This is a genomic window from Nodularia sp. UHCC 0506 (assembly GCF_034931045.1).
GTDB lineage: Bacteria > Cyanobacteriota > Cyanobacteriia > Cyanobacteriales > Nostocaceae > Nodularia.
The window spans coordinates 11252-68922 of record NZ_JAYGHH010000004.1 but is presented as its reverse complement, the minus strand read 5'-3'; the positions used below and the strand labels follow the sequence as shown (position 1 = coordinate 68922).

Sequence of the window (57671 nt, the reverse complement as noted above, 5' to 3'; positions counted from 1 at the left end):
GTATCGCTCAATTAGGCTTTTGGTGTGCGGAAGATTTGCAAAAGCAGGAACGCTCGGAACAAGTTTTAATTGTACCAGTTGGGATTAAATATGATTATGTGGCTGCTCCTTGGAGTGCGATCGCCAATCTATTAACTGATTTAGAAGCGGCGAGTGGTTTGGTGGTACATTCGGGACAGCAAAATGAGGTTCCCTGTCTGGAGTCCCTTTATCCCAGGTTATTGACCTTAGCAGAACACTTACTTTCGTTGATGGAAAAGTTTTATAATCAATTTTATCATCAAAAGTTGCCAGATGCGGAAACGATAGCCACAGAAACAACTGACCGCAATGCGGCTTTAGTCATCCGGTTACAAGCTTTATTAGATACAGCTTTACGGATATCCGAGGAATATTTTAACTTACTATCCAAAGGACAGTTAAGCGATCGCTGTCGGCGAGTAGAACAAGCTGGTTGGAATTATATATTTAGAGAAGAGTTTAAGGATATCAAAGCATTATCACCTGTCGAGAAAGCATTAGGCGATCGCGTCGCTGAAGAAGCCAATTCCCGAATGTGGCACATGAGATTAGTAGAAAGCTTTGTCGCCGTTTCTGGTAACTATATCAGAGAAAAACCCACAGCAGAAAGATTTGCCGAAACCACATTAATTTTGTGGAAAATGATTGCTCGAATTAAAGGTAATAAAATCAGCCAAATGCCGCAACTAGGTAGACAAGGAGTGAAAATTACCATTGGTGAGCCGATATCAGTATCAGAACGATACCCAGCGTATAAAGAAAATCGTTTGGAAGCTAGAAAAGCCGTAGCTGATTTGACCAATGATTTGCAGCAAGAATTGGAAAATTTAATTTGAAAGTTTGTAGTGAGGACTTTAGTCCTCTACACAATACTTAAGCCCTCACTACAAAATCAATTGTAACAATTATTATAAGTATTAAGTTTTATGAATAAAAGCTCAACAAATTTCTTAGTATTTAGATTTCAAGCAACATTAAATAAATTTAATTTTTTATTTAATTATTATTAATCTTCTCCAACTTTAATATCTATAACTATACGTCTTGGCGGATAAATAGTGAAATTAAGTTCATTTCCACCAAGCTCTTTTAATAAGTAACTAGTAGCTTCTTCATCACATCTAACAATTGCATGAGCTATTGCAGCATAATTAGGGTTTTCTGTGAGTAATGGTTTAATAGCTGCAATTGGTATCATAAGGTTACATTAATGATATTTAAAATTTAATTCTAGTGGTTCTCCTACCCCAGCACCAATTACAAGCATTTTGTATTGTAAAAGTGTTTTCGGTAATGTAAAAATTAGGGTTGGGGAAACCCTTCCTCGCTGGTAATGGGAAGTTGCGAGGAGGGAAAATATTAGCTGAAACTCAAAATGGTTCAATCAGCTATCTCATTGACTGGGAACCGATCAATTAATTGCATCGCCCGATAAGCATTACGTTGGAAATCTTTCGATAAATGCGGAACGTGGGGGATTTGAGATAATAAATCCAAAGTCCGGCGTAAAATTCTCACCACATCCCCTTCATCCAAAGTGGTATTTTCGCAGAGTTCTGTCCACGGTGTTCCTAACGCCCACTTTTCCACTATGGCAATTAATTCAAGTTCCAACCAGATAGGCAAAGCGACATTGTACCGCCGTTGCAATTGAAATATTTTGCGGCGAATATTCCGCAATTTTGCCAAGGCTTCTACTACTTCATTGCTAAGTTCAAAGTGGACTCTACTATCTGGACGAGGGGTTTCAATCACTAAAGCGGCTGCTGCTGCTGCTAAATGATGGGGATCTAAATTATCAAATTCACCACTAGCGAACACTAAACCCAGCCATAATTCATTTTCTCCTCGAATGGCGGCGGCAATTTGCCCTAATTTCGTGGGAACTAAATTATCTAAACAGTCAAAGTGCTGCAAGATGGAAATTAAATTGACAAATTCTTCCCAATGGCGTTGTGAGTGTTCCTCGACTTGTGATTGTAATTGTTCCAGTTCAGCTTCTAATTCCACATAACGCGCCCGGCGTTTGAAAATTTTGCTGACATTGCCTGATTGATGAATGGGATTTGCTTCTAATTGTTCTTGAACTGCGGTGACGCGACTGAGTTGTTCGGCCACTTCTGGAGGCATATATATTGACCCTTCTCCAGACTCAGGAATGCGTTGCGCGATCGCAAATGTCTCTTCACTCCCACGCAGCGATTGACCGGGCTTTAACAGCAATTCAGGTGGTGGTACGATATGCTCTGGCACATCCACTCGTGGCAACTCAGCATACAAATCGACGACATCCTTAGTTGTCACCACATACCAGCGATTATCTTGCCCCAAGCAAATCAAATAAGGAGCTTCGCCATTACCAGGAGTTTTTCCGACTAATATTGCTGTTATGGGTATAGATACAGCAATGTTTTTACCTTTGAGACTCAACAGTGTTCCCGACACGGCAAAGCTCAACATCATCACAAATTCTTCTTGCCGATTTTCTACTGCTTGTTCTTGCAGGGTTGATAATAAATGGCGTTCTACTTTCAAGCGTTGCCGTAATTTCTCATAAACTGCTAGTTCTTGTTCATTAACTGCGGCAATTTGTTCGTGAAGTTGGGCTAATTGGGTTTGCAGTTCGGTAATCTCTTCATACTCTGGTCTTAAATGCACAGTTGCCATGTACTGCCCAAAACTGCGTTCTATGAGTTCCTTTGCTTGCTCCAGTGTATGAATTTGCAGCAAGTTCAGTACCATTCCATAGCTTGGCGTAAACTGACTCACTAATGGATCTGGTTTAGATGTCGCTAAATACGCCGCTTCCTTCGAGCCTTCAAAGGGGGTTTGGACTGTGACTACATGACCTTGTAAATCCATGCCCCGGCGACCAGCCCGCCCAGCCATCTGGAGGAATTCCGAAGCGTTTAATAAGCGATGTCCAGAATCAGTCCGTTTGGAAAGGGTGGAAATAACTGTTGTCCGGGCTGGCATATTAATTCCCGCCGCTAGTGTCTCTGTGGCGAAGACGACTTTAATTAGTCCTTGTTGAAATAGTTCTTCTACTAGTCCTTTCCACGCAGGTAAAATTCCAGCATGGTGAGCAGCGACACCTCTGTACAGGGGCGCAATTTGCCCAGAACGCCCGGCTTCAGGATTACGAGCTAAAAAATTATCAATTTGCTCGCGTAATATTTGCGACTCGTCATTATTTACCAACCATAAATCACCAACTTCTGCAACTGCTTTATCACATCCCCGGCGACTGAAAATAAAGTAAATCGCTGGGAGCATATCCCGTTGTTGTAGCTGGCTGAGGGTATAAACTATCCCAGGGGCTTCTGGTCTACCATTTCGACCCCTGTCTCCTTGCTTCCTTTTACCTCTGTTTGCCAGACGGGGATTGATTTTGTTTTTGCTTTCATTCAGCAGGGGAAACAGCCCTTTGGGATTGCAATAGTAAAATTCTAAGGGGACTGGACGAAAATCGGAATAAATCAGGTCTGTGGGACCGTGAACGCGATTCAACCAGTCGGTGAGTTGGTCGCTATTGGCAACAGTTGCGGAAAGAGCTGCCAGTTGAATTTCACGAGGACAATAAATAATGGATTCTTCCCAAACTGTTCCTCTTTGGCGATCATTCATGTAGTGGCACTCATCTAGCACCACAGCTTCCACGTCTACTAAAGAAATACCGACTTGCCCGATGGGTGTGCCATAGAGCATATTGCGGAAGATTTCTGTAGTCATCACCAGAATTGGTGCATCTCTGTTAATAGAAATATCTCCAGTTAACAGTCCAACTTGGTCATACCCAAATTGCTCACGAAAATCACGTAATTTCTGATTTGATAATGCCTTGAGGGGTGTGGTGTAAAACACCCGTTTTCCTCGTGATAAGGCTCTATAGATGGCATATTCCCCAACTAACGTTTTGCCCGAACCTGTGGGCGCACATACGACTACGGAGCGTCCAGAATTTAGGGACGCGATCGCATCTTGTTGGAATTGATCCAATTCAAAGGGAAATATTAACCCTAAGTCAAGTTCTGGAGATGGTGCGGGATAATTCACTCAATCAAATTTGCAACCGGACTTTTTACTATATTAACGGCTATTTTGTCAACTTCGTTAGTCATTAGTCATTGAGAAATAATATAATATATCTTCTCTTACTCAGCACTCCCTACTCCCTACTCCCTACTCAGCACTCAGCACTCAGCACTCAGCACTTACTTTCCTAACTCTTGCGATCGCAGTGCCGCCGCTTTGACTGCTTCAATTAATGCTGAACGAAATCCTGCTTTTTCTAGTTGGGCAATTCCAGCTATTGTTGTACCACCGGGACTGGTAACACGGTCTTTGAGTTCTGCGGGGTGGATTTTGTTTTCTTGCAACAGTGTCGCTGTTCCTAAGACAGTTTGCAGGGCTAGTTGATTGGCGATCCCTCTGGGTAATCCTGCTGCTACTCCCCCGTCTGCCAGTGATTCTACCATCAAGGCTACGTAAGCAGGACCACTACCAGATAGTCCTGTGACTGCATCCATGAGTATTTCGGAAACTTCTACCACTTGTCCCACTGCCGAAAAAACTTGATGTGCTATTTTGTGATGCTTGGGACTGGTGTATGCACCTAAACACATGGCGGTAATTCCCGCCCCCACTGTGGCTGGGGTGTTGGGCATGGCTCTAATGACTGGTAACTGGGGAAATGCTGATTCTAGTTGGCTTAAGGATACTCCAGCTAAAATCGAAATTACTAAAGGCGAAATTTGAATAGTCAGAACGTCTGCTAATTCTTGAGCGATCGCACTGAATACTTGTGGTTTTATTGCTAAAAATACTACTTCGTTAGCTTCCGTAAAAACCAGTCCATTATCTGTAGTGACAGTTACATTATATTTTTGTCGCAAATAGCTTTGGCGTGTCGGTAGGGGTTCGCTAACTATAACTTCTGATGGTTGATAGATTTCCCGCGCAATCAGGCGGGATAACAGGGCTTCTCCCATGACTCCGCCACCAATTAAGCCAAATTTAATAGTCATTCAGTTATATAGTCAATCGTCAATAAGAGCAGGTTTAACCTATTAATCTATGGTATGGAAAAGTGCTGAATGCTGGGTATAAACCCTTTTGCTTCAGGGGTTTCAAGCAATTAACACTGACCTAACAGCCTTAGCAGTTGCTATACAATACCATATTTCATTAAACCCGCCCGTACAATCGTCAAAAATTTTGGTTTCTGAACCTTTGACTAATTTGCAGTTACTGTACCATGCGGTTAACGTCGTTGCCCCAGGCTTGATTTGGTGTACTTGCGGGACGTGAAGGACGAACGGGCGTTTGTGGTACTTCATGAATAACTCCACCTTGGGTGCTGACTTGCACACAACTAGGCGTAAACAAAAAGATGCTTTCTCCGATTCGCTCTTGATGTCCATCGAGGGCGTAAGTCCCACCAGCGACAAAATCAACTGCTCGTTGTGCTTGATCCGGGTCCATGATGGTCAAGTTTAAAACAACTGACTTACGCTCTCTGAGGGCTTGAATTGCTTGGGGCATTTCTTCAAATGTACGCGGCTCAAGTACTAACACTTCTGAAATACCGTTAATCGCTCCTGGCATATTAATCACATTCCCCATCGTAGACTTTGTTCCTGAGGCTACATCATCACCCATTGTAGTCATGGGTTCCCGCCAGCGTCGATTTTGAGCAGTGGCTTCTGCTGGTGCTGTTTGGGGATTTTCTTCTTGATAAAGGTTTTGGTAGTTACCAGGATCTGTATCGGTTTCTTCTTCGTAATATTCGTATTCCACTTGCTCATTCAGACCTACAAAGTCTCGCAGTTTCGTAAATATGTTGTTCATTCTTATGCTCCTGATAAAAGTTACCCTGATTGCTTTGGCTATTAGTTAATGTAACCAGACTTGATTGCTACAAAGTTCAGACGACTTAATAATTTTATCGCTGTCTGTAGCTTCTATTACAACTAGGGTTAATGAATTGACGTTTTGGGGAACGCCTGTAGATTAACTCACACGCAATAATGAGTCAAGATTATAGCCTAATGATTGTTTGAAATAAAGATGACTTTCTCCCGCATTTTTTTGAGGGTTAATCTCAGTGGCTACTTAATTAATGGTATGATAACACACAGCATTTATAAAAATACCTCTGTATTTTATTCCTCCTCATTTTGATCCCAGAACCAAAGATCAACTCATACCCCAGCTAAAGTACAAGGCATTGAGAGTCATTATTCATTGGGACTAACGATGGTGAACTAAGGACTAAATCGATGGAAGATTATACCGCAGACCCTCTTCAGCCAGAGGATTTCCGCCGATTTCCAGGATAGCTTACAGCCTAAGTGCGTTGACCAAATAAGATAGTTCCTAATCGTACCATCGTTGATCCCGCTAGTACTGCCAGGCGATAGTCTCCTGACATACCCATTGAAAGTTCCTGCATTTTCAGGTGTGACCAGTTTTGCTGCTGAATTTCTCTGGCTAATTTGGCAGTATCATTAAATACATTCATGGTTTCAGTTTCATTCAAGCCTAAAGGCGGAATTGTCATCAAACCCTGAATTTGCAAATCTTTACATTGGTTGAGGTCAGATAAGTCAGCGAGTAGTGCTGCCACACTCCAACCCGACTTATTGGGGTCAGGAAGAATTTTTACTTGTAGACAAACTTGAGGACTGACTCCTAGTTGTGGCGCTAATTGATTTAAGCGCTGCGCCAGTTTCAAATTGTCTACAGAGTGAATCCAATCAAATAATTCCAGGGCTTTTTTAGCTTTATTACTTTGCAATCGTCCAATAAAGTGCCAGGTAATATCCGGTAAGTCTTGTAACTCGGCTTGTTTACTGGCAGCTTCTTGGATACGGTTCTCGCCAAAGTCACGAATTCCGGCGTTGTAAGCAGCGCGAATGGCTTCAGCCGGAAATGTCTTACTGACAGCAATTAACCGGACTGAAGGTGGTAGTGATTCCCTAATAGTGGTAATACGTTCGCTAATGGCACTGGTCATTGGAATGTACGTTGGAAAACACTCTGAAGTTGCTCATACTCTTGGGATTGACCACTGCGGCGTAGAGTACGCAAGCGATTTTCTAACAACATTCGAGCTTCAGTACGTCCTATAGACTGGAATTTGATCCCTTTAATGTCGTTTGCAACCAAAAAAAACAACCGTTGGGCATAAAGTGTAGTGAACAGATCCTGGTTCTCATCGACCATACAGATCCGATAAAGCAAACCCCAAGTTGGATGATTTATGTAAGTTTCTGAGATTTCTGGATTCATTTAATAGTCAAGGTAGGAGTATATATATCTTTTCGCAGATCAGTACAAATGTTCAGAAGATAATACACCCCTTTCGCCAGAATATTTGGTTAACTTATGGGAAAATCACTGATTCTGGCCATTGAATGGCTGTGTTCAAAACCTTGATTGTGTTTTGAATAGGCAGATGAAGCTGGCCGTAGAAGCGTAGAAATGCACAAGATATCAGAAAAGCAATTACTTATGTCTGTCTGCTTTGGCTCTTTTCCATATTGCCATAATTATCGCTCTATGGAGCAAAATGGGCAAGGGGATGATGAGGTTAAGCCAAATTTCCTAATACTATTCTAGCACCCCAGAATAGTGTGAGCATAGCGATCGCTAACCAATCTCTAGCTTTGAGGCGTAATTCGTGCCATTTGACTTGATGTTCGTTGGGACTGGTGAAACCGCGCACCATCATTGCACTAGCCATTTGTTCGGCACGTAAGAGGAGATTCTTTAACAATCTTTCTGCGACTGTCATTCCAACTTTGACTGCGCCTTTTAACCCCAGTTTTTTCCAATTAATTGCCCTAGTCATGACAGAACGAATTAAATTTTGTACTTCTTCGAGAACTAGGGGAATAAATCGCAAGGACAAAGTTAAGGTTAGAGTAATTTCAGTGACGGGGACTTTGAAGCGTCGTAGGGGTTGCATTAAGCTTTCTATTGCAGTCGTAATTTCTTCTGGTGCGGTTGTGAGCAAATATAGGTTACTGCTGTAAATTACGGTGAATATAATCGTACTGACTCTGATAGCCAAATCGATGGATCGGCGAGTTACTTTAACTGGCCCTTTATGAAATAGGATGTAGCTGTAGCCTTTGCTGTCGCCTCCTGTTGCGGCTGGGATAATATCGGTATTTCTGGCGTTTGCTGGCTGAGTTAATACTTGTTCGTTAGTGGGTAGGCGTGGCTGATATTGTACACCCAAACCATCAGGACTGATACTGATTAGTAGGAAAACAAACAGTGCTAGGGTTAACAGCCAGCCCATTTGTTGTTTCCAGACTCGCCGGGGTATTCTGGCGATGACAGTAAAAATAATTAATAGTGCAACCAGTAGTATTCGCCACTCGTTATTAGCAAAGCTGTAGCTAGTTAGAAAGCTCATCAACCAAGCAATTTTGACACGAGGATCGAGTTTATGTAGCCAAGTTTGCGGTTGTTCTAAGTACAGTCCAAGTGGTAGCGATCGCAATAAATCCATATTTGAATGCTGGGTAGTAGAATATCAGGGTTTGTATTCACTATTTTGACCTGACATACCCTGAAATATAACCCTTAAGGGGCAGGGGCTGTAATTCGTAATTCGTAATTCGTAGTTCGTAGTTCGTAATTCGTAATTCGTAATTCGTAATTCTCTACTAGGCAGGGAGCAGGGAGCAGGGAGCAGGGGTAAAGAAACGAGTTAGCCGGGCATGAAGTCAGCGATCGCCGTTGGCAGTGGCAGGGAGCAGGGAGCAGGGAGCAGGGGTAAAGAAACTTACTCAACACTTTCCCCACTCAGCACTCAGCACTCAGCACTCAGCACTTTCCCCACTCAGCACTCAGCACTCACTTAACGCGAGTCGCTCTATTGACGCTACCAACTTCCATCTCTCGCACCTTTTTACTGCGCCAAAGTAAACGCATGGGTGTACCTTTAAACCCTAATTGTTTGCGGAATTGTCTTTCAATGTAGCGGCGGTAGTTGTCATTAAAGCGTTTGGCTTCGTTGACGAATAGGGCAATGGTTGGGGGTTGGATGCCCACTTGAGTCCCATAGTAGATTTTGCCTTGACGACCACCCCTAGAAGCTGGGGGCGAATGCCAACTCACAGCGTCTGTCAGGACTTCGTTAATTACAGATGTACTCACACGGCGTTTGTGTGATTCAGCTGCTTCATTCACTAAGTCTAAAATTTTGTCTACCCGTTGTCCTGTGGAGGCACTGACAAAAATGATTTCTGCCCATTCTGTAAAGTGTAACCGGGCTTCTATTGTTTTTTCGTAGTCGTAAATGGTGTATGAGTCTTTTTCAATCGCATCCCATTTGTTGACGACGATAATACAAGCTCGACCTTCGTCAATAATTCGCCCGGCTAATTTTTGGTCTTGGTCTGTGACTCCATCTAAGGCATCAATGACCATTAAAACTACATCGGCGCGGCGAATTGCTTTGAAAGCACGGTTAATACTAAAGAATTCTGTACCGTAATCTATTTGTTTTTTTCTGCGAATGCCGGCGGTGTCAATTAAGCGATAGACTTGCTCATTCCGTGAAATTACGGTGTCAATAGCATCGCGTGTTGTCCCAGAAATGGGGCTAACAATTGACCTTTCTTCACCCACAAAAGAATTCAATAAACTGGATTTGCCGACATTGGGGCGGCCGATAATGGCTACTTTAATCTCGTTATCTTCTGCTATTTCTGTAACGATGGGGATGTGACTAATTAACTCGTCGAGTAATTCGCCTGTACCACTACCATGAATTGCGGAAATGGGGTAAGGTTCGCCCAAGCCTAATCCCCAAAATTCCGAGGCTTGAACTGCGCCTTGGTCTGGGGATTCACATTTATTTACAGCCAGTAAAACAGGTACTGGTTGTTGGCGTAACCATGTAGCAATTTCTTGATCAGACCCTGTGAGGCCAGTTTGACCGTCTACAACCAAAATAGCGGCGCTGGCTTGTGTAAGGGCTGTGAGTGCCTGTTGGCGAATCAATGGCAGGAATTCGGTATCGTCGTTAAAGACTAAACCGCCTGTATCTACAACTAGAAAATCGCGATCGCGCCAGTAAGATGGCATATAAGTGCGATCGCGTGTCACACCCGGTTCGTCGTGGACAATCGCCGTTTGTTCCCCGGCGAGACGATTAACCAGGGTGGATTTGCCCACATTCGGGCGACCGATAATAGCAACAATTGGCAGTCCCATAAAACCAGGGTGAGTGAGAGAGATAGTATATCACCTAATATCTATTTATTTTAACTTCTTTAATTCTTTTATTTAATTATTCAACCCTAATGCGAAATTTAATGGCGCATCTTAAAAGTCATTGTTATTCACTGTAACCAGCAGATTTTGATTCACAAGGGTTTATTTTTGAGATATTCTATAACCAAATGAGCCTTTTAAAATCGTTATCAATCAGCTTATGAGCCGTTCAGTCCCCTATCAGCCTTTGTTGTTGCGAATTTTGCATGGCATCAGTGGAATTTTAGTAATTACGGCAATCATTACCGGCTTTTTAGTTTACAACACCTTTGACCAAAGATTTGGTAAAATCCCCGTTCCCAAAATTGCTCCCATTCAGGATATTCACGGTACTTTGGGTTTATTCTTCTTACTTTTATTACCAGCGTTCACACTTTATAGCTTTCATGCTGGAGAAAAGCGGCTATTACAACCAGACTCTATCCAAAAACTCACACAGGTTGGTAAACCAATTTGGTGGATGAGTCTACAACGTATTGTTAATACTCTGATGTTGATTGCCTCGGTTTTGGCGGTAATCTCTGGCAGAATGATGAAGGAAGAATGGCTTCCTATAGGTGAACTTGATCACCTGTGGTATTATTTCCATCTCATTGCTTGGGTGATCATGGTTTGTTGTTTAGCTATTCATTTGTTGATGTCTGCTAAAGTGGGTGGTGCGCCATTGTTACTATCAATGTGGTCAGGGAAATTCCGCCCAGGAGATAGTCCGAGAAACTGGTATAGTCGTTTGCGTAGTTGGTCGAGTAATTTTCCCAATAATTTTAGTAGTGCTGAAATTAATCAGTTAATAGAAAGTAATTTTTCTCTGAGAATTATTCAAGTTATTGTATTGGTGGGAATTATTGTGGCTTTTGTGTCACCCCTGTTTTTTGCTGGTAATCAATAAGTTAATAAATAATCCATTACAAATGAAAATAGCTGTATCTAACGCAATGAGCGAAAAATTACCCGTCCTGGAGTTTCTTCTTGATTAATCCGTGCATAAACCCGCAGACAAGTTAAAATTTCTCCAGGAACACCGCCACAGTTCAGTTGTAGGTCGTCTTTGGAAAATTTACAGACATCGGCGTAGAGTCCAGATAATTGGCGAATCTTCACGTCATAACCCAGGTTAATCGCCGTTTGAGCAATTTTTTTCAAAATGCGTCGTGATTCTTGCTGTAAGTTTCCCCACCATGAATAACGCTCGACTGGAGGGATAAATACGAGGGAATGTATGGCTTCATCTATGTCTATCCATGCACGCAAACTGAATAATTCATCAGAATTTGACTCAGCTTGTTGTATGCGATGCCAGCGATCGCTTAAAGTATTGATATATTGAGTCCTTTGTTCTGGTTGAGACTGTAAAGGCATAATATCAAAGCTAAACACGCTTTTCAAGGCATGATGTAAATCTGGATCTATGTCTATAAATCTCAAAAATAGATGCACGAAACCAGCTAGACAATATAAATTTCCATATTCTGCAACTGGGTTAATTCCTGTTTTTAATAATGCTTTTTCAGACAGAGATAATCCTGGGGCTATTACAGCACCTTTAAGTCCGGGGTAGATAATTTCATCTCGGCTAAAAGGCAATTGATGTAGATGCAAATTATCTGCTAAAGCACCAATTCCGTGAGCGAATTCTAAAGCCTTTTGTCGCCAAGCTGTGGCTAAATTTTCGGGAACTCGCAGCAGTTTTCGGTGAATTTCGTGCCATAAATCAGCATCTGTTTGGCTTTGTAGTGATGAATTGCCTAAATATACTTTGAGTTCAGTATCAGCAACAAAGGCTTCTCGGAGATGAATCAGTTTTAACTCTCCTGGAGATGATATCTGGAGGAGGATATTTTCTGGAATAGACTCTGGCTGGGGTTGCAATAAGTTGGAGATTTCTTGTAGTAATTCGTCACATATTTCTGTTCCAGGATCAAGGGGAAATTCTGTGCGGGCTTGATTTAAGGTGGCTTCTAGTCCGTACAGGCTAAATTTTAGGAGTTTGGCTAATTCTGAGTTTTCTATTGCTAATAACTGACGTATTTGGTGCATGAATATTCATTATAAAATTTATTTTTTTCTCCCGCAATAGACACTAAAGTTAAGACGGTTCAGTTAGGTTATAACTTTTTGGGAAAGTCAATTTTTTAACGTTCGCGTAGCGTGCGCGCAGCGCATACCGCCAAGTACGCCTTGGCTCTAGCCTCTCCCTTTGGAAGAAGGACGCAGAGGGAAGAAGAAGAAGAAAGAAAGAAAGAAGGAAAGAAAGAAAGAGGGAAGAAATGCTTAATGTATACCGCAAAAGGGATCGCGTTCTTTATCAACTTCGTTGGGTTGCAGTTCTAGTTCCGCACGATAAACACATCCGGCTTGTTTGAGACATTCTTGGCTTGTGGATGTCCAATAGGGAACTTCTCCGGCGTGCATTCTGAGAATCCCTTTGTTATCGAGAGTTACACAATATTTACACGGGTAATCTGTGGTGATGTCTGGTTTACTTAATGCCCCAATTCGTATCCATTTTTTGCTATTAGTTGTAGTATCTGTTTGATAAATATAAAAAGTGTGCTGACTTGTTTGAGGAAAGGGTGGTAAAGGATTACTAACTAAACCGTTTTCGGGCTGATTGTCGCTACTATGGAGATAGTGAAATTCTCTGAGGAATTTACTTTCATCTTTGTCAACTTCAAATACTAAATGATAAGCATTTGGTTGGTCAACTGTGGCAGATTCAATGACATTGATAGCAATGTCACCATCATTTAAGTTTTGATGCGGTCTTTCTAAGGCAATATTCCACTTTAATTTACCATCAGCAAATAGGGCTGAGGTTTCGGAAGCTGCTAATAGTGCTGCACCTACGTCAATACCAGGAACGTCTATTAAATAATGGGGGTTTCCTTGACAAAGTAAAACATTAAATTGCAAAGTTTGGTCAATTTCAAATTGGACTTTGATTTTTTTCAGAAATTCGGCTTCTTGCATTCCGAGTTTCTTCATTAGGTTTTTGCCGTCAAAACTACCCCAGAGTCTTAAGTCTCCTTCTTCGTAATCTTGACGGTAAATAATATTAGTTAATTGTATCCCTTGCCATTCTGTACGCACTTTAGCGGCTGTTTCTGAGGGTGTGATTTGATAAAGTTCTTGTCCGGCTTTAAATATGGGTAAAAGTTCGTTGCTTTGGGTTTTGCGTTTGAAGTTACAAGGTAGATAATAAAATAGGTTTTTTACATCTATTTCTAACTGATTTGCGCCTTTTCTGAGCAATTCTTTAGACTCTTCTGGGTCAAACCTCAGCCTTCGCAGTTTCTCGGCGTAGCAAGCACCGGCGGAAGTGGCTAGTTTGGTAAATTCCAAAACAAAGGTAATTCTTTCTGGGTTCCAGACGAAATAAGGAGAGTTGCTAAATTCTTGATAAATGTGGCGTTGGACTAAATCGAGATTACAGGTTTTGCCAGATAAAATTAACCAATCAACTTTATGTGTGTTCCAAGAATCTATATTTTGGTCTTGGAAACCTAAGCGACTTTCCATTAGTCCTTTAGCAATGCCAATTCCTTCTTTAATGGTGGAAGCGGCGGCGCGTTCAAATTGTTGGTTGTCTAGAATTACGCAAATATTATCTGGATTTCTGATTTGAAATTTTATGGCACTTTGAGTTAAGATTTCAGAAATTTGTGGTTCAGAAATAGTAAAAGTGACAACAGGATAATCTGCTGGTGGCTTTTGCCCAAGTTTAAGTTTAGCAGTTTCAGCATGATCCCAGAGAGTATAAAAGGTTTGTAGCCGTTGGGGTGCTTGTTGCCATCGAGTTGGTAATACTTTTTCGGCAGTATCTAAGGCATCTTTATAACCAGTATCACCGTCAGGATTTTCTTTGTCTAAACATTTTAATAAGCTACCACTTTTGAATTTTCCTTGTTCTAAAAAACGCTCATTTAATTCAGAGTTAATTAAATCTTCTAATTTTTCGCTTTCGATGTCACCTGTAGTTATTGCTGTTAAAATAAAATCAGCGATCGCTACTTTCAATAATCTAAATATTCTCAGGGTAATTAATTCACCACCTAACTGTAAATGTCCCGAAGAACCTAATAGTTTCGGAGTCAATTTATAGTAACGTCCTCCTAAACCTCTATCTTCATGATCAGCAAAATTAGGAGTTTTATCTTCCAAAGTCAATTCAATTAAAGCTAAGTCTGTAGTTCCCCCACCAATATCCAAAACCAAGACATTTTGTGACCATTTATTTTCGACTTTGCGACAACGGGTTTTAAATGACTCAATCCCAATGTTGAGATTCCCGCCAAATTCTCGCCACAAAAAGAATATAGCTACTGATACCGCTTCATCATAAGCCGTTTGTACGTCATCAATACCCAATTGTTCGACTAATTCCTTCACTTCCTTACGCACTAATGGCGGGGCGACGGTGGGGTATGTGACAACGGCTGTGAGAAAATCGCCCTCAGAAAATCTACGTCTAGCGCGTTGGCGATAATCTTCAGTTAAATCGATTAAATGCGCCCAAGCTGCTTGAATGAGTTCGTTAACATTAATTATTTCTTCCTGATCATCCAAAATTACTGAGAAATTGCGATCCTGTCCAAAATAGCGCTTGGGTGAATGGTGAAATCTGCTGATAATTTCCTTTAAAGAAACGCTTGTACCTTGGGCTATGGCTTTTTTTCTGTTATCCCTAGCTTCCCTACCCATTCGTAACTGTAAATCTGTCAAACTAGAAACTTCCAATTCACTGGGCATTTCTGTATCGCGACGATTAATATCTAAAACGACAGGGATTAAATTTTGTGATTCTAAGGTAGGTACACGAAAAACTTCATGGTAGATTTGGTAAAGTTTTTTGCTTACCGCCCGGCGGAATTTGTCGCTATTACCTAAACATAATTCCACTTGACGAATCGCTTCTAAAAATCTTTCTTTTTGGTCACTTTCAAAAACTTCTCGCAGCTGATGGGGTTCAATTTCTAAGTTTTTGCTAATGTCAGCAATAAACTTGTCCCAGTCGTGAGAATTGACATCAGGTAAAGCCACCGATGCCGGAGAACTTAACCATTCTACCATGCGATCGCGCAAGCGGATTTCTTGTTCTTTCGGTAAAATTTCCGCAATTGGCACTTCAATAGGGTCGAAAAGTGTAACTGTAGAATTGGATGTACCAAAATCTAAAGCAAACCATCCTGGAAATCTTTTTTGGGGTTTATTGCTGCTTTTTTTATCAATATATTTACTAATTTCTATAGGACTACTAACAGCATCATAATCAATTATTTCTTCTTCAAAAATTATGGGAGACCACAGATAACATGAAGCCCCACTTTGTCTAGGTTCAGATAGAATTGGATCACCTAAAACATCAGAATCAAAATACTCAACAATTACCTCCAAAGTGCAATTAATTGGTTCACTTAAAGGACGCTCTAATTTACAAGGATATTGTTCTAATTGACCAATTTGGGAGATTTTAGGAGTAACAGAATCAAAAGGTTTATATGCCTTCTTAATTTGGATAGCTAAATCCTCTGGAGTACCAGTAACAATACAATTAATTCTCGCAATATGAGGTACATTATCCCCAGCCGCAACTAATTGAATAGTAGGTAATTCCAAATATTCATTTTCCCTAGCACGCACTTGAAAATTAGGTGAAAGCCGAATTTCTACAGCCATTTATGCCTCCTTATATTATCTAACTTGTAAATCAACTACTTAATTATCTGTAGTAAAACTCCCCTCTTCATTCTTCCTTTGTGTCCTCTGTGGTTTGTTTCTCATCCATCCTAAAAACTTTCATCCGTATAAGAACTAGTAGAAACCTGAGAAAGAATCTGCAACCAAGTAGGAATAGCCACCTTAACCGGAGAATTTCCCGCCGCAATATATCTGAGTAAAGCTTCCTTTTTAGAAAGATTTTGCAAAGTTGGAATAACTTGATCCAAAATACCTTCCAATTCAGCATTCACCTGTTGATTAATTTCACTCACATATTGCACCAAATGCAGACTAGCACTAGCAATTATTTCATCTCGCAGTCGTAACACAAAAAGTTGATGATTCCCAGTTCTGGGTAAATCTGAGCTTTTTTCAGGAGACCAATCAAAGATTTGTCCAATATTGTGTTTTTCATCTTTACGCGCCAAAGGAAACATAATTTCTGGTGAAATTGACTGTTCCTTGCTATTAATTTCTGATATAATTGCCTCTTGCCATTGATTAGGATCGCATCCTAAAAGTAATTTGTAAAAGATATCAGCTTCTTCCACACCAAACTTTGTTTCAATTTCTGGTTCCATTTCAGGAGAAAGATTCGCCTGTAAATGATCGCGTTCTGCGGCTATATGATGAGATAATTGACTTAATAAATCTACCACAGCTTGATGAATGCGATCGCGGGCAAAACCTTCTAACTCCTTCACAGTTTTAGCAAAGGCTGGATAAAAATCCTCACTTTTCGTTGGTAGAGTACTATTAACTCTATTTCCTCGGTCAAATAACTTGCCGGCTGCACCTTTAAATTCGGCAATAGTGATATTACCGTTGTTAGCTTTATTAAATAGTAAAGTCCACTCATTCCAGTTGAGAATTTTAAAAGTGAGTTCGTCTTTCACCACATCACTAACCACATCTCCCCGACGGTCTTTAAGTGGTTCTTTCCCTAAACTCTTTTGGAAATTCCGATAAGTTTTATCTAAATTTTCTATAGCAGCCCGAAACTCAATTAAATCCTGAGTATCTGCGGTGGGAATGCCTTGTTCATGAATTTCGGCAATAATGTTTTTGAGATGTTCTTGTTGTTGCAGTAAATTATCAGCAGACCTTTGAGTATCGTGATACAGTTGTTTTAGTCCATGACTAGCAACATGATTTTGAATTAATTCTCGCAGTTTAGCAATACCACCATCTTGAGCAAAGTAACTCAGTTGTCTGCCTAAATGACTGCGTGGATCAGATTCTAATAGCCGTGTACTTAAAAGTTCCCACTTTTGTTGCAATCGCTTCGACCGTTCTAAATAATCAGGATAATCTAAATTAGCTAAAAATTCTGGTGAACCTGCTTTCACTGTACTAGAACGTTTTGCTAACTCTGCCAGCCCTAGTAATGGCGATAATAAAACAATCCGGTCTTGTTGGGTGGTAAATGCACTCGCAGTATCAACGGTGGTTTGTAAAACTTTCAATTTGCGGAAAACATCGTCTTCCTCTAAAAGTCTACTACTTTCTATTAATCGGTCAAGTTCTCGTTCACAACCTTCACTATCTAAAGGTAATTGATCAAAACGACCCACCCCCACTAAAATTAAATCTTTGAGGTCTTGTCCTGGCCTCTGCTGCTGCATCATCGTGAAAATTTTATTGGCGCGATCGCTTCCAGGAGTTTTACCATTTAATAACACTAAAATAGTCTGTACTTCTGCTAACTCCCGCAATGATAAAAAAGTATCTCTAGCACCAGAATTAGCAGCCCCTAATCCGGGAAAATCTAACAGCACAAATTCTGAAGCCCCGGCAAAATCCCAAATTTCTCGTGATATTTTTACCTCAATATCCACACGACGAATCAGTGGAAAACTGTTATGTAAAAGCTTAGTAGGTAATCTTTGGGGTGGGCTAGGTAATCGGATATGAGATGGAGGCAAATCTTCAAAACGGAGAGTTTGGATAGCCATTGGCTGTTCAGTCAGCTGTAGTCCCTCATGGGCGGTGATAGCATCAATTTGGTAATGTCCACCACACATAGCTTCACCATAAGCTTGATAGGCACGCAGGAACAATACCAACTCTCGCAGTAAATAACGTAATTCTAGATTTTTACTACTATTCCATGTATCCTCGCACCAATTAATAATATCTTTGCGAGTGTTGAATTTTGATAGAGAAATAGGTTCAAGTCCAGCTGCCTTCGTTCGCCGGCTGGCTTCCTCTAACATGAATTGTAAACATTCATTTACGCCTTCATGAGAAAGATACTCTACCCTAAAATTATCTGCCTGAGTTGTAGCAAAGCCTGATTGCGGCACAATGTGAATAGCTGTCACATTACCTGTAGTGGGGTTTTCACTAATTGGTAAGGCATCAGCATAACCAATCAAACTGCCCAAAAGTAAAGTTTTGCCGCTACTAAATTCTCCCATCACTCCAATTCTAACTGGAGATGTGGCAAGTTCTACAGTTTTCTCAGCAGCTTCCCGGAGACGTATCAGACAGTCATCCAGGCTAGTTGGTATCCAATCTTCTTGTTTAGAAGGATATTGAGGTACTGAGTCTAATTTTTGTAAGATAAATTCGCCGTACTCTTTAAAACAATCTAATTGTTCTATTTCCATAAAAATTTTTTTCCTTTGGCATTAATTTCTGTGAGTTTTATAACATAAAAAAATCTAATCAGCAGATATTCATGCAACTTGTTTCTATCACACTTTGCGTCATTATCAAATTATTTATTACTGGGGATAGATTTAACTTTACTGACTTAAACAATTCTTAACCGGATGCTTATCTGGAAAAGTTGAAAAATCAACAATAAATATTCTTAGCTTTCAGTATCATTTATTTCTTTAATTGTATTTAACACCAGTAAATTTCATCTCAACCCCAAGACAAAAATCCCCTGGCCCTGTTTCTTTATGCGTCCAAGCGGTGTCAATGGGATCATCAGGTAATCCATTCACAATTACGGCTGCACCTGCTTGAGCAAATTTATGAGCGATCGCTTCTCTAATTCCTGTATCAGCACCTATGATAATGGACACCTTATTGTCTAAATGTTTCACCACAGAAACACCTCCTAAAAATCTGTGAGTAGCTGATTAACGGTAAATCGAGCTTTTTGAACCCACATAGGTGGGTTTCGTCTGTATAGCCAATTTAAGTAATAAATTAGACTTTTCAAACAACCTCTCTTTGTCAACTAACGGTGTGTATACACATCCAAAAACCGTTCATAAGGATTTGGAGTAATTGAATCATTTTTGTGTACACGTTAGCATCAACTAGAGAGGGGAGTTAAAACGACTGAAGAGTTTCAATTGCAATTGGTTATCTAGCAACAACAGATACCAAAAGAATGTAAATAAAAACAAATAATATGAATTCTTGCTTTAAATTAATTTATTTTACTCATTTTATGTAGTAGATGCACCCTCAAGCCGTAAGTAACGCTCTTTGTTTTATATTCCATAATATAAGGTAATTTTTAACTAATTTCATCTATCTTATGGTTAATTTAAATATATTGGTTTTTGCAGTAGTGAAGATAATTTAAATCCTGACTTAGTGAGTTAATTAGTAATCTTAATAACTATCAAATTTGTAACAATGTAGATTTAATTACTAGAAACACTTGCAGCAAGTGTTCACGAAGATGTGAGGATTGATAGATAGCGATTTTCACATGAATTAGAATAGTGTTGATAGCTCAAATTATTGCAGATACTGGCTTTATACAGCACTTTGCGCTATTAAGTAAGTCGTCGCCAATAATTAAAGGTTTGTTGTCAGGACTAAAGTTTTGAATTAAGGGCTAAAGCCCTGACTACGAGCTAAGTTACAATATTTTTATATTTCTGCACACTATAGCCATAATCAATGATGTCTGAAATCTGATTTGTTCATTTTACTGTTAAAAAAAGTAAAACCCCAGAACTGGGAATCCCTGGGGTTTTTAACCTGACCACACTTATAGTTTTAATAGAAAATTTGGAGAAAATCTTAATTCCAATAGACATAAATATGTGAATTTTGTCTTAAAAATATTGACAAATACAGCTATGTTGATGCTAGTTAAAGTTTGATTTATCAATTAGATACAAATTTGCGTGATTCAATGATGAATACTAACACAAATATCATCTGTTAGATAGAGAAATAAAAAGATATATTTTCGTGATTTATGTCTAAAGTTGTAATTTATCTAGCTTGATTTATTGTTGGGAATCAAGAAAAATAAAAACATCATGATACAACATGATTGTAGCCAAAAAAAGTGACAGAAAGCCTACTTAATGCCCGCGCCTGTGGGCATTTTTTATTGTGCAAAAAACCCTATAGCTACAAGGGGAACAGTATTTCATCGCTGCAAAATTTCTATTTTATGGTTTTGCTCCAAGACTTGAATCACGCTATTATATTTCTCCTGTACATCTTGGCGGTCTTGTGATTCTGGCAACCCTTCATGGCTACCCCTCTCAATCATGTCAGCATGACGCTTGAGAACTTGATGATATTGGGAGTTGTGGGTACAAGTGGCAACTAAAGCGATCGTTTTGAGTAAATGAATCGTCACAGCAGCATCAGTCCGGCTATTCTAGTGCATCCCATAGCTTGGATAACTTGACATTATTCATGATTTATGATTCCTTTCGTGAGCATTTACCTTGCCATTACGATCCTGCAATTGGGCTAATCGTTGGATTGAACCGCCAATGCTACGTGGTTTGGGGACTTTGTTTTTACCTGCTGGCCAACCTTCTCGCTGATGAGTGCGATCGCCATCTGTTTCTTCGGTTTGGTCGTGGAATAAAATTTGTCTGGTAGGATATGGTAAATCAATGCCATTTTCCACATAAAGTTTTTGCTTAATTGCAGAGATGACTTGATCCCGTGAATCTAGGGCATCTGACCATCGGGGTGGTTGAATCCACCATCGCGCCCGGATATTCACACTATTGTCGGCCAGTTCCATCACCAGAACATCAGGAGGCGGGTCTTTTAACACAACATCTACACTATGCATAGCTTCCAGCATTAACTGCTTTGTCCAGTCCAGATCATCACCGTAGCCAACGCCAACATCATATTCTAGGCGACGATTCTCAAAAGCGGTATTTACAGTTACCGAATTGGTAAACAGTTCAGAGTTGGGAATCACAATCCGCCGACCATCGTAAGTTCTGATAGTTGTCGCCCGTGTTTCAATGTTTTCTACCGTACCTTCAAAGTCCTTAAAAACAATTTGGTCATTGATTTGGAACGGTTCTGTAAGTAAAATTAAAATTCCCGCTAAAAAGTTTTGCAAAATATCCCGGAAAGCAAAACCGATTGCTACCCCACTAATTCCCAGCAATTGCACCAAATCTGATGCTTTGAGTGAGGGAAAAACAATGGATAGAGAAATAAACAAACCCACCAGAACTGTAGTACCTTGTGCCAATCTCCCCAACACCATACCCAAATTGCGCGCATAGGTGCGATGACTAGTTAAGCGTCTAACTATTCGCTTGATTGATCTCCCGAAAATTACAAAGATGGTAAAAACAAACAACCCTAGTACAATATTGGGTAGCAGAATAATGAAGTCGTTAGCCATTTTTTGCACCCTGTCCAAAAGTGCTGATATCTCTGCATTCATCCAGATTCCTCACTGTTCAGTCGTTGCTGATGATAGCCAAAAGTCAGAGAATTAAATACCTTCTCAGGGTTAGATTTTGGTATACGGCAAGATAGATTTTTCAAAGAGGCAAGGTAGCAGGTAAAATATAAATGTATTCATAATTTACGTGAATAAATCTATGAAATTGCAAACTACTACCCAAGAAATTAAAATAGTTAAAGCTTACTACACCCCAGAAGAATATTTAGAACTAGAAGCAAAAGCTGATGATAAAAATGAATTTCGAGATGGAGAAATTATTCCTGTGACTGGGGGAACTACCAATCATAATAAGTTGGCGTTAAATCTAGCAACTAGCTTAAATTTAGCATTATTTGATTTAGAATACGAAGTTTATATTGGTGATGTGAAATTGTGGATACCACGCTATCGGCAGTTTACCTATCCTGATGTGATGGTAATTGAGGGTGAACCTGTTTATTATACTACAAATACTACAACGGTTACAAATCCTTTGTTAATTGCTGAAATTTTATCTAAATCTACCAAAGATTATGACCAGGGGGATAAATTTCTCTATTATCGCTCAATCCCTGAGTTTAAAGAATATATTTTAATTGACCAAACTCAATATTATGTGATGCAGTATGTCAAGACTCCTGAAAATCAATGGATTTTGACTGAATATGAAACAGAAAGTGCTAAGTTAAATCTGTTAACAATTAATTTAGAATTGTCTTTAAAGCAATTATATAAAAAAATTAATTTTGCTGAAAATATAGATTTGTCTTAAACACCCTCTCAGTCTTGATAATTAGATAATTCTTGTATTGCTTCTTTTCGTAATTGTTGCCGAATTGATAATGGGGCAATTACCTCGCCATTGGGTCGCCAGTCTCGCAGACGCATCAAAACGTTAATATCTCCAGTGCGTATCCAACCTATGTAGTAAGCATCATGATCTGGTTTTTGCTGCAATATTTCTAAAACTTTTTGTTGTTGGGTTTCTGGGATATTCTGCACTATTTGTTTGGGTAAGTTTTCGTAAGGAACTGCACTAAAGGAAGGATGGCGAAAAGTATTATCTACATACCGACTGGCGAAGGCGGGGGGAAAACGCAGGATGAGAAATTCTCGTGGGAGATAAAAGTTGAATCCCCAAGCTGTATCTAATTCGGTTTGAATGTAGGCTGGTGTGGGTAAGTCGCCTGTATGCCACATTTCTTTTAATGGTTTGGGAACAGCAGGATCTCCCCAGGCTAAAACGTGCAGGTTTGGTGAGGCGATGCGGTCTAGGCGATAGTTATGCCAGGTTATCTCGTTTTGGGGGTCTATACCATAGGCGCTGAGGTATTTGGCACGGCGGAGATAATGCAAGCAAACAGGATATACTGTCACTTTGACTTTGTTTTCTGCTGTTACCCAGTATTCAAACTGCACTACGCCACCGGGAGTTTTTCGCCACAGTTGTTCTATTTGTTCTTGATAGTTGTCTACTTGGTCTTGGGTTTCTGTGGAAAGGATATAGTCTAGGTGTAAAAATATTCGTTGTTGTGGCGCTTGAGTTAGTGGTGAGGTTGAGTTATGGGTGATTTGTTCCCAGAGGTTCTCCACTATGAGGTTTAAGTTGGGTTGGACAAAGGCGACTGATTCTAAGACGTGCAGTAGTTCCCAGGTTTGGGGTATGGAAAGTTGGATAAATTTGGGTTGGGCGATGGCAATTTCTGGGGGTTTTGGTAGTTCTGTTGGGGACAGAGATTGGTATTGTCCTTGATTTACTTTTCGCAACCATCCTAGATGAGTGAGGTGTTTAAGGTCATCTCTGAGGGAACGGTGGACTGTGGCAAAAGGTTTTTGCTGTAGTTGTTCCTGGAGGTGTTGCGGATTTATGCCGCTTAGTTGTAGTATTTCTGTTTGCCATTGGTTTTCAGATATGTGCAGTCCTGATGTTTGCAGAATTTCTATACAGGTGCGATGGCAAATACAGGTGAAGTCTCGACATTTGGCGGTGATTTCTGGGGGGTTGAGTTTTTCGCTTTTGGGGTGAGTTTCGGCAAATAGGCGATCGCGCAGTTGAGAATAGGTAAAATATTTGGGTAGATAATGTCCCCATTGTCCATCGCTGCCATATAGTTGATTTAATATCCACCAGTGTCTGATGGCGCGGTGGAAGCGGTTAGCTAATTGTCCAGCTGCTAACCAGTGTAAAATTTGCGGTGTGGGAGAACGGATGGCCTGCGGCATGACTTTTGTGGCGGATAATATGGTTTGGTGTGTTTACAACATTACACAATATTATTAGACAATGTTCTTAACAGGATCTCTCTGTGCAAATCATAGCCCCCTCCTCGCTTGCGGGGTGGGGTTCTTGAACCTCAGCAGACTAGATTTAGCTGAAAATAACCTGAATGATGGAGAGGACTGAAGTCCTCACTACAAGCCTCATGATAAATTTCTAATTGGGTAAGTATTTGGCTAGTTTACCCAGGATGAATGCCATGATTTTTTTCAGATTTGGGTGCTTTTTAATCTGGCTGGCTGCTAGGGGACCAATATGATAATAATGGTGAATGAATTTCCTACCTAATATGTGTTTACTCAAATATTGATCTCGGAAGTAACGATATTTAATTACTTCTGCTGCATGGGGTGTACCATAGGTAGCCGTGACTACAAAGCAATCTTCTGATGAATTATTAACTGGTTGATATTGGGATTGATATTGCGGTTTTTTGACAAGTTCGGCGGCAGCTTTTTCTAATTGAGCAAAAAATTCAGCGTTTAATTGATATATGGCAGGATATTTTGATTTGATCCGCTTTGCAGATGCAATCACTACGCTGTCGCTTGAGTCGGTAATTTCTGAGATTATATCTTGGACAATTCGCTCTTGTTCATAGGCAGAATTTTCTGAACCTAGTGCGTTAAGAATGCGGAATGCTGCTAATCTTTTGAAACCGTTGATAATTTGATAGTCATCTTTGAGCAGATCATATTCGTTGAAGGCACTCACAAGTTGGGAAATATCTTGCTGTATTTTGACAATTTCTGCATTATCAGGACTAAACATTTTTGCTGCTGACATGAATGTTAGTGCAGCTTTTAATGTATCGGGGTTGATGTATTTCGCTCCCACTTTCACTAGTTCAAAGCCAATGAGAGCAAATTTAGCTGCAACGTATTTGCGGATATCTTCATCTGCTGGTAAACAAACTATAATCCTGTCGGCTGTGGCGGTAACTTGTTCTAATTGATTGCTGCGTAAATGAATGATACAAATTAAGAACAAAGCATCAAAGTCTTGAAAGTCAATTTTACCATCTGCGCCTATTGCTTTTTCCGCCCATTTTAGTGCTGCTGTGTAATTTTCTTCTGCTAAAAAAGTTTGCGCGATCGCCATAAAAGGTTGTGAATTAAATGGCTCTAAATCAATCGACTTTTGAAAGCAACTTCTAGCTGTTTGATAGGATATAGAACGTCGGCTATCTTCTTTTGAAATAGTCTCGGCTTTTTCTTGGTAAGCACAACCAAAGTTAGACCAATATACAGCCACATCTGGATTTGATGTAGTTAAAATTTGATATGTTTTTGTAGCTTCATCCCATTGTTGATTATGGACATAACATAATCCTAAGCGATTACGAACTGAATCTGCACCAGGAGAAAGCACCAAAGTATGTTTGAGTAGTCGAATTGCTTCTGTCCAATTTTCCTCTTCCATTCTCTCTTCAGCTTGACTGAGCAAAACGACAATTTGTCCACCATGCTGCTGTAGAGAATCATAGTTTTGTTTAGCTTTAGCATCGGATAGGGTTTCATAAGCTTCTCGAATTACCTTGAACCGTTCGGGATCTTTCTCTGGTGAATGTTTGCGTACCAGTCGATAATATGAACGTCGGATTTCTTCAGGAGATGCTTGGATAGGAATATTCAGCGTTTGGTATAGTTCGTAAGCCATTTTTGTTACACCCCTAATTGGTTTTCCCATTCAAACATCATGTCTATGAGGCGATCGCCAGCCGCATCAATATTGGTAGAATTGTCAACAGTCAAGGCTTCTTTCAAATCCATCACCGCACGAGAAAGAGGTGATCTTTCCTGGGGTGGAATACCAGCCATAAACCGTTCAGCCTTATTAATCAAGCTTTCATACTGCTTGGCGCGTTCATGACGTTTCCACAAATCCTGAATACGCTCAGTGGAAACTCGTTTCTCCTGTTCACTCATGCGGATTTTTGAGGGTGCGAAAGCAAATTCAATACTTCTGTGAATATCGGGGATACTGGCTTTAACTGTAGCGCACCCACTAATATCGTAAGAAAACTCAATTTCAATCGGATAAGGATTACCATTAGAAGCAGGAGGAATATCTGTAATTTCCCCACTAGTTCCTGTATATTGAGTATCTCCATGAAGTCTCGCTTTACCTGTGTGATCTTGATATAAACGCACCTCAACTTGTTGCTGTTCAGCATGAAGTAAAGTGTAAGTTTTTTTGACAGAATAAGGAATCGTCGTATTTCTTTCAATCAACGGTTCATAAGTCAACATGACTTGTCCGCCAATCATGCTCACAACGTCAATTCCTAAGCCAAAGGGGGCGACATCGGTTAAAATTATCCCATTTTCTTCATTAATTAATCCTTGGGCTAAAGCAGCTTGTACACAAGCACCAATCCCTACAGCTAAATCTGGATTAACATCTAACTTTGGTTGTTTCCCAAACATTTCCGCCACCATATTTCGCACGGCGGGAATATAGGTTGTCCCCCCCACTAGCAGCACTCTATCAATTGCACTAGGGCGGATTTTCTTAGCATTTAAAGCTTCTCGGATACAAATTCTGGCTCTTTCTAAAAGTGGTTCTATCGCTTGTTCAAATTCCGTGCGCGTAATTTCCACATCCAAATCAATTCCTTTGCCATCTTTTGTAGCAAAATAGGGAATACGGACATCACAAGACTGTTCTATAGAAAGTGTTTTTTTGGCTTGTTCTGCTTGTCCCTTCAATTCCATTTCCCGGTTTTCAACTGCAATTTCTGCATACTGGGCGGCAAATTTTTGGAGTAACAGAGAAATCATCACTGCATCAAAATCTTTACCACCCAACTCAGGATCACCAAAACTACACTTAACATCTAATACTCCTTCAAACATTTCTAAAACTGAAATATCTAAAGTTCCGCCACCAAAATCAAATACAACTAATTGTTCTTCAGAGGCAATATTTTTGATCCCAAAAGCTAAGGCGGCGGCGGTGGGTTCATTGAGTAAACGTAAAACATTTAAACCAGCTATTTCTCCCGCATTAAAAGTTGCTTTACGCGCCGCATCAGGAAAATTAGCCGGGACAGAAATCACAACATCTTGAATAGGATGTCCTAACGCTTCCTCAGCATTTTCCTTTAACTTGCGAAGAATTAAAGCAGCTATTTCTTCTGGGCGATAAACTTGTTCTCGTAAAGTAAAAACTGCCTCAGTTCCCATACTTCGCTTGCTTTCTCGCACCCCAAAACCCTTGCGGTCAACTATTCCCCTAGCTGTTTCCCCAACCAGAAGTTTTCCCCGTTCATTAATAGCCACAATTGAGGGAATAATCGGAATTTTGGTAATCGGGTCAGGAATTGGTAGAGGTTCATTATTCTTGTAAATACAAATTTCCGAAGTAGAAGTACCCAAATCAATACCAATAGCGTAATTGCTTTTCATGATGCAAATTTCCTGATAATACTTTTGGTGGTGATACAATCAAATCAATCTGAAAAATTATTTCTCAAAATTCCATAAAACTCCTAATATTTCTTCTCCTCTGTTAACTCTGTGTCTCTGTGGTTCGTTAAAAAAACAAAATAGAGTGTCACGCAAAGGCGCAAAGGAATGAAGACATTACATACTTTGATTGAGCAATGTCTAAACTTGCGATATCTCAATCGGTTTAGATGCTTCAGAAACAGTAATATTTTCCGGCGCAATTGCTAGAATTACCTCAGCTCGTTGCAAAACCTTTGCACCTGATTGATAACCCCAATGTTCGCATTTCAAAATAGTTCCAGATTCAACATCTGATGATGATTCTTCACTTTTAAATTCGTGTTGGCTGTCGTCAAATTTATCCTGGAGAGTGGGAGCAATTCGATAGAAACCACATTTGTTAACAATGCGTTCAAATTCCTTGAGATTTTTCTTCAAAGATTCCTGAACATCTGGATTTTGTTCTAGTCCTAATGCTCGTTCTAAGAGTTGAAAAAATTCAATAGTGCTTTCCTGCCATTTTTCTAACTCACGCTGCAAATTCCCTTTTTCTTGACGCACTTCTATCGAGAGTTTTTCAAGTAATTTGTGAGTTTCTAGAAACCTGCTAAATTCTTGTTCAATTCCGTTGTATAATTGTTCTACAAATTCACTATTGTCTTGAATGGCAGCAGTATTGTTATAATATTCTTTGCCAACTCTCTTTAAATCATCGATAGCTTTTGGTAAGATACCCACAAATTCTTGGTCTTGATTTCGCAGGTATATCCATAAAAAGAAGCTACAAGAAGCTAATAGGTAAACTGCGGAAATAATGAAGAGGATATCGCGCTGAATTTTAATTTCGTCGTTAGGTAAAACCGCAAATCCAAGTCCGACTAGAGATGTGATGAAAATAATGGCTGTAATACCATAAAGTAGCCAATATTTTTTGACATAGCTGGGGATGGGATGTTTATCGTTACGCATTGACAAGACTCCTGGGGATTTTTCTGTGTGTGTACATACTGAGATGACTTTTTGTCAAGAAATATCAATGTTCAATTTGAACCGTGATGATGATGACATTGTATATCCACACTAGAAGATGCCTCTTCCAATCCTTAGCAGGTTTCTTTTCTTTGATGGAGGTTGTTTAGGGTTCTCACTGGGACAAGTTTTTTCTGTCCCCTTGCGGGGAAATGGTTATGAAAAACCCCATACTGTTATGACGGAACTGATGAAGAGGTGAGGTTTCCGTCCCCTTGCGGGGAAATGGTTATGAAAAACAGGGTGGGTGGGTTGAACACATCAATAGTTAGTAGCGCTGTTTCCGTCCCCTTGCGGGGAAATGGTTATGAAAAACCCAAAGGTCTAGTCATTTTGATCAAGGCTTTTCACAATGGCACTCTAGTTTCCGTCCCCTTGCGGGGAAATGGTTATGAAAAACGTGTTTAGCTTAAAGTTTTAAACTTTAAGCTTTGAGGAGTTGTTTCCGTCCCCTTGCGGGGAAATGGTTATGAAAAACTTATTGAATAAATGAAAAACCCCTAATAGGTGAACTGGTTTCCGTCCCCTTGCGGGGAAATGGTTATGAAAAACTTGTTGCTAGGATGTCTTTCATTTTCCAATAGATAGCTTTTGTTTCCGTCCCCTTGCGGGGAAATGGTTATGAAAAACTAAGTTACAGAGGTCTAGCTCACCTTTGCTCATAGTGTTTCCGTCCCCTTGCGGGGAAATGGTTATGAAAAACATCTACCAGAAGTAGATTATACTGTTTACCTAAAAGAAAGTTTCCGTCCCCTTGCGGGGAAATGGTTATGAAAAACTTTCATTAATAGTGGAGCCTCAAAACTTCTATAAGTTTAGTTTCCGTCCCCTTGCGGGGAAATGGTTATGAAAAACCTGGGCATACTACCTCAGCGACTAACCATCATGACAGAACGTTTCCGTCCCCTTGCGGGGAAATGGTTATGAAAAACGGATTAAGCGTTTTAATCCATTTGATAAGATTACGTTGCCGTTTCCGTCCCCTTGCGGGGAAATGGTTATGAAAAACTATTCCTTTACAGCCTTGGATGGGGCAGCCTACAAAAGTAACAGTTTCCGTCCCCTTGCGGGGAAATGGTTATGAAAAACGATAAGGATCTACTACAGAAACTAAATGATCTAATACAACGTTTCCGTCCCCTTGCGGGGAAATGGTTATGAAAAACAACTTCTAACCAAGTATCTGAATTGCAAGCTCAATTAGCGTTTCCGTCCCCTTGCGGGGAAATGGTTATGAAAAACTTGTCTGTTTGCTCATGTTCTGCTACATACCAACTATCAGCGTTTCCGTCCCCTTGCGGGGAAATGGTTATGAAAAACAACTTTGTAAATGAATTTAAAACAAATAGTATTACTGGTTTCCGTCCCCTTGCGGGGAAATGGTTATGAAAAACTCCTCACCTACGCCTTCAGCAGAACCACCAATGAAAGTGTTTCCGTCCCCTTGCGGGGAAATGGTTATGAAAAACCAGCTTGCTGTAACCCAGCTATTCGGGTATTACAACCAAAGTTTCCGTCCCCTTGCGGGGAAATGGTTATGAAAAACTCAGTATGGTGTTAAAGGTGCTACTCTTATCACTAACGTTTCCGTCCCCTTGCGGGGAAATGGTTATGAAAAACAACGTGAAGGAGAAAACTATGAATATGCCAAACATAGCCGTTTCCGTCCCCTTGCGGGGAAATGGTTATGAAAAACTCTAGAAGCTGAAGAAAGAGTAGGTTCAGATAAATTAGCTCAGTTTCCGTCCCCTTGCGGGGAAATGGTTATGAAAAACGGAACTAATTATGAAGTTATTAATGAGTACATATTGGGACTAAGTTTCCGTCCCCTTGCGGGGAAATGGTTATGAAAAACTTCACTATAGCCATCTCCTTTATATGGAGAAGCATATAGTGTAATCGTTTCCGTCCCCTTGCGGGGAAATGGTTATGAAAAACAAAAACTATGGTAACTTAGTTGCTGTCAAAGATAACACTATTCGTTTCCGTCCCCTTGCGGGGAAATGGTTATGAAAAACGGATTCATATCAGCAGGATCATCATTACCATAGTTATCGTTTCCGTCCCCTTGCGGGGAAATGGTTATGAAAAACACAAACCTGAAACAGAGGTAGAGCAACTAAAGAAAGCTGTTTCCGTCCCCTTGCGGGGAAATGGTTATGAAAAACCTCATACTGCCATACAGATAGCTTAGTAGCTTTCTGCATTGTTTCCGTCCCCTTGCGGGGAAATGGTTATGAAAAACGAAGGGGAATTAAACAATTACCAAGTAAAAGAATGCAGGTTTCCGTCCCCTTGCGGGGAAATGGTTATGAAAAACTAACTATGCAGTATACTGTATATGGTATTGACACAGAAGGGTTTCCGTCCCCTTGCGGGGAAATGGTTATGAAAAACTATAAGAAAGGAAAGCTAATAACAGATCTAGATAATATAAAATGTTTCCGTCCCCTTGCGGGGAAATGGTTATGAAAAACGACTATCCCCAACCTTCTAGTAAAGAGTGGCATCACTTAAGTTTCCGTCCCCTTGCGGGGAAATGGTTATGAAAAACGAAACTGTAATTCAATTAATTGAATTAGGTGAACGTATAGAGTTTCCGTCCCCTTGCGGGGAAATGGTTATGAAAAACCAAGGGCTTACCAAACTTTATGCACTGCTGCTGAATCTGGTATTGTTTCCGTCCCCTTGCGGGGAAATGGTTATGAAAAACAGTAGCTAACATGGCTTTTGTTGTACTTCTGCACAAAGCTATTGGTTTCCGTCCCCTTGCGGGGAAATGGTTATGAAAAACGACTTATAAATTTATCTACCAGAGGTTCCTTCAAGAGTGGTTTCCGTCCCCTTGCGGGGAAATGGTTATGAAAAACAAGCGTACTTTTAATCTGGAAGCTTGTTCAAATAAATTAGGTTTCCGTCCCCTTGCGGGGAAATGGTTATGAAAAACCTACAAAACCTTTACCATTCCATACATGAGTAGCTACGTTTCCGTCCCCTTGCGGGGAAATGGTTATGAAAAACATCTGTGTAGGAGACTTTAAAGCTCCTATGGGTAGCATGATGTTTCCGTCCCCTTGCGGGGAAATGGTTATGAAAAACCTAATTGGAAATGGGGAAAGTGAGGAAGAAGCTTGGGAAGAGTTTCCGTCCCCTTGCGGGGAAATGGTTATGAAAAACTTAATGGCTATATGTTCAGTAAAATACTACTAACATGTTTCCGTCCCCTTGCGGGGAAATGGTTATGAAAAACGGCACAAATACCATTCTGAATATGTTTAGGTATAAGTTGTTTCCGTCCCCTTGCGGGGAAATGGTTATGAAAAACCTCAGCGACCAACCACCATGACAGAACTAGTGATGAGGGGGTTTCCGTCCCCTTGCGGGGAAATGGTTATGAAAAACGAATAGGGGGAAGTTTACTTCCCCCTTAACTACTTAAGTTTCCGTCCCCTTGCGGGGAAATGGTTATGAAAAACGTAGGATTAGGTGGAAGATCAATTATTATTCATGAGCCGTTTCCGTCCCCTTGCGGGGAAATGGTTATGAAAAACAAACACATAGTCTACTAATTATTATAAATTAGTAGACTAGTTTCCGTCCCCTTGCGGGGAAATGGTTATGAAAAACTTTAGATTTAGCTGGCAAGCCTATCTTCTTAATTAACCCTGAAGGTTTCCGTCCCCTTGCGGGGAAATGGTTATGAAAAACTTTACTGAACTCACTTCACAGTAAAGGATACAATATCATGGCGTTTCCGTCCCCTTGCGGGGAAATGGTTATGAAAAACTTAATTCATGCTCATCAGTTTGAATCATTCTTTATTTCTCTGTTTCCGTCCCCTTGCGGGGAAATGGTTATGAAAAACCTTAAAGCTTCACCTTGTTTGTTAGGTAGTAATAGCGTTTCCGTCCCCTTGCGGGGAAATGGTTATGAAAAACGAAGTTTAACTCAAGAAGAGGTAAACAGTTTAAAAGCTACCTGGAGTTTCCGTCCCCTTGCGGGGAAATGGTTATGAAAAACAACCAAATAATTTCATTTTCATTCAACTGTAACCTACTATCAAATGTTTCCGTCCCCTTGCGGGGAAATGGTTATGAAAAACCCTTCTCCTATTAACTTAAACACTGGAGTTAGTTGTTTCCGTCCCCTTGCGGGGAAATGGTTATGAAAAACCCTAATTCAAATTAGGGGGTAGTTTAGGGTAACTAGGAGGTTTCCGTCCCCTTGCGGGGAAATGGTTATGAAAAACGGTTTTGGAAACCGGGGGGGATCAAAACACCGGAACTTGTCGTTTCCGTCCCCTTGCGGGGAAATGGTTATGAAAAACGAAATTCTAGAATGTCCGGGACTGCACCCATAACAGGAGTTTCCGTCCCCTTGCGGGGAAATGGTTATGAAAAACAGGTAAAGAAGGAGTAGCTGTATGTTGCCATGAAAAGAGTTTCCGTCCCCTTGCGGGGAAATGGTTATGAAAAACCTTTTTTATTGAACTTAGTAAATCAAAGGGAAACAGTCAGGTCTAGTTTCCGTCCCCTTGCGGGGAAATGGTTATGAAAAACTTAAAGTAATTACTGCCCACAAGGTTGTGAAGAGTAAAGTTTCCGTCCCCTTGCGGGGAAATGGTTATGAAAAACTTGACCCAGAACAAGACAACAACTTGATGAGTAATTGGACTCCTGAGTTTCCGTCCCCTTGCGGGGAAATGGTTATGAAAAACGCTTCTGAGTTGGATTTAACACAGTTAAGGTTTTTACCAGGTTTCCGTCCCCTTGCGGGGAAATGGTTATGAAAAACACACTGAAGTATTCATCAACAGCAATGCTACCATTGTTTCCGTCCCCTTGCGGGGAAATGGTTATGAAAAACCTAAAGGATATTGCTTCTGAGCAAATTAATTCTATTAATGAAACGTTTCCGTCCCCTTGCGGGGAAATGGTTATGAAAAACCTTACACTATAGGTTGGTTATTGTGAACCAGATAAGTTCTTCCTGTTTCCGTCCCCTTGCGGGGAAATGGTTATGAAAAACCTGCGAGGGTAAAACAGATCAATGAGACTAAGTATAGTGTTTCCGTCCCCTTGCGGGGAAATGGTTATGAAAAACAATTAGGATGGTTATATGGTAACAGTTATAGTAGATGGGTTAACTACCCAGAAGACTAGTTTCCGTCCCCTTGCGGGGAAATGGTTATGAAAAACAAGCTATGCTAAATAAAAATAAAGAAGAAGTTTCAAGTTTCCGTCCCCTTGCGGGGAAATGGTTATGAAAAACTTTATATTCAGAGGTACTACACAAAGTATAGTTAGCAAGTTTCCGTCCCCTTGCGGGGAAATGGTTATGAAAAACTCAAAACAGGAAAGGACACCTACGCCACACTCTCTACGTTTCCGTCCCCTTGCGGGGAAATGGTTATGAAAAACACTGCATTTCAACCCAACATCATTTAATGACCAAATTCGTGTACGTTTCCGTCCCCTTGCGGGGAAATGGTTATGAAAAACCTAAAGAACAGCAAACAAACATAGCAGGACTAACTGAAGGGTTTCCGTCCCCTTGCGGGGAAATGGTTATGAAAAACTTTAGCTTGTCCAAATAGCTCTTTAACTTGCTGCGGTACTTTGTTTCCGTCCCCTTGCGGGGAAATGGTTATGAAAAACTTGAAATTCCAAATGACATTCCATTTCCAGAAATCTGGAAAGACGTTTCCGTCCCCTTGCGGGGAAATGGTTATGAAAAACCCTATGAAATGGAAACCATTGTCATATTTAGTTTTCAAGGTGCTGTTGCGCCGGACTACGGAAATTGCTATGTAGCGAACCTTAACCGTAGTGTAACTGAAGAATTAAATTCAGCATAATCGGCTGTTAAATTTAATATAGCAGCAAAACATCAACGAGTCAAGTCAAAAACTACCAATTTACTCTTATTCACAAATCTTTACTCAATCTCATGCCTCCTACCTCCCGGCGACAAATTTTCCCACTGCTCTACATACCGTAACATAGTGCCAAAAGCTGGCAAAAACAACACTTTCAGCACTTGTATTCCCGCAAAATTCATACACTGAACTTTACAAAATTAAATAATCTGGCGGTTCATAAGGTGGTGAACTTCCATAGACTCGCGTTTGCTGCTTGGCTGTACTATCCAACGGGTAAACCCGCAAATTATCCTCACTAATTTTAATTACCTTTAACCAGCGATTTTCTAACTGTTGTGTTAATGCTTTTTCATCTAACGGACACTCAAACACCGAATATTGCACCCGTTGACAACGCTGTTCAATCAATTTGGCTAATTTAGTCCGGCGCTTGTCGTCCGCTACGTCATAACAAACCAACCATAACTTAGTCATTTAATTACAAAAGCCTCATATTCCAACCGTGAATTTACTAAACAACGTCCTAAACTCCGCGCCTGTTCTAAGACAATTTGACTCAAACTCAAGCGGCGATTTTGCGCCGGATACAAAATGGGGGTGTGAAAACGGCGTTCTAATTCTCCCAAAAACAGCTTTTTTGCTAAAGTTCCTAACCAAATACCCTCTCCATCTGGGGATGCCTGAAAGTCTTCGCTTTGCAATAGGTCTGATTGAATAATGGATATTACAGATTGGTCTACTATGATTGGTCGAAATTCTTCCATTAAATCTAAAACTAAATTGGGACGATAAGGTTCAATTGTATGAAAAAAGCCTAAATATGGGTCAAGTCCTGCTTGGACACAAGCGGAAAATACTCTTGCTAACAAGACTCCATAACCCCAACTCAACAGTGCATTAATGGGATCTAGTGGCGGGCGGCGATTTCGTCCACTAAAGTTCCATTGGGGCGGAAACCAATGTTTGAGTCCTTGGTAATATGTGCGGGCGCAAATACCTTCAATTCCCATGAGTTGATCTCGGTTTAAGGGAGTGGTGAAATTACTTAAACGGGAGGAATAGGAACTGATTAAATCTATGGCTTCGGCTAATTGGCTAATTTCTCCTTTTGTTCCCCGGTTGCGACGTTGTAGCAATACTCGTTGATTACGAATTTTGCCGATTACCAATTTTTGAGCTATGGCTAGGCCAAAGGTGGTTTCCACTGTACGATATTGAGCGAGGCGAATTATGGGGTTTGTGGCAAATTGTCCCTGGAGTCGTCCGCGAAATTGTCCATCTTGACGGAGAAATATGGTTTCTATGCCTTTGTCAAGTAGTTGGGCGATGACGACATCTGTTAACTGTACTCCTGGTAAGACTACTACTAAGGTGATTTCGGCTATACGGCAATTTTGGGATTTTTCTTGTTTGGTGATGCTTAAGGATTCGTTGCGGTAGCGAATCACGGTTCCGGGTTCTGTTAAGTATAGTGTGGTCAAGTCGCTTTGCTCCAATTCAAAATTCAAAATTCAAAATTCAAAATTCAAAATTCAAAAAAGTCCGGGATATTCAGCGTTGGCAATTAAAATCGCGGCTACACAAACAAGGTCTGACTATTTGAAAATTAAGGTTTTTAACCCGCGTAGGTGGGGTTGGTTCCTGTATAGCTGTGACTTCCAGTTGCCTGGTTCAAGATATTTACATTGTCGTGGTTGTGTGGAATATGCCTCTTCCATAGGGATGTCACAATAAAGTTATCCAAAAAAAGCACATTTGTTTTTATGTCTTTATTTGTGGCGAAAAAGCTGGTAATGTACCGCAGTGGAATTGTTGCAGTGATTAATGCTGGGATTACCTGGATTATTTTGATTATTGCTCCCTTGGGATTGTTTTCTGTAATTCTGTGTACTGTGGGGGTATTTATCAGCAGTTTAGCGGCTGGTTGGGTATGCGATCGCTCTTTATTAAATCTGTTAGAAGCAAGTTATCGTGATGTGATGTCAGCGCGTCGGGAGTCGGAAAACATCAATGCTGCAAGTTATCTAGATTTACTCACGCCAGAACAAAGGAACGAAGGTTGATGACTGAACCCGCATTGAGTTTACACTTAAGTGAAACAGTGATTTCCCAAAGCTGGAAATACCAATTTTTAACGATTTCGTTAACCAAAAGCGATCGCCTGATTGAACCAGCAGATTTGAGAGATTTAGAATTGCCATCTGGGATTGATACTACTGGTGGTGTGGTGATTTCTGGACGCGCCCCCATTTGGTTGTATGCTTATTTAGTTCATGAACTGCATCCTACAGCTTGGGTGGCTTGTTATGATCCGCGTTTTTTGGGTGCAATAGTTGTGGCTACTCACACTCATTTAGTTCGCATTGGTGATGTCATTCTCATCGATCCACCCAATGGCCGCCAGAAGGAATTATGTCCGGCTTTAATGATTGTGGGACCAGCAGATAGCGGTAAAAGTGTGTTTTCTCATGCTTTGTTTCAAGCTTTGTTAGCGGAAAATCCTGATATATATCTGCAACGCGCCCATTGGGATGGTGAGGGTAATTACCTTTTAGAATTGGAAGCAACAACTACTGAGGAGGAAATTGAATCTTTTAAAATGCGCGATCGCGGTGCTTTGACAGAGCGATTTTTCCCTTACCATTCTCAAGTCATTCTCAAGCTACGACGACAAAAATCTCTGGTAATTGTGGATGTGGGTGGGATGGTACAGCCGGAAAAGTTGCCGATTTTAGAGGCTTGTACCCATTATATGATTATCAGTTCCCAACTTGCGGCCATTGATGCTTGGCATGAATTTTGTGGCGCGCGTGGTAATTTAAAACCCATTGGTGTAATTAATAGTGTTCTGAGTGAGACAGAAATCATTCATCAGGAACAACCTTATTTAGAGATGACTGCTGGCCCCTGGATACGTGGAAAAGCTGCTACTGTCCCTCACGCTTTCTTGAAACGGGTGAGAGATTTAATTATCCTTCATAAGTAAATATTATGTAGTAATTGCTGTATTTTGTAGTGTTTTATATACAGTGCAGCAAATTATTACTCAGGCGATCGCACTTTAGGAAAAGATGATTTAATAAATTGAGCAATAATAGCGATAAACAAGCAATTATGGTGTTGAATAAGTTGCTAAATTTACGCCGCTAAAACTTGCTCAACTGTTAGAGTTAATTCTGGAAAAGTTTGCGATATAATTCTATCTGTACCTCGATAAGCAGTTGATTGGTAAATGCCTTGTTCATTGAGGATATAGACAAAAACTGTTGGCACTTTAGGATTACCTAAATAGTTACGGCTACCAATAGCTAAATAATCAACAATCCAATATTCAGAAATACCTAAACGTTGATATTCGTCGAGTTTATCTATATAATCATCTTCCCAATTTGTAGAAACTATTTCTACAGCTAGTTGTAATGGTTCAATAAAAGCAGTGTAATCAGATAAATTAGCATCCCACAGGTTTTTATCTACTACGCTAACATCAGGAACACGACCTTGTTCTTTCCCACCTGCTGTTAAAGTTCTAATTGTAATTCTTCCCGATACCCTGTAATTGAGATTTAGACGTTTAACTTCTAATTTAAAAGTATCACTAATAAATTCTGCTAAATTATCGTGTTTTCTGGTTGCCTGTATCCGCATTATTTCTCCATTTACAAGTTCATAACGCCCTTCTTCGGGAAAGTCGTAGTTGAGAAATTGAGCAAAGGTGAGTCTGTTTTTAGTTATAGTCATGGTTACTGCTGATAAAATTCATATTTTAGTTTAAGGATAGCGCTGTGAGGGGAAAGCGACCGCCCTTCATGCTATAGATAAAATGAGAATAAATAAAAAACCTTTCTAGTTTCATGATATGCGAACTTAAAAAATTTGCATAAGTTTTTAAATTAATGTCCCCTTGCGGGGAAGGAGATGGGTACACATAAATTATATGTAGCCTGACATCTCACGGATATTTGTTTCCGTCCCCTTACGAGGAATTTATTATCCTAATTATTCTAATTTAATATATCATGTTTCAGAGGCATTATTAACAGAATCAACAGCTTTTTTAGCAAGGTATAAGCGATAATTCTTTTCTAATTTTATCCAAGACTGAACAGAAGTACCAAAAGCTTCTGCTAGTTTTTCAGCAATTTCAAGTGTAATATACTGCTTACCCTGAATAATTTTTGAAATAATTTCCGGTAAATCCTTGTCAATTGCTAATAAATGAGCTTCCGTCCACATTCTAGCTTCTATTTCTCTTTGTAAAATTCTTCCCGGAGGAAAAGCTCTTACTGGTATTAAACGCTGTTGCATCTTTTCATTCCCTATAGAGATGTGTAGTGCATCTCCTCTATTCTACGTTGTAGAGACGCTAGTAGCATCTCTACACTACAGTTTTTCAATTCAGACTAAAAACTATCTGAAGTAATTTCTAGTGATGATAATCGATAATCTCGATAATTAAGAGATATTTGCTGATTTCATCCTCTTGGATTTTTACAATTAACCGCCAATTTCCAGTCAGCCATACAGCATACTGTCCCTTGCGGGTTCCTTTTTTTAGCTTATGAAACCCTAAGCTCCTATAGTTGTACAAATCCTGCGCGTTAATCACTATTTCCAGTATTTGCATTTTTTCTAAGAAGTTCTCATACACAGGTACCGTATATTTATGAGAACCTTCTCCTGTTTCGTACATTCTCTGGTCTTTTTTACAGGCGAAACGGGGACTTCCCCAAGGCTTCAGTTTCCGAGAGTGCTTCTGATTCACTTTATTATTGTGGGGCTGTTGGCGTGCGGATGGAGTCTTCATATCATTTATGTCATTATCTATACCTTTTAAGCGGGGGCTTATATCTAGTATTTGTGGTTTGCCTCGGTTGTGTTTAGTCATAAGTAAAACTATTTGTGTTGTAATAAACTACATTTTATTATAAGCAGGAGATATCCAAAGTAGCAGTAAATAGCCAAAATTACTCGTTAAACTTGACATTTTTAATACTTCCATCATCTTTCAAAGCAATAATCTTCACTTTTACTACCTGTTTTTCCTTTAGAGAGGCTGCTTTTCTGGGTTCTTTCTCAGTTAACTTAATCGTTTCCAATATCTCATAAGTTACTCTATTACCCTTAATACTAAGTACAGTAGCTTCTAAAATTTGACCAACTGTAAATTTCTGACTACTAAACACCTCTGCAATTTCCGCTTGACGTTCAGAAATTACCTCAACCTGGGGACTTAGTAAAATAGATATATCCTCAATGGGACTAACTTTGTAATACCGCATCAAACGCATCGCCCAGCCTAAAATTTTTAACATCGCCTGGGGGTGTGCTTGTTGGCTTTGCAGATATTCATGACACGCACTTTCTATACTGCGGTAGTAGCCTGCGGTTCGGCCACTGTGTCCTATTTGCCTACCGTTAATAACTAAAGTTTTAAGATAGCTAAAAAATCGCCGTCCTGCCTCTGGTTGCTCTACAATGCTACGCAGATACGCAATAACCTTTCCTACCTCGTTCACATCGGTTTCATCTTTAACCAAGGTTATCGCTAAATTGTGAGCAAGTTGAGATTCTGCTTCTGTCAAAGATTCTGTAGTCAACATTAATACATTCCTTCTGGGGGTTCGCGGTCGGTTGGGTAGCGTAGAACTTCTGCAAGTTGTTGCAGTGTTGAAAATTCAATGAGTTGGGAATGTGCTGTTTTAACTTGGGTGGCGATAAATTGCTGTAATGCTTCTCCTGTGAGAAGATGATCGTTATTAGGGGTGTAACTTTGGTAATGCGATCGCAAATCCTCAAAACTTTGTAATATCTTGGCTTGTGCAACTTCTACAGTCATTGTTCCCATACCAATGGGTTTCCCACCACCAATTTTTAAAGCAATGGGGTAGTTAGAATCTTGTCCCAGCACAACAAACAGCGTCCCCAGTTCTTCATGTTGGAGATTTTTAAATTGTAATTGGGTAGTAAACGTATATTCTCTAGCAGCTTGTTGAACTGGAATACCTTGATTTTGCCCCTTTTCAATAGCACGAACTGTATGATAGTAAAATTTACGTCCAGCAACTTTTCCCCTTGTATTAAAATAAGCACTTCCGGGTTCAGGTCTGGGACGATACAAAGATGGCATAAACCCTGTATTAAAACCCATACTGGCACATTTAGCATCATTAAACTCAATTAATCCCTGCCAATCTAAAGCCCCAAATACTTGACTCGCAGGACATAATTGTTCTTTATTTCGACATGGTAATCTTTCATTAGGTACTTTATCCCGATATTTAGAAGTAACTACAGCCAGGGTGCTATTTGTAATCGCTTCATAAACAGAACGAATGCAGCCTTTAAGAGAACTTCCTTGAATCAGAAGATGTTTATCAACTCCCTGCACCATTGTTTTAATTAAAGGTACGCGAGTAGCAATATCACTACCAGGAACAACCACACCAGTAGAAACATGAAGTGAAGTTTTAACTTTCAGAGTTAAAAATAAAGTTCCATGCAGACGATTGTGATCAAATCTATCATGTCCAGCCGGACCTTCTAAACGTGGTCGTTGCTGCGGAAAAGAAACAAGTTTGTATGGTTTTTGTATGTTATTAACATTTGAATCATCACGGGATGAAGGCTGAGGAGGTATTGGTTTTCGTGGCTTAGGTTTGGGGATATTGGTCATTTTAGTTAACCGTTAAAGCGATAAAATGAGTAGTTGCTGTATCAGAGTCCTGGAAATATCTTTGCTTAATTTTTATCTCTTCCGGCTTGATGGATTGATTGTTTTTACCTTTAAAAGTGAAACCTTTGGGAAATTTTGTTTCTTCTGGGTTGTGCCAATAAGCATCTCTATCACAAATTGCCCAATTACCAGTTAATTTTTCAAAGCCTTCTAAGCTAAATTCCTGTTGACTGAGAATTAAAACCTCATAACTTGAACGATATTTTTTCCATCGCATTTCACAGATAAAATTAAAAACCTGTCCCTCTACTTCTCCTCTTTCAAAAGGTAATTCTTGACCAATTCCACTCACAGCATGAGAGTAGCGTAAAAAGTAATAACTTTCAGAGTTAGAAATTTGTGTAATTAAAGTATTGAGTTCATCAGATGATACCAATTGTTTATGATATACATACCCTGGTGTCAGTTCTTGACTCATGCTGCTAAAACCTCACTCCAAACAGTAACAGCACGTTCAAATAAATCTTTTACCCCAGAATTAGTATTATTTCCCCATGTCAGTTTTACGCCAATTCCTAAGTCCATTGATTCTGCAAAACCTTCAGAATCTCGCTGATCTGGTTTAGGAAATTCGTATTTTCTGGCTTCATCATCTGTTAAAAATTCCCCAACACCTAGTAAAGAATTAGCATCCCATTCTTGTGAATGTCCTAGTTGCCGAATTTTTCTGCCTGTAGCGTTGAGTTGACATCCGGGATATTGAACAACTGCACTATTATATTCAACGCGAACCGTACCTAAACCGCGAGATTTAGCAAACCCTAAACCAAACCAAGCATCATTTAAATCTCGCAATACTAAACCAATTAAACCAAGTTGTGCCAAAGTGAAATTTTTGAGATGTATTTTAGTCTTAAATTCCCCAGCAGTGCAAACTTGATAATTAAATGGACCAACCGCGACAGAACCAAACACCCTATCAATAGCTACACCATTACGTTCTTCTAATCTCACTTGTTTGAGGTCAACTGGATGTGCATCTTCAATGCGAATACGGCTTGCTATTGACGTATTACCAAAAATTTGATCAGTAAATGAAGACTGTTTATATATTTCTTCACTTGCTAAGTTTTTAGGTAAATAATCACCTTTCATTGGGTCATTTGCCCAAAGTGGTTTAGTATTAGTATCACTACCAACAGTCCGAACAATTCTTTCTGCGTGAGCGCGAATTGCACCTTTTAAACCACTTCCCGGTAAATAAATTGACCATCCACCACTATGAAATGTTCTCACAAATTCCATATCAGGGTTTGTAGGATCTGCGCCTTCACGTCCCGACTTAATGAGAATGGGTCCATCGGGAATAATGCTTAAATCTATAGTGCAGTAATTAACAAATTTTTTGTGCATAATTTTAGAGTTAAAGTATTAAATTAAACAGCGAGTAAACTATTTAACTGCATTTCACATTGTTTAAATACAAAATTCACAACAGCAAATAATTTATCTAGTTCATAAATAGTGTAAGGAGTAATATTTTTGGTGAATTTATCACCTCCTAACTTTCCAAATTGCCATGTTACCCCATTAGAAACAATACCAAAAATAGTAATTTCATACTCTCCATTTAATCTTTGAGCAGCAATCATTTCTGCTAAACATTGCGCCCAACCCGCTTCAAAATTGTCTTGTTTAGCTTCAACTAAAATAAAGTATGGTTGGTCAAAGACAACTTTACCTAAAGGGGAACGTTTAGCTAAAATATATTCAGGAAATCCTGATAACTTTTCATCATAATTTAAGGATTGATGACTCCAGAGAATAAAATTTTGCCGATAGGTTTTCCACACTTCTTTGAGAACGGGATAAATTAGATTTTCACAGATAGCAAATTCTGAGTTATCAATGACAGCATCCCGCATCATTAATTCTAAATCTTCGCGGAAATAATTAGAAACATTAAAAGGAATGTCGCTGAGGAAATTAGCTTCTGTGTACGTGACTTGAAATGTTTTGATGACTTCACCAATGATTTTGAAATTACTGAAAGCCATATTTACTTCCTCAAGATTTTACTTCAGTTACGGTTGTAGGATTATTGAGTATATTTTCTGTTAAATAATTGACTAGTGATTGAGTCCAATTCTGTTTATGGGATTGTAGCTGTTCTGAACTACAAAGATAATGGTTTTTATCTCCTTGAACTAACCTTTGCAAATAGTCTAATAATTCTTCAGGCTTATTTTCTGGATAGTCAAACCACCACATTTCCCTAATATCTAGTTTAACAACTCCTAAACCACGGGAACGTCCACCACCAAGGGGAATTTGTTCTGTTTCAAACTGATGTAACCCAATCATCAACAATCCCAATTCCCAAGGTTCTGCATTTTCTACCACGGCGCGAAATTCAAACTGTGTACCAGCAGGTACTACTTGGAAGTCATAGAGTTTCCCATCGGCTGCGGTTTCAGTATCGCGGTCAATTGCTACACCGTCTCTTTCTTGGTATTGTCCAAACCATGTGTCAGGTACTACAGTTAAATCCCGTACTTGAAATTTACTTGCTATCCAAGGTGAACCAAAAAGACGAGAGATTAAATCTGTCATTTCAATAAGTTTTCGCGTCAACTCCACATCATTATCTTTGTGCTGTTCTTTTAAATCTTTGACGTAATTGTTTCTAGTTAAACTGGTTAATTCAGCCGGATCTTCAGCAAAACTGGTATCAATACCTCTGAGAAAACTTTCAAGACGGGATCTTAATGCACCTTTAAAGCTAGAACCTGGGATTAATGGTTGTCCTAATGCATCTTTAATCACGGGTAAATCTGTTCCTATGGGTTCTGTGGAACGTCCCGCACTAATACGTAATGCAGTGATAGTGGTAAGTTTACCTGTAATTTCTAGACGGTTTTTAAATGTGTCAAACATGGTTTAATTATCTACCTTTAATTTTTTCACTTCTTTCAACATGATCATGTGTTCCGTAGTAACGAAGTTCTAAAGTATCTCCTAATACTTTGCAAGTTACTCTCAGGCTATCGTTAACTCTAAAATGATCTATAGAAGTGTTTTTGTATCTGTTAAAATCTAATCCTCCACCAAAAAGAATTTCTGTACTACCTTTTGATACAATTAATTTTTGAGATACTTTAGCTATTGTTTGGTGTAATTTTATCCTTTCTTGGGTACTCCTAATTTTTTCATAATCCTCAAAAAAGCTGTCTGCATAATTAATTCTTGGGAAAATAAATAAATTTTGTGCTAATAAATCATCTTTACACTGATTCCAAATTAGCTGACCCCAAGTAGATAGAATCATTTCTTTATCAATAGTTAAAACCCATTCTTCTGGAACTTTTTTAGCCTCTTCCCAAAAAGTTGGTATCGCAGCAGCTTCCATCATAGCTAGTTGCACTTTATATTTTTCCACCTTACCAATATCAATTGAAATAGGTAATTTAGGAATCTTTATGGACTTATCAGACCCTTCAAAGATATAAATAATTTCATCAGCATAAAACATACCTATCGTATTAAAGTATCCCTGTAAAGCTTTAAAGCCGCCTACTAAATTAAAACAAATTTGATATTTGTCATCTTTATATTTATTGAGCATTTCTAGAATATTAGGTATTAACTTAGCCATAGCTTCTGTAAAAACAGCAGTGCTAGAAATTGATAGTTCCGGCTGAATTAAGGGGAATGCAGCTTCAATACCTTTGCTTTTTAAAAACGATTCTAGTATTTGAGATGTAGCTTTACCTTGAGCCGTATCTGTTGTAATTAGTATGTGAGTGTCATATCTACCATCTTCTATTTTCTCATCATATAAACCATGAATGCCGTTTAATTCCGCACTCATTTCTCTTATTTCTAAAATATTACTATCATCTAACTTTTCTGCTATTCTCCTTTCTAAAGGGACAATTATTTTTGAAAATACATGAGAATAATCCGAACTACTTTCAATTTTTTCTTGAGTCCAGTTAGCTGTTTTAGTCAAATCGGAAATCCATTTTTTAGGATCTTTATCTTCATTAATTGCATTAGTTAGTAAACTTGTACCTACTGTGGAAATTACAAGACGAGGCATATTGACTCCTTATTTTAGTTCATTAATTTCGAGAATTGGAATTTAACCTTGCTTCTCCAACTAAAGCTGTATGTTTTCTGGCAAGATGGCCTAAATACAGTTGTATAAGTTTAAGATGGATTTGCTTTGTAAGTTCTGTCTGATTGCTTGGAGCATCAACATATTGATTTAATGGGTGATTCTTAGGTATAGATTTTCTCACACAGCGAACGATTTTCTCAGCATATTCTATCAATTGGTCAAGCTCTTTAACTAATTCTATAGCAAATATATCATTACCTATTTTCTTACTCCAAATAGGACTTGCTCCACTTTTACCAATCTGACATTGGATAAAAAGTTTAATAGTTGCAATTGAAGTATCAGAACTCATAGCAGTAGATAAAACATTCCTAAAAGGAGATTTTTTATCTTCAATTCCAATAGAAAAGTTCTCAGATAATTTGTTTATTTTATCAATCACATCATCCATTTTATCTCCTGTAGCTTTCTGGATTCTAAACTCTAGTTGCTGCTGCAAAAAGCCATCTAAACTATCTAGCATATTAAACTGCATCCTCTCTCATTACTAAATGAAACTCATTACAAATTTCTACTTGTCCAAAACCTTCACAAGTTCTTTCACCAACTCCTGTTAACTCTAAGTTAGCTAAAGCTGCATACCATTTTTCTGGGTAAAATGTACTAAATAAGTAAACACCACCTTTATTAGTCACTAATTCTACATCTTTCATTAACCCCCAAGCAGAATTCCAACCTGAACGATAATCATAACTACTATAAGCAGCATGAATTTCTAATGATGAATCATCCACTCCTGCAAATTGTTGTAACATTGATGGAGAAATTACCGTTGTGCGTTGCCAATTTTCATTTAAAATTGCATCTGATTGTAAATCTAATGTGAAATATGTTTTTTGCTGTAACTCTTTAATTGAATTACCAAAAATTGACCATCTTTTCCAACGTTCCCACAATTTAGAGTTAAAAAGTTCTATTTTTGTTTGAGTATTATTTGTAATCTCAACGATTTCAGCATTAATTTCTACTTTTCCTAAACCCCTTGAACTTGAACCACCAATGCGAAAATTAAGTGAATTTTCACTAATAAAATTTTTCAGTAATTTTGACAATGCCTCTGTAACAATAATAGATGATATATAATTTACAGGTCTGGGATTCTTGCATTTTGATTCTGATTCATTTAAAACCTCAATACTATACAAAATTTCGTCTTCTGATATAGCACGTTTTCTATTTATTCCTACCTTAGTTAATAAACGTTTTTGTGCTGAAAGCTTATAGTATTTATCGTTAAACACACTATAAAAAGTGATTCCTGGTGAATCTACTCTTCCTCCATCAACAGGACAATTTGGTTCGTATGGGTAACTATAGCAATCTGCACACAAACGGTCAAAGAGAGTATCAAAAACCCCATTACACTTATCACCATTACAGTTCTTCCCTGTTTTGAAACCTGGGTTTGTCTTTGAACTTAAAGCAGTAGTTGGTAATATTTTTACTTCTTCTTCTAGTTTAAAATCATCTTTTTCAATTTTGCGAATATTAGGATAAGCATTTTGAAAAATTGCCGGGTTATCACTCAAAAACAAAGCCTGAAAATCACCACCATTTTGACTCAAATCCCTAAACTGTTGATTTGATTGTTTTAAAATTTCGCTGGCCACCGCACCACGAATCACACTACCAGGAATATAGTCTTCACATTCACTAACAGAACCACCTGGTTTTTGTCGAGAAATAGCTAGGGGAGATAAGGCTTTAATTTCTAATTCAATCCGCTTCACTTTATCACTCCTTTTGCTAAAAACTGCCAAACTTCAGTAAGATTAATATTTTCTAAGGCATTTTCTAATTCTTCTAATTCCCAATGCAGCCAACCTAAACCAACCGACTTACTCCCGCCTAAAGCATAAATTTGTCGCAACCCTGCCAAAATTAATACCTTTGCATAATCAGGTCTTTCTGGTGTCAAACTCGGTTGAATATGTATCTCTCCTTTAAACTGAAGTTGTGCATTTGCAGGTGAAGTTTCTAAAAAGTAAAGTTTGCTTTCTTCCGCAGTATGACGACGGCGATTTATTGTCACACCAGGACGGATGATTTCTGGTAAGTTTTCTGGGTCTTGCGTACAAATCAAATCATCAAAAATTACCCGTGAAGGTAAAATTGGATCACCAAAAATCTGACTGATTAAACAGTGGTATGTGTGTTTATATCCAGGTATTTTGTATTCATTTCGCTGAAAATTAGCAGGTGCGTTATCTCTACGAATAACCATTCTGCCTGCATTGGGAGACTCAGAAATTTCCCATTGTAAACCGCGCAGTAATTTTTCACATTCATGGCGCACTCGCCCTTTTATTTGTGAACCAGGAATTAGTAAGTTACCTTCTGAGTTGCGGACAATGGTTTTATCTGCTAAAGAACCTGAAGAACCTCCCGCACCTACACATAAAGCTGAATCAATTATGGCAGTAACTGTGTAAGTTTCGCCTTTCTGCGTATTATTATTTAATAAGTCATGAAGTTGTATCATAGCGAAGTCTCCTGTTGCGATGGTTCTGGAGATTTGCTATCTGAAAATTTGATTAAATCGAATAAGTCTACCATTTCTCGCCAAATAGTTTCATATTTTTCTTCTTTAATATCGTACATCCAAGGTGCAATTTTCCCTGGATTAGTTTTGGCTTGACACCATATCTTTTCAAAATCCGATTGAAGTGTAGACTGTCCTTTATTTAGTCGGCAACGAAAATAATAATAATTTAAACTCGCAGTTCGTCTACCTCGTTCTAAGAAGCTACGTATTTGATAAAGTTGCGATCTAGGAAACTCAGCTTCTTGCAATGCATGAATAGATTTCAGAAATTTATCTAATTCTGGCAATGTATAAGGTGCAGCATAAAGCTTAAGTTTATCAATGGTTAAGGCTTGTTTGCGGAAATCTTCGATATTTGACGAAATCATGGTGACTGATTTCATGGTAAAAAAATCTACGGTACCACCATAATAAGTTATTTTTTCATTTTTTGTTTCATCAGTATAATTTAAGGTTTTAGCATATTTTTTTGCAGATTTTAACAATTGTGTTACTAATTTTTCCGCATAGTAAATTGGCGTGTTATAAGCTGTGATTAATACACCAGTTGACATACTTAATTTACATTGATCGTGTTCTGATATTTTTTCAGAAAAACGATTAAATTTGTTGGGTTCATGAAGTTTTTCTTTTACTTTGTAGTCGCCTTTTATTTGTACTCCTGATATCTCTGTTTTCTTCAAAAGAATGTTTTCAAATTGCTCACCAATCATTTTAGCAATTTGCAAAGCTTTATCGGCAGGTACTATTAATAAAATATCATCACCGCCAATAGTGATAATTTCAAATGGATGAATTAAATAACCATTTTTAGTCTTTGATTCTGGTTCAGTGATACCTTTCATTTCACGGGGATGAAGATTCTCGGCTAAAGCTTGATATACAGCATATTTTGTGGCATTTTCAACGTCTTCGCTAAATTCTTTATACTTTTCGGGAGTGCGGATATTTTGAATAAAACCGCCCATATTATTACCATCGGCATAAATGTAAGCAATATAGCCATTACTTACTTTGCTCAATTCCGTTAAAGATTGGGGGATTTTAATTTCTGGTTTCTGAGTGCTGTTATTTCCATAATATACCTGAGACTGTTCTGAATTTTTTGTCAGAAATTCCTCAAATTTATCAAGCCAACTTTCAATTATTCCAGCATCCCAGTTTAGTCCTATATCTTGATACCATTTAGGTATTTCCGAAATCCCAGTTTTTGCTCTGTCACCTACTCGTCTTTTACGGATTAAAGTTTCAGATAGATAAGGTTGTCCAGTAAGTTCATTTATATAAGCGATCGCAGAACGTTTATCACCTTCATCTCTCCTTAAATAGGGATGTGTTTCAAACATTGATGGATAGCGACGAGTAGGACGATTTTCGGTTTTATTACCACTACGACGCTGATTAAAACGAATTGCTAGTTTTGTAGTTAATTCATTAAAACTTTTATGCTTTTTAAATGTATTTTCAATTTCTGAGAAATCATTAATTTTCCCAAAACACGCCTCAACAATAGTATTTTGATGCTGTTTTTGATATTTTTCCAACCAAAATGTTTCTTCAATATTATCTTTAAGCAAACCTAAACGAGTTTCTATTACTCTAAAGTTTTCCCCAACGGCACAAGAATTAGCAGTTAAAGTCTCTTCTGTATAACGTTTTTCTATAGCATTTGCTAAATCATCGACAAAAGCAGCAGGGCAAAAAGCCAGGATATTACCACCAGTTGAGTAAATAATCAGTTCAGGAATTAAACCATCTGTTAAATTAGGTTCATTAGGAAAGTTATAATTGAGCCACATTCTAATTTTACTACATTGTACATTGTAGTAATTTTGATGTATTGATTCTGGAATAATATTAAAAAAAGCAGGTAAATCAACTAAGTTAATTCTATCTAAAAGCCCGGAAGCACCGCGAATATCTGGAAGTTTAGATTCTTCAAACACATACTGCTTAATCTTAGTTGCACCACCGTAAACTAAACCAATTTTAGATTCCCATAAAATAGAATGTTTTTCTGTTAATTGCTTTAAATCATCTAAGGTTTTGGGAAATTTTTCTGGATTCTCTAATTTTTCTAATTCTCTGACTGCATCCACCAAAGAAGATACTTCCTCTGGTACTTTTTCCCCAGTTTTCAAAGCCTCCCGCATCTCCTGTAAAACAGTAATGTCAAACTGTGGTTGACGTTTATTACCCCAAGCTAAACACCATGCGATCGCAATTGATATCGGATGAAGTTCCATTGTGTTCATTTCCCTACTTTATTTTCTATAGCTTGTAACTAATTTAGACTACATAACCGCATCCAATCCTGAGCTATGGGACGACTAAAAATATCCTCGCCTGGTGCAAAGTCATGAATATCACTAGTTTAAAACGGCAATACAGTATAAATCATATCTTCTTGAGGATAAAACTCACTATCAAGATTTCCAATGACAGTTATATTGGAATTTTGCCAAAATCCTGGTAATTTGCGTATATATTCGGTTGGTTTCGCGCCAGCAAAACGCTATCAATCAATTAAATCACCGAGTTTATAGGCAGGATTATGTGTGATAGAAATTACATATTTGCCCATCTTAGGATCAAAGAAACCAATAGCACCGTAAATATGACTAAGTTTATGGGCTAAAACAAAGGCTACAGGTATAGAAATCGGCCCGTTAATTTTTAGCAATTGTCCTCCTGTGAGTTCTCCCGATGTGGTCATTTCCTCAAGTCGCGCGGCTGCATCCTTGACAATTTGATCGTTTTGAGCAGGTTCGCCAAATCTCACTCGTAATATCCCGTCGTTGAATTCGATGTTGTAGGTAGTCATTGCTGCGGTGTTTTTTCATCAATAGCTACATCATACACGGTCGCTGGAAGAGGCTGATTCCAATAGACTGGATGTTGATGTTATACCAAGTTTGCTGAATTAGCTATGCTTCAACATAACAAAATAAAAGCAACTACTGGTTACAAAGTAGTTACCTAATGAGAATATATTTGGTGGGTTTTAATCCCCTTGCGGGGAAGAGAGATGGGAGATTAATTAATATAATCATCCAACATCTCACGGATTAATGTTTTCGCCGTTGAATGAAATCAATTTGGTACATGGACTTGACTCCTATTCAGCATATGACGAGTCTTTGTTTCCGTTCCCTTGCGGGAAATTTTACCTACTAAACTATTTTAACTTTAAAATATCTTTTATCTGCTGTAATTTATCAAAAGATATATTAACTTCTGACTGATGATTTTTAAAATAGTCTATTGCACTATTATATTTTATGCCTTGTAAGTATCTAGCTTTTTGACTCGCGTCCTCCAAATCGTTATAAAGTTTCTCCAATCTCCTATTTTCTAGTTTCTTTGCAAGCTTACGAACATAACCCCGACGAGAATCATGTGGGGATTTTTCTGGAAATTGACTTGTTATATCATCCCCTCTTTGAGAAGCATAATATTCTACCCAGTGCAATGCTGCATAAAAGCACATAGTTACTGTCCAATCGGGATAAGCACTTTCAATACTGCGTGCTGCATTTTCATTGCTTTGAGCTTGCACAAGGTAGCGTTCACAGGTCATGATTTCTTGAAAAAGCGGAACTACAGTTAATTAAAGCACACTGAATTTAAGAGAATTACTTACCCACCGTTCTCGTCTACCTACCTCGGTTTCAGAATCGGCGATTACCTGATCTTTAAGTGAATAAAATTTATCTACTATCTGAGGACGAAAATACCATTCTTCGGCAGATTCATCTATTAATTTCCATTCATAGTCAATTACCAAATCTTGAATTTTATCCCAGTTTTCATTTGATAACTCAATATTTGGTTCCAACTCTATCTGAAAATCAATCCAATGAATATCAGGATAACTTGTAGCAACCGCTCTAACCCTTTTCACTTCTACTAACTGATATAATTCATTTACCAATTTTTGGATTTCATGAATTGAATCATGACTTGTTGATTTATTTGATTTAACTAAACGTAATTCAGATGAACCACGATTACTCCAATTTGTATTGGTTTTTAAATTTGAAACAGAATGTGTCTGTGTTGAGTTAGGACTTGGAATCATGCTTCTCCTTTTAAAAATTCATCTAATCTGTCTCTCAAAAATGCTGCGTGCTGTCTAGTAAATGCAAAATTGATTGGATTTATAGTTAATGATGATTCTTGCTCATCTTCTATGAATGGACTATCTGAGAGCATTCCTGCGAGCAATATACGATTTTCTTCATCAATTGCAACACGTATACCAGTAACAAATAACACTTTGTTTTGTTCTTGTTTACTCATAATTTATTTCTAACCCTACTTTACATAAAAACGAAAGAGCGAAAATGCTGTAGTTACTACTAGATATGCTCTCTCACATTTTATAATAGCTCTACTGGTAGTAGAGCTAAACCAAGCTTTTTGCTAGACTACTTTGTTGATGTAAATAGATTTGAAGCTTTGGAAATAGGAGAAGAAGCAAGAAACTGAGATTTTATTTGAAACTGACTAACAGTTTTATACTGTTTTTGAAAAGATTCACAATGCGTCCATGCAGAATACGAGTCAAATCCTATTTTGAAGTTTGACGTTGATTCAGGCATAATCTGACCTCTTAAAAACTACATACTAATTATAAGCATTTTTACAGCCGATATCATCCAATTTTGCAATTTTTATACAGAAATTTAGTAAAATACTCCACAACACTTGCATAGAACTCGGTAATGGTCAGAACAGCTAAACTTACCAATCGTCAACCCAAACTCACACTTCCCAGATGGGCAGATAACACCGAATTGGTGGGATTAGAATTTGACCTCGAAGCACTTACCACCAGTTCCCTCTACTCCCAATACACCATCGCCCTCCATGCTTGGTTTCTTGACCAAGTGCGACAACTTGACCCAGACCTTTCCGCCTATCTCCATGATGGGGAATCAGAAAAACCCTTTAATATCTCAGCCCTAGAAAGTCAACTACTTCCCACGGGTAAACAATTACAACTAGAAGCAAACCAAATTTTACACTGGCAAGTTAATGCTATATCTGCAAAGGTGGCTGAGTTTCTCAAGCTATGGTTAACCCAATTGCCACCAACCCTAAATTTAAGAGGTGCTACTCTACAAATAAAACAGGTGAGAATCGCTCATCCACCTACCACCTACTCCCAATTATTACAACCACCCGCAAAATACTCTCACATCAATCTCAGCTTTATCTCACCTACTAGCTTTCGCCGCAAAGGTCATCATTTCCCCCTCCCAGTACCTGTAAATCTCTTCCATAGCTACCTGCGTCGCTGGAATGACTTTTCCCAAATCCCCATCTCACAAGCCGATTTTCTCGATTGGATTGACGAAAGTGTAATTATTTATCAACACCGCTTGGAATCTGTGAAGGTCGCTGCGGGTAAACGAGGTTCAGTCACCGGCTTCACTGGGGCGATTTCCTGCGGGTTAAGTAAAGCTGCTTTGGCTAATACTGAGTTTACTCAGTTGTTCTATGCTTTGGTTAAACTCGCTCCCTACTGTGGAACGGGACACAAAACCACTTTTGGATTAGGACAAACTTCTCTAAGTTGGGTGGAACCAGAAGCCAGTAGTCCGACGCAGTTACTCACAAATCTTCTGGGAGAACGGATTGAGGAGTTAACTGCTATCTTTACTGCACAACGCAAACGCTCTGGGGGCGATCGCACTGATAAAATAGCGGCAACTTGGGCGACAATTTTAGCCCGGCGCGAAATGGGCGAGTCTTTAAAGCTGATAGCAGAGGATTTGGAAATGCCTGTGGCTACAGTTAAAACGTACACTAAATTGGCTAGGCGATCGCTTAAGGATGCAGATTTATGAGGATTTGGTATCATGCGATCGCACTTTTCTACAAAACGCTACGCGATCTCGCACAGTAGACCCAAAGAAGAGGAAAGGTAATTTTGGCAATCCCTTTTTTTTGCGCTAGTATGATAACGATTCTCATTATTTTATGGCTATGATTAGTTCTGTGATCCAGTCCCAGGGAAATTGGCATCAGCAAGACGAAAAACTTGCACGGGTTCGCCACACTTGCGCCTACATTTTGGCTATAGCTGGCAGTAAGGTCTAAAATTTTACCATCACAAGTAATATGACTACTCTCACACCATCCGCAACCAACGTCATACCAGAGATTCCTAAACGGGGAATGCCGATTACTTTAATCACTGGATTTTTAGGAAGTGGTAAAACTACTCTTCTCAATCAAATACTCAAAAATAAACAAGATTTAAAAGTTGCTGTCCTAGTCAATGAATTTGGCGATATTAACATTGATAGCCAATTGCTTATTTCTGTAGACCAAGACATGATGGAACTCAGCAATGGTTGTATTTGTTGTACTATCAATGATGGATTGGTTGATGCTGTTTATCGCATTTTAGAAAGAGAAGAACGCATTGATTATTTAGTCATTGAAACTACTGGTGTAGCTGACCCTCTACCAATTATTCTTACCTTTTTAGGCACGGAACTTAGAGATTTAACAAACCTAGATTCTATTATTACTTTAGTAGATGTAGAAACTTTTGATGCTGAACATTTTCAAAGTGAATCAGCTTTAAAACAGATAACTTATGGAGATATTATTCTTCTGAATAAAGTAGACCTTGTTACCCCAGAAAAAATTAAAGAAGTCGAAACTTATATTCATCAAGTGAAAGTGGGGGCGAAGATTCTGCCTACCCAATATGGGGAAGTGCCGTTACCATTGATTTTGGACACACAGCTCACACCCCAATCACAGTATATATCTATTGCGGAACAAGATGCCCACAAAGAGCATCATCATGAACATGAACACCATCATCACGAACATCATCACCATCACTCTGAACACTTAGATAATGATGGCTTTATCTCCATTTCCTTCCAAAGCGATCGCCCTTTTGATGTTCACAAATTTGAAGCCTTCTTGACTGAAGAAATGCCAGCCGGAGTATTTCGTGCTAAAGGCATACTTTGGTTTAATGACAGTGATCTGCGTCATATCTTTCAACTTAGTGGGCCTCGTTATAATTTACACGCAGATGATTGGTATTCTCAACCAAAAAATCAGCTAGTTTTTATTGGCAGAAACTTGAAACCCAGTGAAATTCACTCTCATTTGGATAAATGTTTGGTATGATGAGAACGTGTAAAGTTATGTTACACTCATTCATTAGTCAGGGGTAGTCAGAGGTCAATGACCACCGAAATCTCACAACTGACTAATTCATCAAAACATTCCTACAAAACTCAAAAAATGACTTTATCGATTCGTCCCGATCTAACTTCTGCCGATCAGGTACTATCGTCTTTAACTGCTCAAAAGCAGCCAAAAGTAACAGAAGCAGAAATGATGCAGGCTGTGCGGACTTTGTTGATTGGATTAGGAGAAGATCCAGACCGCGAAGGACTCAAAGACACTCCCAAAAGAGTCATGAAAGCCTTGCAGTTTCTCACAAAGGGATACACTGATTCTTTGGACGAACTGTTAAATGGAGCAGTTTTTACAGAAGATGCCAATGAAATGGTGTTGGTTCGGGACATCGATATTTTCAGTTCCTGTGAGCATCATATTCTGCCAATTATTGGCCGCGCTCATGTTGCCTACATTCCCAACGGCAAAGTCATAGGTTTATCTAAAATTGCCCGCATTTGTGAAATGTATGGACGACGTTTACAAGTCCAAGAACGTCTCACCACCCAAATTGCTGACGCATTACAAGGTTTACTCAAACCCCAAGGTGTTGCAGTCGTTGTGGAAGCAACCCATATGTGTATGGTCATGCGCGGTGTGCAAAAGCCCGGTTCTTGGACTGTTAGTAGTGCCATGCGGGGAGTTTTTGCAGAAGATTCCAAAACTCGCGAAGAATTTATGAATTTGATCCGCCACAATGCTAAGTTTCATTAAATCGTTACCATAGAGCTAAGTTTATATAGCTCTTGATTTAGGTGTAGAGATGGGAAATTTCTTGTCTCTACTTTAATAAATAAACTAAAATTTACAAGTTAAATATAAGTGATAAAATATACTTAAAAATCATTCATTCTCTAAGTATCCACTAAATCTATCAACAGCAGTCATCAGAAAATTAAGGTAAAAGCAAATTGTGATCCTTGCAGAATTAAAGTTTTTTGATTAATAGTCTGGGAAACTTGAAAATCACTAATTAGCTGAAAAAACGACAGCTATTTGTCATTTTTCCTGATCCAATCGGATCTATAAAAAGAAGTTTGGATTTTTTTATACTCAGAACAGATGCTCACTGATTTTGCATACAAAACTTTACAATGTTCAAACTCGTCATAACTGACCGCTAACCAGTGGAACGCTTCCCTGTAAACTAGAGTTAGTCGCAGATAAATAGCCCAAAATCACTGTGCTGTGGTCTAAACTAGACAATCTACACTTTCTCGGAGGTAGTCAAATTTAAGCGATCGCCTGATAATAGCATCAAGTCCTGTTTGATCTGCGTAGCTTGATAGTTAAAAATTTTTCCTATAATTATGTAGTATTGCCAACCTAATTTACTAGCGATCGCATTACGATTTAGTCACATTTATTTTTTAAAGTCCTATTCTAGAATTTTCTGGTTAAAATAGTATATCTGTTCTATTCAAGTTCCCAACCCAAGATTCCTTACATCCATATAACTCCTATATTTAGAGGACCACAATGGCTATCAACACTGATACTTCCGGCAAAGAAAAAGCATTAAATATAGTACTCAACCAAATTGAGCGCAGCTTTGGTAAAGGAGCAATCATGCGTCTGGGTGATGCTACCCGGATGCGAGTAGAGACAATTTCCACAGGAGCGCTCACCTTAGATTTAGCATTGGGTGGAGGACTACCTAAAGGACGTGTAATCGAAATTTATGGGCCAGAAAGTTCTGGTAAAACCACAGTAGCGCTACACGCCCTCGCAGAAGTTCAAAAAAATGGCGGTGTTGCAGCCTTCGTTGATGCTGAACACGCTCTCGATCCTACCTATGCTGCGGCTTTGGGTGTAGACATTGAAAATTTGCTAGTTTCCCAACCAGATACAGGCGAATCTGCATTAGAAATTGTCGATCAACTAGTGCGTTCCGCCGCAGTGGATATTGTCGTCATTGACTCAGTAGCAGCACTAGTTCCTCGTGCGGAAATTGAAGGTGATATGGGTGATATCCACGTTGGTCTTCAAGCCCGGCTGATGAGCCAAGCCCTACGTAAAATTACTGGTAACATAGGTAAATCTGGTTGCACAGTCATTTTTATCAACCAATTGCGGCAAAAAATCGGTATTACTTACGGTAGCCCAGAAACCACAACTGGAGGTAACGCCTTAAAGTTTTACGCCTCAGTTCGCCTGGATATTCGCCGAATTCAAACATTAAAAAAAGGAACTGAAGAATTTGGGAACCGTGTAAAAGTCAAAGTTGCCAAAAATAAAGTTGCACCACCTTTTAGAGTCGCAGAATTTGACATTATCTTTGGTAAAGGAGTTTCAACCTTGGGTTGTCTGGTTGACTTAGCAGAAGAAACAGGCGTGATTGTTCGCAAAGGAGCTTGGTACAGTTACAACGGCGATAACATTTCTCAAGGTCGAGATAACGCTATCAAACACTTAGAAGAAAAACCAGATTTTACTGCCGAAATCAAGGAATTAGTGCGACAAAAGCTAGATATGGGAGCTGTTGTTTCTGCTAACTCTGTGGCTAAAGCCAATCAGGAAGAAGAAGTTGAATTAGAAGAAGAAGAATAGCACTAATGCGCCTTCTGAATTAATACAGCATTTTGCTAGTGGATGAAGTACACATTTTAAGATTATAAATCTTGTGTACTTCAATCAGATAATATGATCTATCAAAAAAAATGCGTATCTAAAGATTGCAACATCCCACAAAAGACTTATGCGTTATTCCACTCAGCACTCAGCACTCCTGACTCA

At 39.0% G+C, this 57671-nt stretch carries 48 protein-coding genes and 1 CRISPR repeat array (1 of these 49 cut by a window edge); of the genes, 10 read left to right on the top strand and 38 right to left on the bottom strand.

Features of this window, described 5'->3' with window-relative positions:
* Positions 1-857, top strand: partial view of a 1-acyl-sn-glycerol-3-phosphate acyltransferase gene (locus VB654_RS04775; protein ID WP_323212370.1) — the 3' portion only. It extends 535 nt beyond the left edge of the window; 857 of the gene's 1392 nt are visible here — the last part of the coding sequence; its start codon lies beyond the left edge, outside the window; its stop codon occupies positions 855-857.
* 170 nt (positions 858-1027) lie between these two features.
* Here the strand turns inward: VB654_RS04775 and VB654_RS04770 are convergent, their stop codons facing one another.
* From VB654_RS04770 to VB654_RS04740, 7 genes are all read right to left on the bottom strand, one after another.
* Entirely contained in the window at positions 1028-1219 is a 192-nt protein-coding gene (locus VB654_RS04770) for a hypothetical protein (protein WP_323212368.1), read from the bottom strand.
* A 182-nt stretch (positions 1220-1401) separates the two neighbouring features.
* Positions 1402-4077: an RNA helicase gene (locus VB654_RS04765; RefSeq protein WP_323212366.1), complete on the bottom strand. Its 2676-nt coding sequence runs from the start codon at positions 4075-4077 to the stop codon at positions 1402-1404.
* 158 nt (positions 4078-4235) lie between these two features.
* Positions 4236-5048, bottom strand: a complete 813-nt coding sequence (proC, locus tag VB654_RS04760; RefSeq protein WP_323212365.1) for a pyrroline-5-carboxylate reductase — start codon at positions 5046-5048, stop codon at positions 4236-4238.
* Between the two features lie 220 nt (positions 5049-5268).
* Positions 5269-5871 carry a cell division protein SepF gene (locus tag VB654_RS04755; protein ID WP_323212364.1) on the bottom strand — a complete coding sequence of 201 codons (603 nt, stop codon included), beginning with the start codon at positions 5869-5871 and terminating at the stop codon, positions 5269-5271.
* Positions 5872-6370: 499 nt separating this feature from the next.
* Entirely contained in the window at positions 6371-7039 is a 669-nt protein-coding gene (locus VB654_RS04750) for a YggS family pyridoxal phosphate-dependent enzyme (protein WP_323212362.1), read from the bottom strand.
* Positions 7036-7314 (bottom strand): transcriptional coactivator PipX, encoded by a 279-nt coding sequence (gene pipX / locus VB654_RS04745; protein ID WP_323212360.1) that lies wholly within the window; start codon positions 7312-7314, stop codon positions 7036-7038. Before pipX ends, VB654_RS04750 begins: the two co-directional genes overlap by 4 nt.
* Before the next feature lie 301 nt (positions 7315-7615).
* The gene (locus VB654_RS04740) at positions 7616-8545 is read right to left on the bottom strand and encodes an energy-coupling factor transporter transmembrane protein EcfT (RefSeq protein ID WP_323212358.1); all 930 of its coding nucleotides are present in this window, start codon (positions 8543-8545) and stop codon (positions 7616-7618) included.
* A gap of 211 nt (positions 8546-8756) precedes the next feature.
* Here VB654_RS04740 and VB654_RS04735 point away from each other — a divergent pair, with 211 nt between their 5' ends.
* A complete protein-coding gene (locus VB654_RS04735; protein ID WP_323212357.1) occupies positions 8757-8900 on the top strand; it encodes a hypothetical protein in 144 nt (47 codons plus the stop codon).
* On the opposite strand, the gene der is transcribed toward VB654_RS04735, so the two are convergent.
* Positions 8893-10257 (bottom strand): ribosome biogenesis GTPase Der, encoded by a 1365-nt coding sequence (gene der / locus VB654_RS04730; RefSeq protein ID WP_323212356.1) that lies wholly within the window; start codon positions 10255-10257, stop codon positions 8893-8895. The genes VB654_RS04735 and der overlap by 8 nt on opposite strands.
* Before the next feature lie 220 nt (positions 10258-10477).
* Between der and VB654_RS04725 the strand changes: the two genes are divergently transcribed.
* Complete coding sequence (locus VB654_RS04725) at positions 10478-11206, top strand: cytochrome b/b6 domain-containing protein (RefSeq protein WP_323212355.1); 729 nt, start codon at positions 10478-10480, stop codon at positions 11204-11206.
* A gap of 38 nt (positions 11207-11244) precedes the next feature.
* Here VB654_RS04725 and VB654_RS04720 read toward each other — a convergent pair whose 3' ends face one another.
* From VB654_RS04720 to VB654_RS04695, 6 genes are all read right to left on the bottom strand, one after another.
* Positions 11245-12354 (bottom strand): hypothetical protein, encoded by a 1110-nt coding sequence (locus VB654_RS04720; protein WP_323212354.1) that lies wholly within the window; start codon positions 12352-12354, stop codon positions 11245-11247.
* 234 nt (positions 12355-12588) lie between these two features.
* Complete coding sequence (locus tag VB654_RS04715; protein ID WP_323212353.1) at positions 12589-15993, bottom strand: molecular chaperone; 3405 nt, start codon at positions 15991-15993, stop codon at positions 12589-12591.
* Between the two features lie 110 nt (positions 15994-16103).
* Positions 16104-18647: a proteasome protein gene (locus VB654_RS04710; protein ID WP_323212352.1), complete on the bottom strand. Its 2544-nt coding sequence runs from the start codon at positions 18645-18647 to the stop codon at positions 16104-16106.
* Positions 18648-18878: 231 nt separating this feature from the next.
* Positions 18879-19097, bottom strand: coding sequence for a hypothetical protein (locus VB654_RS04705; protein WP_323212351.1), 219 nt, complete (start codon positions 19095-19097; stop codon positions 18879-18881).
* A gap of 1292 nt (positions 19098-20389) precedes the next feature.
* A complete protein-coding gene (locus tag VB654_RS04700) occupies positions 20390-20605 on the bottom strand; it encodes a hypothetical protein (protein WP_323212349.1) in 216 nt (71 codons plus the stop codon).
* Positions 20606-20662: 57 nt separating this feature from the next.
* The gene (locus VB654_RS04695; protein WP_323212347.1) at positions 20663-21670 is read right to left on the bottom strand and encodes a mechanosensitive ion channel family protein; all 1008 of its coding nucleotides are present in this window, start codon (positions 21668-21670) and stop codon (positions 20663-20665) included.
* A 160-nt stretch (positions 21671-21830) separates the two neighbouring features.
* Between VB654_RS04695 and VB654_RS04690 the strand changes: the two genes are divergently transcribed.
* Positions 21831-22445 carry a Uma2 family endonuclease gene (locus VB654_RS04690; RefSeq protein WP_323212345.1) on the top strand — a complete coding sequence of 205 codons (615 nt, stop codon included), beginning with the start codon at positions 21831-21833 and terminating at the stop codon, positions 22443-22445.
* 8 nt (positions 22446-22453) lie between these two features.
* On the opposite strand, the gene VB654_RS04685 is transcribed toward VB654_RS04690, so the two are convergent.
* The 6 genes from VB654_RS04685 to cas1 form a co-directional block, all read right to left on the bottom strand.
* Positions 22454-23896, bottom strand: coding sequence for a TIGR03985 family CRISPR-associated protein (locus VB654_RS04685; protein ID WP_323212343.1), 1443 nt, complete (start codon positions 23894-23896; stop codon positions 22454-22456).
* 211 nt (positions 23897-24107) lie between these two features.
* Positions 24108-25610, bottom strand: coding sequence for a CFI-box-CTERM domain-containing protein (locus VB654_RS04680; RefSeq protein ID WP_323212342.1), 1503 nt, complete (start codon positions 25608-25610; stop codon positions 24108-24110).
* Between the two features lie 5 nt (positions 25611-25615).
* Positions 25616-27361: an Hsp70 family protein gene (locus VB654_RS04675; RefSeq protein WP_323212341.1), complete on the bottom strand. Its 1746-nt coding sequence runs from the start codon at positions 27359-27361 to the stop codon at positions 25616-25618.
* 201 nt (positions 27362-27562) lie between these two features.
* The gene (gene grpE / locus VB654_RS04670) at positions 27563-28372 is read right to left on the bottom strand and encodes a nucleotide exchange factor GrpE (RefSeq protein WP_323212340.1); all 810 of its coding nucleotides are present in this window, start codon (positions 28370-28372) and stop codon (positions 27563-27565) included.
* 190 nt (positions 28373-28562) lie between these two features.
* Positions 28563-34170: a CRISPR direct-repeat array (repeat unit 37 nt; unit sequence GTTTCCGTCCCCTTGCGGGGAAATGGTTATGAAAAAC).
* A gap of 332 nt (positions 34171-34502) precedes the next feature.
* On the bottom strand, positions 34503-34787 hold the full coding sequence (gene cas2 / locus VB654_RS04665) for a CRISPR-associated endonuclease Cas2 (protein WP_323212338.1): 285 nt from the start codon (positions 34785-34787) through the stop codon (positions 34503-34505).
* Positions 34784-35821, bottom strand: coding sequence for a CRISPR-associated endonuclease Cas1 (gene cas1 / locus VB654_RS04660; protein ID WP_323212336.1), 1038 nt, complete (start codon positions 35819-35821; stop codon positions 34784-34786). The genes cas2 and cas1 overlap by 4 nt, the downstream gene beginning before the upstream one ends.
* Before the next feature lie 255 nt (positions 35822-36076).
* On the opposite strand from cas1, the gene csx18 reads away from it, so the two are divergent.
* Both csx18 and crn3 read left to right on the top strand, forming a co-directional pair.
* A complete protein-coding gene (gene csx18 / locus VB654_RS04655) occupies positions 36077-36376 on the top strand; it encodes a CRISPR-associated protein Csx18 (protein WP_323212334.1) in 300 nt (99 codons plus the stop codon).
* The gene (gene crn3, locus VB654_RS04650; RefSeq protein WP_323212332.1) at positions 36376-37299 is read left to right on the top strand and encodes a CRISPR-associated ring nuclease Crn3/Csx3; all 924 of its coding nucleotides are present in this window, start codon (positions 36376-36378) and stop codon (positions 37297-37299) included. The genes csx18 and crn3 overlap by 1 nt, the downstream gene beginning before the upstream one ends.
* A gap of 152 nt (positions 37300-37451) precedes the next feature.
* Here the strand turns inward: crn3 and VB654_RS04645 are convergent, their stop codons facing one another.
* The 18 genes from VB654_RS04645 to VB654_RS04560 all read right to left on the bottom strand — a co-directional run bounded on the left by VB654_RS04645 (position 37452) and on the right by VB654_RS04560 (position 52019).
* Positions 37452-38054 carry a Uma2 family endonuclease gene (locus tag VB654_RS04645; RefSeq protein WP_323212330.1) on the bottom strand — a complete coding sequence of 201 codons (603 nt, stop codon included), beginning with the start codon at positions 38052-38054 and terminating at the stop codon, positions 37452-37454.
* A gap of 276 nt (positions 38055-38330) precedes the next feature.
* Entirely contained in the window at positions 38331-38621 is a 291-nt protein-coding gene (locus VB654_RS04640) for a transcriptional regulator (RefSeq protein WP_323212328.1), read from the bottom strand.
* Between the two features lie 118 nt (positions 38622-38739).
* Positions 38740-39201, bottom strand: coding sequence for a type II toxin-antitoxin system RelE/ParE family toxin (locus VB654_RS04635; RefSeq protein ID WP_323212327.1), 462 nt, complete (start codon positions 39199-39201; stop codon positions 38740-38742).
* Between the two features lie 79 nt (positions 39202-39280).
* The gene (locus VB654_RS04630; RefSeq protein ID WP_323212325.1) at positions 39281-39916 is read right to left on the bottom strand and encodes a hypothetical protein; all 636 of its coding nucleotides are present in this window, start codon (positions 39914-39916) and stop codon (positions 39281-39283) included.
* On the bottom strand, positions 39916-40989 hold the full coding sequence (locus VB654_RS04625) for an RAMP superfamily CRISPR-associated protein (RefSeq protein ID WP_323212323.1): 1074 nt from the start codon (positions 40987-40989) through the stop codon (positions 39916-39918). The genes VB654_RS04630 and VB654_RS04625 overlap by 1 nt, the downstream gene beginning before the upstream one ends.
* Position 40990: 1 nt before the next feature.
* Entirely contained in the window at positions 40991-41467 is a 477-nt protein-coding gene (locus VB654_RS04620; RefSeq protein WP_323212321.1) for a hypothetical protein, read from the bottom strand.
* The gene (locus VB654_RS04615) at positions 41464-42402 is read right to left on the bottom strand and encodes an RAMP superfamily CRISPR-associated protein (RefSeq protein ID WP_323212319.1); all 939 of its coding nucleotides are present in this window, start codon (positions 42400-42402) and stop codon (positions 41464-41466) included. The genes VB654_RS04620 and VB654_RS04615 overlap by 4 nt, the downstream gene beginning before the upstream one ends.
* A 23-nt stretch (positions 42403-42425) precedes the next feature.
* The gene (locus VB654_RS04610; RefSeq protein WP_323212318.1) at positions 42426-43046 is read right to left on the bottom strand and encodes a hypothetical protein; all 621 of its coding nucleotides are present in this window, start codon (positions 43044-43046) and stop codon (positions 42426-42428) included.
* Positions 43047-43056: 10 nt separating this feature from the next.
* Entirely contained in the window at positions 43057-43926 is an 870-nt protein-coding gene (gene csx7, locus VB654_RS04605) for a CRISPR-associated RAMP protein Csx7 (protein ID WP_323212317.1), read from the bottom strand.
* Positions 43927-43933: 7 nt separating this feature from the next.
* The gene (locus VB654_RS04600; protein ID WP_323212315.1) at positions 43934-45091 is read right to left on the bottom strand and encodes a CRISPR-associated protein; all 1158 of its coding nucleotides are present in this window, start codon (positions 45089-45091) and stop codon (positions 43934-43936) included.
* Positions 45092-45113: 22 nt separating this feature from the next.
* Positions 45114-45635, bottom strand: a complete 522-nt coding sequence (locus VB654_RS04595) for a hypothetical protein (protein ID WP_323212313.1) — start codon at positions 45633-45635, stop codon at positions 45114-45116.
* A 1-nt stretch (position 45636) separates the two neighbouring features.
* Complete coding sequence (gene csx10 / locus VB654_RS04590; protein WP_323212312.1) at positions 45637-46902, bottom strand: CRISPR-associated RAMP protein Csx10; 1266 nt, start codon at positions 46900-46902, stop codon at positions 45637-45639.
* Complete coding sequence (locus VB654_RS04585; RefSeq protein ID WP_323212311.1) at positions 46899-47654, bottom strand: RAMP superfamily CRISPR-associated protein; 756 nt, start codon at positions 47652-47654, stop codon at positions 46899-46901. The genes csx10 and VB654_RS04585 overlap by 4 nt, the downstream gene beginning before the upstream one ends.
* The gene (gene cas10 / locus VB654_RS04580; RefSeq protein WP_416235656.1) at positions 47651-49972 is read right to left on the bottom strand and encodes a type III-B CRISPR-associated protein Cas10/Cmr2; all 2322 of its coding nucleotides are present in this window, start codon (positions 49970-49972) and stop codon (positions 47651-47653) included. The genes VB654_RS04585 and cas10 overlap by 4 nt, the downstream gene beginning before the upstream one ends.
* Positions 49973-50235: 263 nt before the next feature.
* Positions 50236-50541: a CRISPR-associated protein Csx3 gene (locus VB654_RS04575; RefSeq protein ID WP_323212309.1), complete on the bottom strand. Its 306-nt coding sequence runs from the start codon at positions 50539-50541 to the stop codon at positions 50236-50238.
* 354 nt (positions 50542-50895) lie between these two features.
* Entirely contained in the window at positions 50896-51297 is a 402-nt protein-coding gene (locus VB654_RS04570) for a hypothetical protein (RefSeq protein WP_323212307.1), read from the bottom strand.
* 30 nt (positions 51298-51327) lie between these two features.
* Positions 51328-51798 (bottom strand): hypothetical protein, encoded by a 471-nt coding sequence (locus tag VB654_RS04565; protein ID WP_323212306.1) that lies wholly within the window; start codon positions 51796-51798, stop codon positions 51328-51330.
* Positions 51795-52019 (bottom strand): hypothetical protein, encoded by a 225-nt coding sequence (locus VB654_RS04560; RefSeq protein WP_323212305.1) that lies wholly within the window; start codon positions 52017-52019, stop codon positions 51795-51797. Before VB654_RS04560 ends, VB654_RS04565 begins: the two co-directional genes overlap by 4 nt.
* 425 nt (positions 52020-52444) lie before the next feature.
* Between VB654_RS04560 and cas6 the strand changes: the two genes are divergently transcribed.
* The 4 genes from cas6 to recA all read left to right on the top strand — a co-directional run bounded on the left by cas6 (position 52445) and on the right by recA (position 57485).
* Positions 52445-53572 (top strand): CRISPR-associated endoribonuclease Cas6, encoded by a 1128-nt coding sequence (gene cas6, locus VB654_RS04555; RefSeq protein ID WP_323212304.1) that lies wholly within the window; start codon positions 52445-52447, stop codon positions 53570-53572.
* Positions 53573-53846: 274 nt separating this feature from the next.
* Entirely contained in the window at positions 53847-54881 is a 1035-nt protein-coding gene (locus VB654_RS04550) for a GTP-binding protein (RefSeq protein WP_323212302.1), read from the top strand.
* Positions 54882-54998: 117 nt separating this feature from the next.
* A complete protein-coding gene (folE, locus tag VB654_RS04545) occupies positions 54999-55649 on the top strand; it encodes a GTP cyclohydrolase I FolE (RefSeq protein WP_323212495.1) in 651 nt (216 codons plus the stop codon).
* Between the two features lie 765 nt (positions 55650-56414).
* On the top strand, positions 56415-57485 hold the full coding sequence (recA, locus tag VB654_RS04540) for a recombinase RecA (protein WP_323212299.1): 1071 nt from the start codon (positions 56415-56417) through the stop codon (positions 57483-57485).
* Positions 57486-57671: the final 186 nt, after the last annotated feature.

Excerpts from the sequence above, each read along its gene's own strand:
- VB654_RS04770 (WP_323212368.1), bottom strand. The coding sequence starts at position 1,219 with ATGATACCAATTGCAGCTATTAAACCATTACTCACAGAAAACCCTAAT.
- proC (WP_323212365.1), bottom strand. The coding sequence starts at position 5,048 with ATGACTATTAAATTTGGCTTAATTGGTGGCGGAGTCATGGGAGAAGCC.
- VB654_RS04755 (WP_323212364.1), bottom strand. The coding sequence starts at position 5,871 with ATGAACAACATATTTACGAAACTGCGAGACTTTGTAGGTCTGAATGAG.
- VB654_RS04750 (WP_323212362.1), bottom strand. The coding sequence starts at position 7,039 with ATGACCAGTGCCATTAGCGAACGTATTACCACTATTAGGGAATCACTA.
- pipX (WP_323212360.1), bottom strand. The coding sequence starts at position 7,314 with ATGAATCCAGAAATCTCAGAAACTTACATAAATCATCCAACTTGGGGT.
- VB654_RS04740 (WP_323212358.1), bottom strand. The coding sequence starts at position 8,545 with ATGGATTTATTGCGATCGCTACCACTTGGACTGTACTTAGAACAACCG.
- VB654_RS04735 (WP_323212357.1), top strand. The coding sequence starts at position 8,757 with ATGAAGTCAGCGATCGCCGTTGGCAGTGGCAGGGAGCAGGGAGCAGGG.
- der (WP_323212356.1), bottom strand. The coding sequence starts at position 10,257 with ATGGGACTGCCAATTGTTGCTATTATCGGTCGCCCGAATGTGGGCAAA.
- VB654_RS04725 (WP_323212355.1), top strand. The coding sequence starts at position 10,478 with ATGAGCCGTTCAGTCCCCTATCAGCCTTTGTTGTTGCGAATTTTGCAT.
- VB654_RS04720 (WP_323212354.1), bottom strand. The coding sequence starts at position 12,354 with ATGCACCAAATACGTCAGTTATTAGCAATAGAAAACTCAGAATTAGCC.
- VB654_RS04715 (WP_323212353.1), bottom strand. The coding sequence starts at position 15,993 with ATGGCTGTAGAAATTCGGCTTTCACCTAATTTTCAAGTGCGTGCTAGG.
- VB654_RS04710 (WP_323212352.1), bottom strand. The coding sequence starts at position 18,647 with ATGGAAATAGAACAATTAGATTGTTTTAAAGAGTACGGCGAATTTATC.
- VB654_RS04695 (WP_323212347.1), bottom strand. The coding sequence starts at position 21,670 with ATGAATGCAGAGATATCAGCACTTTTGGACAGGGTGCAAAAAATGGCT.
- VB654_RS04690 (WP_323212345.1), top strand. The coding sequence starts at position 21,831 with ATGAAATTGCAAACTACTACCCAAGAAATTAAAATAGTTAAAGCTTAC.
- VB654_RS04685 (WP_323212343.1), bottom strand. The coding sequence starts at position 23,896 with ATGCCGCAGGCCATCCGTTCTCCCACACCGCAAATTTTACACTGGTTA.
- VB654_RS04680 (WP_323212342.1), bottom strand. The coding sequence starts at position 25,610 with ATGGCTTACGAACTATACCAAACGCTGAATATTCCTATCCAAGCATCT.
- VB654_RS04675 (WP_323212341.1), bottom strand. The coding sequence starts at position 27,361 with ATGAAAAGCAATTACGCTATTGGTATTGATTTGGGTACTTCTACTTCG.
- grpE (WP_323212340.1), bottom strand. The coding sequence starts at position 28,372 with ATGCGTAACGATAAACATCCCATCCCCAGCTATGTCAAAAAATATTGG.
- cas2 (WP_323212338.1), bottom strand. The coding sequence starts at position 34,787 with ATGACTAAGTTATGGTTGGTTTGTTATGACGTAGCGGACGACAAGCGC.
- csx18 (WP_323212334.1), top strand. The coding sequence starts at position 36,077 with ATGTCTTTATTTGTGGCGAAAAAGCTGGTAATGTACCGCAGTGGAATT.
- crn3 (WP_323212332.1), top strand. The coding sequence starts at position 36,376 with ATGACTGAACCCGCATTGAGTTTACACTTAAGTGAAACAGTGATTTCC.
- VB654_RS04645 (WP_323212330.1), bottom strand. The coding sequence starts at position 38,054 with ATGACTATAACTAAAAACAGACTCACCTTTGCTCAATTTCTCAACTAC.
- VB654_RS04640 (WP_323212328.1), bottom strand. The coding sequence starts at position 38,621 with ATGCAACAGCGTTTAATACCAGTAAGAGCTTTTCCTCCGGGAAGAATT.
- VB654_RS04635 (WP_323212327.1), bottom strand. The coding sequence starts at position 39,201 with ATGACTAAACACAACCGAGGCAAACCACAAATACTAGATATAAGCCCC.
- VB654_RS04630 (WP_323212325.1), bottom strand. The coding sequence starts at position 39,916 with ATGTTGACTACAGAATCTTTGACAGAAGCAGAATCTCAACTTGCTCAC.
- VB654_RS04625 (WP_323212323.1), bottom strand. The coding sequence starts at position 40,989 with ATGACCAATATCCCCAAACCTAAGCCACGAAAACCAATACCTCCTCAG.
- VB654_RS04620 (WP_323212321.1), bottom strand. The coding sequence starts at position 41,467 with ATGAGTCAAGAACTGACACCAGGGTATGTATATCATAAACAATTGGTA.
- VB654_RS04615 (WP_323212319.1), bottom strand. The coding sequence starts at position 42,402 with ATGCACAAAAAATTTGTTAATTACTGCACTATAGATTTAAGCATTATT.
- VB654_RS04610 (WP_323212318.1), bottom strand. The coding sequence starts at position 43,046 with ATGGCTTTCAGTAATTTCAAAATCATTGGTGAAGTCATCAAAACATTT.
- csx7 (WP_323212317.1), bottom strand. The coding sequence starts at position 43,926 with ATGTTTGACACATTTAAAAACCGTCTAGAAATTACAGGTAAACTTACC.
- VB654_RS04600 (WP_323212315.1), bottom strand. The coding sequence starts at position 45,091 with ATGCCTCGTCTTGTAATTTCCACAGTAGGTACAAGTTTACTAACTAAT.
- VB654_RS04595 (WP_323212313.1), bottom strand. The coding sequence starts at position 45,635 with ATGCTAGATAGTTTAGATGGCTTTTTGCAGCAGCAACTAGAGTTTAGA.
- VB654_RS04585 (WP_323212311.1), bottom strand. The coding sequence starts at position 47,654 with ATGATACAACTTCATGACTTATTAAATAATAATACGCAGAAAGGCGAA.
- cas10 (WP_416235656.1), bottom strand. The coding sequence starts at position 49,972 with ATGAACACAATGGAACTTCATCCGATATCAATTGCGATCGCATGGTGT.
- VB654_RS04575 (WP_323212309.1), bottom strand. The coding sequence starts at position 50,541 with ATGACTACCTACAACATCGAATTCAACGACGGGATATTACGAGTGAGA.
- VB654_RS04570 (WP_323212307.1), bottom strand. The coding sequence starts at position 51,297 with ATGACCTGTGAACGCTACCTTGTGCAAGCTCAAAGCAATGAAAATGCA.
- VB654_RS04565 (WP_323212306.1), bottom strand. The coding sequence starts at position 51,798 with ATGATTCCAAGTCCTAACTCAACACAGACACATTCTGTTTCAAATTTA.
- VB654_RS04560 (WP_323212305.1), bottom strand. The coding sequence starts at position 52,019 with ATGAGTAAACAAGAACAAAACAAAGTGTTATTTGTTACTGGTATACGT.
- cas6 (WP_323212304.1), top strand. The coding sequence starts at position 52,445 with ATGGTCAGAACAGCTAAACTTACCAATCGTCAACCCAAACTCACACTT.
- VB654_RS04550 (WP_323212302.1), top strand. The coding sequence starts at position 53,847 with ATGACTACTCTCACACCATCCGCAACCAACGTCATACCAGAGATTCCT.
- folE (WP_323212495.1), top strand. The coding sequence starts at position 54,999 with ATGACTTTATCGATTCGTCCCGATCTAACTTCTGCCGATCAGGTACTA.
- recA (WP_323212299.1), top strand. The coding sequence starts at position 56,415 with ATGGCTATCAACACTGATACTTCCGGCAAAGAAAAAGCATTAAATATA.